This window comes from Winogradskyella sediminis (assembly GCF_003387355.1).
GTDB classification, from domain to species: Bacteria; Bacteroidota; Bacteroidia; order Flavobacteriales; family Flavobacteriaceae; genus Winogradskyella; species Winogradskyella sediminis.
The window spans coordinates 502977-560647 of the sequence record NZ_QUNH01000002.1 but is presented as its reverse complement, the minus strand read 5'-3'; the positions used below and the strand labels follow the sequence as shown (position 1 = coordinate 560647).

The window sequence follows — 57671 nt, the reverse complement described above, 5'->3', positions numbered from 1 at the left end:
GGTAGTACTCTATTTTTATTCAAAAGAAAAATGCGTTTACAACTTACTGCGTACCTACTTGATATTGATAACTTATTGGTAGCAGACCGTATAGGCGAGGATCAATACATTGGTAGAAATGCAGGCAAAACAGAGCATAAAGGCTTAGAATTATCGGCTTCTTTTATACAGACACTTTCAAATGGTTTTTCTTTTTCACCTTACATCAATGCCGAGATTACAGACCATCGTTTTATAGATTTCATTGATAGTGAAACCGATTATTCAGGACATCAATTAACCGGAGTACCAGAAGTAAAAATAAATGGTGGTTTACAATTCAGCTTTAAAAATGTTAATTTAAACACTAATGTGCTTCACATTGGAGAAATGCCTTTAAACGATGCCAACACTTTGTCGTCCAAAGCTTATACTGTTTTTAACACAAAATTATCTTTTAAAGGTGCAATAACATCAAAGTTTAACATTGAAATTAATTTAGGTATTAATAATTTTACAGATGAAAAATATGCATCTTCTGTATTAATTAATGCTGTTGGCTTTGGCGATTCAGAACCACGTTATTACTATCCTGGAATGCCTCGAAATTGGTTTAGTGGTATTAAGATGGCATACCAAATTTAAAGAAATTACATATTCATAAAACTCAATATCATCATGAAAAAGAATGTACTTATAGGATTGCTACTTTTATTTGTCTTTCATATTACTAAAGCACAAACCGACAGTTTACAATGGTTAGATATTGAATTAACGAATTATAAATATCCGTATGCCGTTTCTAAGTTAGAATTGACGATTCAAAATCAAGATTTAACGATGGCTTATATGGATGAAAAACCTGATAATTACAACGGAAAAAACATTGTACTATTTCATGGAAAAAATTTCAATGGTGCCTATTGGAAAACAACAATTGAAGCTTTAACCAAAAAAGGTTTTCGTGTTATTGTACCCGACCAAATTGGATTTGGAAAATCCTCAAAACCAGATCATTTTCACTATACCTTTCAACAATTGGCACAGAATACAAAAACCTTACTCGATAGTTTACATGTTGAAAAGACTGCCGTTTTAGGACATTCTATGGGAGGCATGTTAGCCACACGATTCACACTGATGTATCCTAATACCGTTGAAAAATTCATCTTGGAAAACCCTATTGGATTAGAAGACTGGAAACTAAAAGTACCTTATCAGCCTGTAGAATGGTGGTTTAAAAATGAACTCAAAAAAAACTACGAAGGCATAAAAAAATACCAGCTAGAGAGTTATTACGATAATCAATGGCAACCAGAATACGACCAATGGGTCAACTTATTAGCCGGCTGGACATTAAATTCTGATTACAAAACTATAGCTTGGAATGCAGCTTTAACTTACGACATGATTTTTACACAACCTGTGGTGTACGAATTTAAAAACATTACGGCACCAACTTTGTTAATTATTGGTACCAGAGACAGAACAGCACTCGGCAAAGGACTTGTTTCGGAAAATGTAAAAAAAACAATGGGTTTGTACAATCAATTAGGCAAACAAACTCAAAAGAAAATTCCTAATGCCAAATTGGTTGAAATAGAAAACGTGGGACATTTACCACATATAGAAAAGTTTGATAGTTTTATAAAACCACTAGTTACATTTTTAGAACATTAATAGCACATTGCTAAAAAATGATAAAACATGGGTTCGTACAACAGCTATAAAACACTGAATATTTAGTAATCCAAGTATTAATAACACTTAACTTTAATACCATATTAAATTATGAAAAATCTAAACCTAAACGATGGTCATACATTTCCGATTGTTGGTTTCGGAACATATAAAGCCACAGAAGAAGAAGGTATTGAATCCGTTAAACATGCACTTCTAAATGGCTATAGACTGCTAGATACAGCAGCTGCCTATAAAAACGAAGAAGCTGTTGGTAAAGGCATTAAAGCCAGCGGAATACCTAGAGAAGATATCGTAGTCACAACCAAATTATGGCGCGAAAAGTTAAGTTATGACATGGCTAAAGAAGAATTTGAAAAATCCCTTAAGCGATTAGATTTAGACTACCTAGATTTATATCTCATTCACTGGCCAGCAAATGCTAAAAATTATGATAATTGGGAAAAAGCCAATGCCGAAGCTTGGAGAGCGTTAGAAGAATTACAAGCTGAAGGTAAAATAAAATCTATAGGAGTTAGTAATTTCTTTGAAGAACATCTTGAAGCATTATCTAAAACAGCCAAAGTAAAACCAGCCGTTAACCAAATAGAATTTCATCCTGGTTATTGGCAACCCGAATTAGTTGCCTATTGCAAAAAAGAAAATATCACTGTTGAATCTTGGTCACCTTTAGCTAGAGGAAAAGTTTTTGAAAATGAACCATTAAAGGCTATCGCAAAATCTCACCATACCACAGTAGCTAAAGTTTGTCTTCGTTGGATTATTCAGCACAATGTAATTGTCATTCCGAAATCTACCACGAAAGAGCGTATTGAAGAAAACATAAACCTATTCAATTTTGAACTTTCAAAAGAAGAGATGAATATAATAAACAAATTACCTGAATTTGGTTTTAGTGGTGAGCATCCTCACTTTTGGCCAGACAGAATTTAATGCGGGCAACGTTATAGTACTTAATTATGCCCACAACTAATTGCTACTACAATCCGTTTGAAATCACTTCACCATAAAGATCAAAATCTTCAGCTTCAATAACCTTTATGGTTGCAAATTCTCCGGTTTTTAAATAGGTTGTAGTGGCATCAATTAAAACTTCATTATCAACATCTGGCGAATCAAATTCAGTTCGTCCCACAAAATAATTACCTTCCTTTCTATCGATGACAACCTTAAATGTTTGTCCGATTTTTGCTTGATTCAATTCCCAAGAAATCTGAGATTGAATTTCCATAATCTCATTAGCACGTTGTATTTTAACGTCTTCTGGCACATCATCTTCTAAATTATAAGCATGTGTATTTTCTTCATGCGAGTAGGTAAAGCATCCTAAACGTTCAAAACGCATCTCTGAAACCCAATTTTTAAGTTCTTCAAAATGAGCTTCTGTTTCTCCAGGGTAACCCACAATAAGCGTCGTTCTAATCGTCATTTCTGGAACAATAGCTCTAAACTCTTTAATCAGTTTTGTGGTTTTTTCTTTTGTCGTTCCACGACGCATCGATTTTAATAGGTCATCAGAAATATGTTGTAACGGAATATCCAAATAGTTGCAAATCTTAGGCTCACGATTCATTACATCTAAAACATCCATAGGGAAACCTGTAGGAAACGCATAATGCAAACGAATCCACTCGATACCTTCTACCTTTACCAAGTTTTCTAATAACTCAGCAAGGTTTCGTTTTTTATAGAGATCTAAACCATAATACGTTAAATCTTGGGCAATAAGAATAAGTTCTTTTACTCCATTAGCGGCCAACTTTTCTGCTTCAGTAACTAAATTTTCTATTGGAGTGCTTTTATGTTTTCCACGCATTATTGGAATGGCACAAAAACTACAAGGTCGGTCACAACCTTCCGCGATTTTTAAATATGCATAGTTTTTTGGCGTCGTTGTTAAACGCTCACCAATCAACTCATGTTTATAATCGGCACCTAAAGCTTTTAATAAACCTGGTAATTCAGTGGTACCAAAATACTGATCGACATTCGGAATCTCCTTCTCTAAATCTGGCTTATAACGTTCGCTTAAGCAACCTGTAACAAAGACTTTATCAACATCTCCATCTTCCTTTTTCTGCATATACTCAAGGATAGTATTTACACTTTCCTCCTTAGCATTATTAATAAAACCACATGTGTTTATAACTACGACATTACCTTCCTCTTCATGCACAACCTCTTTTCCACTTGCTTTTAGTTGCCCCATTAACACTTCACTGTCGTAAACGTTTTTACTACAGCCTAATGTTATAACGTTAATTTTATTCTTTTTTATAGTCTTGGTTCTCATGCTTTTTGTAAATCAGTTTGCAAAGATACGGAATGATTTACTATAATCGATTTATGAACAGAGAGATTAAACTTTTTCCTATTTTTATAGTCATATTTAAAACTTCAAACCATGAAACTGACGTACTTCTATTTATTAACCCTTAGTCTTTTACTGTCATTTTCATGTTCTTCTGAAGACGATACCACTACCAATCCTAATGAACCCGAATCTATATATTTTCCGCCTACAAACTCAGAAATCTGGGAAACCGTTTCGCTTACGGAATTAAATTGGAATGAAAGTGCACTACAACCATTATTAAACTTTCTCGAAGAGAAGCATACTAAAAGTTTCATCATTCTTTATGATGGTAAAATTGTTGAAGAGCATTATTTTAACGGACATACAAATTCAACCACTTGGTATTGGGCAAGTGCCGGAAAAACGCTAACTACTGCTGTTGCTGGCATCGCTCAAGAAAATGGTCTTATTAATATTAACCATAAAGTTTCTGATTATTTAGGAACCAACTGGACAAGTGCTCCTTTAGAAAAAGAAAACCTCATTACTTGTAAAAATCTTTTATCCATGACTTCTGGTTTAGATGATACTACCGGTGATGATGTTGACCCTAACAATTTACAATATATGGCAGATGCAGGTACAAGATGGGCTTATCACAATGTGTATGTAAAATTGCAAGATGTTGTAGCAACAGCAGCAAATAGTACTTGGGACAATTATTTTAACACCAACCTAAGTGATAAAATAGGAATGACAGGCAGTTGGGTCGATCTCAACAGTCTTAGCGTATATTTTAGCAATACCAGAAGCATGGCGAGATTTGGCCTATTGATGTACGCTAATGGACAATGGGAAAACGAACAAATCATAGATGAAGATTATTTATATCAAGCTACCAACACATCTCAAGCAATTAATGAAGCCTACGGTTACCTTTGGTGGTTAAATGGCAAATCGAGCTATCACCTACCTCAAAGTCAACTTGAATTTCCAGGCAACCTTATTCCTGATGCACCAAGTGACATGTATGCGGCTCTCGGAAAAAATGACCAAAAGATTTACGTGGTGCCGAGTAAAAAATTAGTAATTGTAAGAATGGGACAATCGGCTGATGATGACAATTTTGCACTTTCTAATTTTGACAATGACCTTTGGATAAAAATTAATGATTTAATTAACTCATAATCAACTAATAGTTTTTTATTTAATCTTAGTAACCATTTACACCGCAAGTTTTTTTTTAAGAAGTCATCTAAACTACATAGTTAAAATCTAACTATAAGATTGACTAAAAAAAAATGGCTTTGTATACAAAATACTTCCTCTTAATTATTGGTTTTATTGGCTTCTCTACGCAACTATACGCACAACTCTGCGAAGGTAGTTTAGGAGATCCTGTTGTTGAAATTAATTTTGGATCTGGTTCTGGGCGAGGGTCTGCTCTAGGAACTGACATTACAGCCTTTACCTATAATGCTGCTGGCGAATTAGATGAAGGCGAATACACCATTGCAAATACCACTAGCGGGCTTAAAGCTAATGCGTGGCATACTACATCTGATCATACCGGAGACACCAATGGTTATATGATGGTTATTAATAGCGCTGTAATAGCAAATGAAGGTGTTTTTTATACAAAAACCGTAGAAGGTTTATGTGCAGATACCACTTACGAATTTTCCGCATGGCTAATGAACATTATGAATCCTTCTGCTGGTACAGATCAATATCATCCGAACGTAACATTTAGAATTAGTGATACCTCAGGTAACATTTTAGGTTCTTATAACACAGGTGATATTGCCCAAACCACTTCTGGTAGCTGGCAACAATATGGCTTCTTTTTTACATTAGAAGCCGAAACGGAAGCGGTAATTACAATACTAAATTCTGCGCCAAGTGCACATCCCGGAAATGATATTGCTTTAGACGATATCGCTTTTAGACCATGCGGACCAACTATAGAAAGCAGCATTGTTGATGAAGTGAATACCACAGTTAGTGTCTGCCAAGACGAAGTTGTCAGTTATATCTTTAAGGCCACAGTCTCTGAGGGTTATACTGATCCACAATACCAATGGCAATATTCTGATGATTTAGGAGAAACTTGGAACGACCTTCTAGGCGAAACCAACTTAGAGTTTGAATTTACAGATACGACAAATGCAGGACTATTTAATTATCGACTAACAGCTGCCAACGGTAATAACATTACCTCAGAATCATGTAGAATTACATCAGAAGAATTTAGTGTTGAAATTTTTGAAACGCCAAATTCACTTACAGGAGAATCTGAACAAATATTTTGTAGCACTCAAAATGCTACCATTGCACTTTTAGAAGTTAATGCCAATGCCATTTGGTACGATGATTTAATAACAGGAAACTTGTTAACTACAACTACTCCACTGGTAAATGGTACAACATATTACGCAGCTCAGGAAACAATAAATGGTTGTGAAAGTGATGAACGTTTTGCTGTTACCGTATATATTGTTGAGCCTAGTTTAATAGTCCATGATATTAATAGTATAATTTGCGATACCAATAACGATAATATAGAAACCATTAATTTAACCGATTATGAATCTGATCTCACGGCATGTAACGATTGTATTTTCACATATTATACCAGTGAAGATTTAAATGAAGACAGCCTTATCACTACACCTGAATCTTTTATTTGGGATGATAGTTTAGAGACAGTCTATACCAAAATTGATTCTACCGATAAATGTTATCAAAAAGTACAAATAACGCTTACTTTAGGTGTTTCACCTTATATTAATATTGATGATATTATTGCTATATGCGAACAAGAAAACTACAAAATAATAGATGCAGGTTACGGTTTTAATAGTTACGAATGGTCTACTGGAGACACTTCACAGACGATTACAGTAACTGATGAGAATCTAGGAGAATACTGGGTAACTGTGTATGAAGATTATGGTTCGTATTCATGCACTTCCACAAAAACATTTCAAATTATTGCATCCAATAGTGCAACCATATCTCATATTAACATAGAAGATTGGACTGTTGAGGATAATAGCATTACTATACACTTAGACGACACTAGTAATGGTGATTATGAATATTCTATTGATGGTATTAATTTTCAAGAGAGTAATAGATTTACTAGCTTATTTTCGGGCGAATACGATATTTATGTAAGAGACAAAAATGAATGCGGAATTACTACAGCTCGCGTTTATTTACTTAACTATCCTAAGTATTTTACCCCAAATGGAGATGGAGAACATGATACTTGGTATATTAAAAATTCTAATGCAGAACCTAACATGCTCATTAAAATATTTAATAGATATGGTAAACTACTTAAAGTTTTAGATACTGTTTCAGCATGGGATGGCACTTATAATGGTAACGACTTACCTACAAGCGACTATTGGTTTCAAGTAATAAGAGAAAACGGAGAAACGTTTGTAGGTCATTTCACGCTAAAACGGTAATTTCTACTTAAAGAAAGAATCTACAAACTCATATTTATTAAAGACTTGTAAATCCTCTATACCTTCGCCGACACCAATATATTTTACAGGGATTTGAAACTGATCGCTAATTCCAATAACAACTCCACCTTTAGCTGTACCATCTAATTTAGTAACTGCTAGAGAGGTTACTTCAGTGGCTGCTGTAAATTGTTTGGCTTGCTCAAAAGCATTTTGCCCAGTAGAACCATCTAAGACTAACAACACATCATGAGGCGCATCACCAATTACTTTTTGCATCACACGTTTAACCTTAGTCAGCTCGTTCATTAAGTTCACTTTGTTATGTAATCGACCTGCTGTATCAATAATAATAACATCTGCATCTTGATTAACACCAGATTTAACAGCATCAAAAGCTACCGAAGCAGGATCGGACCCCATATTTTGTTTAATCATGGGTATTTCTACACGGTCTGCCCAAACTTGAAGTTGGTCTATAGCTGCTGCTCTAAAAGTATCAGCCGCACCAAGTACCACTTTTAAACCTTTCTTTTTAAACTGATAAGCCAATTTACCTATAGTAGTAGTTTTACCTACACCATTAACTCCTACAACCATTAGTACATATGGTGTTTTTGAGCCATCGGTTTGCTTTGGTAAATCTGGGATGGTGTATTCTGTTTCTTCACCAGATTTAGTTTCAGACAACAAGGCTGCAATTTCTTCACGCAAAATCTTATTAAGCTCCGACGTTCCTAAATATTTATCTTGCGCTACGCGCTCTTCAATGCGTTCAATCACTTTTAATGTGGTATTGACACCAACATCGCTAGTTACTAAAATTTCTTCGAGATTATCTAAAACGTCATCGTCTACTTTAGATTTTCCGGCTACGGCTTTATTTAATTTTGAAAAGAAAGAAGTTTTTGATTTTTCTAAACCTTTATCTAAGGTTTCTTTTTTGTCGGAAGAGAATATTTTTTTAAAAAAACTCATTTTGTTGTTTGGTTATTAATCAGCACTTCAACTACATATTTCAACAAGCTTAGTGTGACGGTTTTATTTACAATTATTACGTTACAACAATCTTGCCTTTAGTAATTTACTGTTAAGATGTCAGATGTTTTTCAAATATAAACATAAAAAAACTGCTTTCAAATGAAAGCAGTTTAGTTAATCTCTAAATAAATAAAGATTATTTCTTGTTTAAAAAGTCATTGACAAATTCTGGTGCCATTACTGATTCTACAAACATGTATGCTCCAGTTTTAGGTGATTTCACCATTTTTATAGCTTTTGTCAAACGTTTTGATCCTGTCTGTAAAGACGCTACTGATTTCTTTGCCATGGTTTCTTATTTTATCTCTTTATGAACAGTCATACGCTTAAGGATAGGATTAAATTTTTTAATCTCCATACGATCTGGCGTGTTCTTCTTATTTTTTGTCGTAATGTATCTTGATGTTCCTGGTTGACCAGAAGTCTTGTGCTCTGTGCACTCTAAGATTACTTGTATTCTATTTCCTTTTTTTGCCATAGTAAATTGACTTAAGCGTTAACGCTATTATTTGTAAAATCCTTTTGCTTTAGCTTCTTTTAACATCGCTTCGATACCAATTTTATTGATAGTCTTTAATGCTGATGTAGAAACTTTTAATGTTACCCACTTATCTTCTTCAGGAATGTAAAAACGTTTTTTAATCAAGTTTGCATCAAACTTGCGTTTTGTTTTATTCATAGCGTGTGAAACGTTGTTTCCAACCATCGCTTTTTTCCCAGTAAGTTCACAAACTCTTGACATTGTTTTCTTTCTTTAGGTCTATAATTATTTCTCTGTTATTCGTATTGCTAGAAGAAATTCCTCTAATTTAATGACAATAAGAATTTAAAATCCGAACATGGATATTTTAAACAGGGTGCAAATTTAATAAAACTTTACGTTTCAGCAAACATAAAAGCTTACTTTTTTTTATGTTTCTTCGTAATTTCTTTTTGAAGCATTTCAAACGCTTTGTTTGTGGCTCTTCCAATGACTTTCTCTCTAAGGTTTCCGAAGTTAAAAACTTCAGAATAAATCTTATCTTTCGTAGCTATAGCAATCCAAACAGTACCGACTTCTGCATCTGAGTCTCCTTTATCGGGTCCGGCATTACCTGTAGTACTAATACCATAATCCGTATCAAATAAGGTTCTTACATTTCTTGCCATAGTTTCTGCGACCACTTTACTCACCACAGAATGCGTATGAACATCGCGCTCAGAAACTTTTAAAATTTTTATTTTAGCTTCTGTAGCATAAGTCACTACACTTCCTTTAAAATAAGTTGATGCTCCTGCATTTGCTGTAATTAACTTTGCAATATTCCCTCCTGTACAGCTTTCAGCTGTTGCAAGGGTTAGTCCTTTTTCTGTTAATTGATGACCAATTACGGCTTCAATAGACTCATCCTCTTCATAACCCACAAAAACATCTTCAATCTGTGGCAGCAATAAATTGATTTGTTTTTCAATTTCTTTTTCAACAACAGTTCTTTCAGCAGCCTTTGCCGATAACCTTAGACGCACGCGTCCTAAACTCGGTAAATATGCTAATTTTATAAAAACTGGTAAATGGTTTTCCCAATTCTCAATACGTTCGGCTAAAGCACTTTCTCCTAAACCATAGGTTAAAAGGGTTTTGTGCATTATATAAGGAAACTTAAATTTTGCTCTTAGCTTCGGGATTACCTGTTCTGTGATTAAGGCCTTCATCTCGTAAGGCACGCCGGGTAAGGATACAAATACTTTTCCGTTGCGCTCTAACCACATACCTGGTGCGGTTCCATTATAATTCATAAGTACTTGAGCGGTAGACGGTACTAAGGCTTGCTGCTTATTAACTTCTAACAGTGGTGCTGCACTATATTTTGAGAAAATCTGTTCTACATTTTCTAAGACCGCTTTGTCTTCGACCAAAGAATCATTAAAGTATTCGCAAATGGTAAGTTTGGTGATATCATCTTTGGTAGGCCCTAACCCTCCAGTAATAATAATGATGTCGGCATTTTCCTCTGCTTCTTCTATGGCTTTAAGAATATGTGCTTTATCATCTTGAACTGAGGTAATCTGATAAATAGAGATACCATATTTATTAAATTCCTTTCCTAAGAAGGCAGAATTTGTATCTACAATCTGACCAATGAGGATCTCATCACCGATAGTAATAATCTCTGCTTGCATATATCTGGTTTAAAGTCCGAAATCGGCTTTAATTTCATTAACAGCATTATCTACTGCTGTTAATACAGTTGTAAGTTGTTGATCTATATTTTTGTCTGTCTGCTCAAACTTTCCCCAATCTTGTACTTCAATTAGCAAATCTAGAACACCTAACTCAAACAAATCGATGGTTGGCTTCATTTTGTGAGCTGCTTGGTAGACTTCTTTATAATTTTTAGCAGGCACTCCTACTCTTAGCCGTTCTGCGTCTTCTGGTACCTCCTCTATAAAAGCGGCTGCTATTGCTGCAACGAAATCCTCATCGTTATCTGCCATTTCGCGTACGCGATGTAATTGATAATGTTGTGACATTTATTTTATTTTTATTGAAAACATTTCTTCATCCTCAAGATAACCTGTAAGACGATCTTCTACAAAAACCTTTCCGACTCCTGCAGGTGTGCCCGTAAATATAATGTCTCCAATTTTTAAAGTAAAATATTTTGACACATATTCTATAAGTTCGTCAATTTTCCAGAGCATAAGTTCCGTATTTCCAGACTGAACAACCTCTTCATTTTGTTTTAAACTGAAATTAATTTGATTAATATTTTGAAAGGAAGTTTTAGGTAACCATTTACCGATTACAGCAGCACCATCAAAGGCTTTGGCTTTTTCCCATGGTAATCCTTTTGCTTTTAATTGCGCCTGAAGATCTCGTGCTGTAAAGTCTATTCCGAGTCCGATTTGATCATAATATTTATGAGCAAATTTTTTATCTATATATTTCCCTACTTTGTTAATTTTCACCAAAACTTCAACCTCATAATGTATATCCTCTGAAAAATCGGGAATAAAAAATGGCTGTTTCTTTAACAGAATCGCAGTATCTGGCTTTAAAAATACAACGGGATCCGTTGGTTTTTCGTTTTCTAACTCTTTAATGTGATCCGTGTAATTACGACCTATGCAAATTAGTTTCATGTTTCTGTTATTCCTGCCAAATCAGGAATCGTATTAATTTAACCTATATTTTATATTTTAGATTCCTGCCTTTGCAGGAAGGACAATTAACTCAACTTATTATTAAACTGACGCAATTTAATAGCCGTTAATACTTTTTTTGTATACAGTGGAAAATCAGCATTTAGCAACCATCCAAAATAACCTGGTTCTTTGTCTAAAACGTCCAAAACACGTTTACCTTTATGCTTTCCGAAAGAAAAACATTCTTCACCTTCTTTATTAAAGATTAAAAAACCTGCAAAATCTGCGAATTTTTTTCGTGAACTGAATTCTGCTAAAAACTTAGTATCATTTTCCAAATCCTCATAACGATCTAATTGTGCTTTTAAAACCTCGTAAGTTGCTTTAGTATCCGCAGCAGCACTATGTGCGTCATTTAAATCCTTATCGCAATAAAATTTATAGGCTGCAACCAATGTACGCTGTTCCATTTTATGAAATATCGTTTGTACATCTACGGATCTGGTATTTTTCATATCAAAATCCACGCCTGCTCTAAGTAATTCTTCTGCAAGCAAAGGAATATCGAAACGATTAGAATTAAAACCACCCAAATCTGAATCCTTAATCATATTATAAATATCCTTAGATAAAGCTTTAAACGTTGGCTTATCTGCAACATCTGAATCGGATATACCATGAATTGCTGTAACCTCTGCAGGAATTGGCATCTCCGGATTTACGATCCAAGTTTTAGACTCTTCCTTACCATCTGGATAGACTTTAAGAATAGAAATTTCTACGATTCTATCTTTTGAAATATTGATTCCTGTTGTTTCTAAATCGAAAAAACAGATTGGTTTTATAAGATTGAGTTGCATATACTTTAGATTTTTCACAAAGGTACATTAGATTCTTTAACAAAGTCCAACTCCACTAAAAAACCTTCATATAGAAACTTCTTAGTATTGAAAAAACCCTTTTGAAGAACACCAACAAAAAAGCACCGTTAAAATACAGTGCTTTTTTGTATAAATAATTTCTTTTTTAAGTAACTAATTTAATGATTAGTTGCATCACGTTATAGAGTAATGTAGAACCTATTATTATCAGTAAAATTCCTCCTATCCAGTAGAGAATAATCTCCCCTACTTCAAGGAATTTTGCTTTGGTCTTATTATCAATTAGCTTTTTTAAGCTCATTATATTTCTCTATCCATATCCCATGCTTCAAGATAATCTTTTACCGCTTTTACAAATTGGCCGCCAAGTGCACCATTTACAACTCTATGATCATAAGAATGAGATAAATACATTTTATATCGAATACCTATATAATCTTCTTCTGGTCCCTCAATAACTGCAGGTGTTTTTCTAATAGCTCCAAGCGCTAAAATACCAACTTGTGGCTGATTAATAATTGGTGTTCCCATGATACTACCAAAAGTCCCCACATTTGTTACAGTATACGTTCCGCCTTGTATATCATCTGGATCTAATTTTCCTAAACGTGCTCTATTGGCTAAATCATTAACACGTTTTACCATGCCTAATAAATTTAACTGATCTGCATTTTTTATCACAGGGACAATAAGGTTTCCATCAGGTAAAGCTGCTGCCATACCAAGGTTAATCGCTTTCTTCTTTATAATTTTATCTCCTTGAACAGAGATATTCATCATCGGGAAATCCTTTAAAGCTTTAGCGATGGCCTCCATAAAAATTGGAGTAAACGTAAGATTTTCACTTTCCCGTTTTATAAAATCATTCTTAACTTTCTTTCTCCAATTCCATATCTTAGTTACATCAGCTTCTATAAACGACTGCACGTGTGCTGACGTCTGTACAGAATCTACCATATATTTTGAAATGAGTTTTCCCATTCTGCTCATTTCAATAATCTCATCGCCTCCTGCTACAGTCATTGGCTTTTCTATAGCCTTTTCTGCTTTTGGCTTTTCTTTCGCTGGTGCAGAAGTCTTATTAGAAGACTCTATTGCGCTTTGACTGCGCGCTGCATCTAGTGATTTTGTATCTTCGGATGTCGTTGCAGAAACCGGTTCTGATTTTTGAGCAGAACTACGAGATTCTAAATATGCCTTAATATCATTTTTGGTGACACGTTGATCTTTACCTGTACCAACGATACTATCTAATTCAGATTGAGAGACACCTTCTTGTTTGGCAATATTTTTTACTAACGGAGAATAAAAACGACCTTCGGAAGATACTACTGGTGCTACAGATGCTTTAGCTGCCACAACCGTTTGTGCCACCTCTTCAACTACCTTAGTCGCTACAGGTTCCGCGTCTTTAACAGGCTCTGAAGCTGCTGCTTTTGACTCATCGGTCTCATCTCCTTCTGTTTCAATAATTGCGATAGTTTGTCCGACTTGTACCACATCATCAACTTCAAATAGTTTTTCAACTAATACTCCATCTACTTCACTAGGAACTTCACTATCCACTTTATCTGTTGCAATTTCTAATACTGCTTCATCAGCTTCTATAGTATCTCCAACATCTTTAAGCCATGAGGTTATGGTTGCTTCTGCAACACTTTCTCCCATCTTAGGTAACTTAAGTTCAAACTTTGCCATATCTTTAATTTGTAGGTCGTTATTTGCTAATCGCGTGCAAAATTACTAAAAAAATACGTGATTTACTGATTTTTCCTCAACAAATACATTCTAAAAGTGTTGCACCTCACCTCTATTGCTAGCACTATCACTTCCGATGATAAATTTACTGCTTTTTGGAATAAATCTAAAAACAATATTTTCTCGTTGCGATTTTTTCTTCATATCAGCAATTACATTCTTAGCTTTCAAGGTATTAAAATCGTACACGAGCATACTATTTTGTTCAACGTTGTCTTTAATTTTAGTTTCAATGTCAATGGGTTGCTGCAAATGTTTTAATAACGTCTCGTCCGCATCATGCGTATAAACATACGATTTATGTGAAGACACTTTTACCTCAACAGGACGTTTTCTTATAAGTTGAGCTATTTTAATCCCAAACCAAACCACAATATTAAATACCGGATTTTGCTTAAAGTGCTTTTTATAAAAAATCTGCATCGCACCATAAAAACGCTTTGCATACTGAGCATCTTTTAAGGTACTTTCGCCTTTAAAATGAATTACTGTAGTATTTCCAAAATAATAATTATCAAAACCTGCTTTTACTATTTTATAAGATAAATCAATGTCTTCTCCGTACATAAAATACTCTTCATCAAAACCACCGACAACATTATAAACGTCTTTTTTAAGCCACATAAAAGCGCCAACTAAGATATCAACTTTCCCCACATCTGTTATACCAACATTATTAGCATAATAGTCATTAGTTTTACCCAATATTTTTTTTAAGGACACTTTTGGCGTTGGAATATGGCGTTTACTCTCTGGAAGAAATTGCCCTTTACCATCTACCAATTGACAACCAACAATACCCACATTGGGTTTGGTATCAGCAAACTGAATCAGTTTAGTGAAGGTATCTTCGGCAACTACCGTATCTGGATTAAGAATACAGAGATATTCACCTTTAGCCTCTACAACACCTATGTTATTTCCTTTAGAGAATCCTGAGTTTTCTTTATTTTCAATAAGTTTCACAGAAGGAAACAAGTTCTTCACCATGGCACAACTATCATCTGGTGAATTATTATCAACGACAATAATTTCGGCATCGATATCGGTAATAGCTGCTTCTACACTTTTTAGACATAACTCTAAAAAATAGCGTACATTATAATTTAATATGATAACCGATAGTTTCAAGTAGTATTAAGATTTTAAAGACGCTTCAAAAGGCACTCGATCAATGATACTGCGTCCTAAAGTAATTTCATCGGTGTATTCTAATTCGTTACCAGCTGCAACACCTCTTGCAATAGTCGATGTAGAAATATTATATGCTTGTATCTGTCTAAAAATATAAAAGTTGGTTGTATCTCCTTCCATCGTCGGACTCATAGCAAAGATCAACTCTTTTACTTTTCCTGTTTTAACTTTTTCTACTAACGACGCAATATTTAAATCTTGAGGACCAATGCCATCCATAGGTGATATTTTTCCACCTAAAACATGATATAAACCTTTGAAGCTACTCGTATTCTCAACTGCCATAACGTCTCTAATATCTTCTACCACACAGATTAATTCACTATTTCGATTGGGATTAGAACATATTTCACACAATACTGTATCACTGATATTATGACACGATTTACAAAAATTAATTTCTGCACGTACTTTGGTTAAAGCATTTGCTAATTGAAAAGTTTGACTTTCGGGTTGGCGCAGCATATGCAGTACTAAACGCAATGCAGAACGCTTACCAATCCCTGGTAATTGCGACATTTCGTTAACGGCATCTTCTAATAATTTTGATGAAAATTCCATAGCTGCGAAGGTAAAGATTTTTAGACATAAATAAGCGGTTGTTTTCAAAGACTATTAGTAACTATATGCTGAATATTTAAATATTTTTTCATAATTATTTCTAGTTTAAGGCAGTCCTTTTTTTCAAATGCACTATTTTTCGTCAATATTATAAAAACATAACTATTATGTCTCCAACTGCAATACTCTTATTAATTGTATGTTACTTTGGTTTACTTATTTTAATTTCTTATTTCACTGGAAAAGAAGATTCTAATGCTGCTTTTTTTAAAGCTAATAAATCTGCACCATGGTATTTAGTAGCCTTTGGAATGATTGGCGCTTCCTTATCTGGTGTAACTTTTATTTCCGTTCCTGGCGCAATAGAAGCCAAACAGTTTGGGTATTTGCAAGTGGTTTTCGGATACTTTTTTGGGTATTTAATAATAGCCTACGTCTTGTTACCGCTGTATTACAAACTTAATCTCACCTCAATTTATACTTATTTAAAAGATCGATTTGGCATAGTGAGTTACAAAACGGGTTCTGTAGCTTTTCTTATTTCTAGGACTGTAGGTGCATCTTTCCGTTTATTTTTAGTCGCTAAAGTATTACAGCTTTTGGTTTTTGATTTGTTCGATATCCCCTTTGCGATTACTGTAATTATTACCATACTTTTAATATGGCTTTATACTTTTAAAGGTGGTATAAAAACCATTATTTTCACGGATACGCTACAGACATTATTTATGCTAATTTCTGTAGTAGTTACAATAGTCTTTTTAGCATCTGCTTTAGATTTAAACAGTATTGGAGAGATTATTTCCTACACTAAAGAAAGTAACCTTAGTAAAGTGTTCTTTTTTGAAGATGGAAATGATTCTCAATATTTCTGGAAGAGTTTTTTATCTGGAATCTTTATCACTATTACAATGACAGGTTTAGACCAAGACATGATGCAGAAAAACCTAACCTGTAGAAATTTAAAAGATGCGCAGAAAAACATGGTTTCGTTTAGTATTGTATTAATATTTGTCAATATCTTATTTTTAGTACTAGGGTTAATGCTAACACAATATGCGGCTGCCAATGGAATTACAGCTTCTAAGGATGATTTGTTTCCTACCATAGCCATGCTTCCAGAAATAGGCATTGTAACCTCTGCATTCTTTTTATTAGGTTTAATTGCAGCTGCTTATTCTAGTGCAGATTCTGCCTTAACATCATTAACAACTTCGTTTTGTTTTGACATTTTAGATATTGAAAACACACCCGAAGCGACACGAAAACGCCTAAGAAAACAAGTTCATATTGGCTTTAGTATATTGCTGGTTCTCGTAATTATCTTATTCGATTTAATTTTTACAGACGTATCTGTAATTTGGGAACTCTTTAAAGCCGCAGGTTATACTTATGGTCCGTTGCTCGGTTTATTTGCTTTCGGTTTAATTACTAAATATCAAATTAAAGATAAGCTAGTATGGGTAGTAGCTATTGCAGCTCCTTTAGTCTCTTATATTTTAAACCTGTATTCCAAAGAACTGTTTAATGGCCACGAGATCGGATTCGAAATATTAATCTATAATGGCCTTTTAATGTTTTTAGGTTTACTCTTTATAAAAAAGAAAGCTTAGTACTGTTGCGTGCTAAGCAATACTAAAGTACAAGCAACTTCGTAATTTATATTCTTTTGTTCTAAAATGTTATAAAATTCAGGATTCTCGGTACCTGGATTAAAAATAACACGTTTAGGGTTTAAACCAATGATATAGTCATAATAAGGTTTTTGATTTTGTGGATTTAGATATAACGTCACGGTATCTACGTTTTTATACGGCATCAATTCTGTATCAATGGTTACATCTGCAACCTCACCAGACCTTAAACCAAAGGCCTTAACCTCATGGTTATAGCTCCGTAATCGTTTTATTGCAATGTTAGAATAGCGCTCTGGTTTTAACGATGCTCCGATAACTAATGTTGTTTTATTCATAATGTTAAAATAATGTTAAGTAAAATTTATAGAGTAACACAATATAAAAATAGTCGTCTACTCTTTAACAAAGTATTAAAATCAATCAAAAAGTTAATCCAAAAAAAAAATGAAACATTTCTTATTAATGCTTATAATGGTCTCATCAGCCCTCATAAGTGCACAACCCAACGCCAATTCTGACATTAAAGACGGCTCTGTTTCAGGGCGCGTTTTAGACGCTGTTCTCAACGAACCACTACCTTACGTCAATATCGTTATTAAGGATATGACGCATAAAATTATTACCGGAGGAATTACTAATGACGACGGCACCTTTGACATTAGAAATATCCCTGAAGGAAAAATCATTGTATCCATTCAGTTCGTAGGTTTTAAAACCATAGAAAAAAACGTTACCATTGGCAAAGGCAACTACAAACCAAATCTTGGTGACATAAAACTTGAAGAAGAATCAACAGGTTTAGAAGAAGTTACCGTCGTTGCCGATGTCTCAACAATTCAGCAACGTGTCGATAGAAAAGTGATTACTATTGGTAAAGATTTACAAACCGCAGGCGCAACGGCAAGTGAGATTATGAACAACCTACCTTCTGTGAGTGTAGACCAACAATCTGGTGCAATAAGTTTGCGTGGAAACCAAAATGTTAGAGTCATGGTCGATGGCAAATTATCTAACATTCCGGCTGAACAATTATTAAAGCAAATTCCATCAACATCTATAAAAAGTATTGAATTAATTACCAATCCATCGGCAAAATATAATCCAGAAGGCATGAGTGGAATTATAAATATTGTACTTCACAAAAACACTCAAATTGGATTTAATGGTAATATAAATGTTGGGCTAGCTTATGATATTGAAGCTAAATTTAACAGTTCTATCGATGCCAATTACCGTAACGGAAAATTTAATCTTTACGGTTCTTACAGTAATAATATTGCTAAGAATGCCAATTACGGAGGCTTCACCAGATCTGAACAAGAGATTCGTCAAAATTTCGATATTCTAAACAACAATAAATCGCATTTATACAAGATTGGGATCGACTACTATTTAAACGATAAGAATACCATTTCAATTTTCACCAATCAAAATACGTTTAGTGGTAAACCTATGGTAAACTCAGAAATTCTATACCTCGCTAATCCGAGTCTAAATGAGTCTCAATACATGGATGGCGAGTCTACCAATGATTCTCAACAATATAATTTTAATTACAAACACGACTTTAATGAAGAAGGTCATAATATAGAACTTGAAGTAGATTATAATACTTATGAAGGTTTAGGGGACACCAATAACATTTTTTATAATTCGTCACGACCAAATTTTATAGAGGACACTGACACTGATAGAGACAATACCACTATTAATTTAGATTATGTAAATCCGTTATCTGAGACTTCAAAATTAGAATTAGGTCTCGAAGCCCGTTTATTTGACACTAGTATTTTTTATGAATCTAATGCGCGCGAAACCAATGAATTTGGCGACTACATACCGACCACTACACGTTTCGATTATTCAAGAGATATTTATTCGGCCTATGCCACTTATGGTAATAAAATTGACAAGTGGAGTTACCAAGTTGGGGTAAGAGCTGAAACTGTTGGTGTGGACTCTGAAGCCTTTAAAAAAGATTTAGCATCTTCTGAAACCTTATTTATTCCTTTTGAGAATGATTATTTCGAATTATACCCTTCAGCTTTTGTAACCTACGCTGCATCAGACAAAAACTCGTATCAGTTTAGTTATAGTAGAAGGATAGATCGTCCAGGAATCGGACAAGTTAATCCTTTACCAGAGTGGAGTACGCCTTTAATTTCACAATTTGGAAATCAAGAATTAAGGCCACAATTTACAAATTCTATCGAAACAAATTATACCAGACAATTTGAAAAAGGAAGCATTACTGCTGGTATCTTTTATAGAATTATTGAAGACGAAATTCAACAAGCCATCCTAATTGACCGTACAGACATTAACCGTCTAATAATGACCAATATGAATTTTGATAACAGTACTTCGTATGGTGTGGAAGTCTCGTCTAATTATCGCCCTACAAAATGGTGGAGTGTTAATGCTAGTTTTGATCTGTTCTCACAAACTCAGAAAAGTGTTGCTGAATCTTTTGACTCTAACCAAAATATTGTTTTAAACACTGTAGAAGTCGATAATGTAGCATGGAGTGCACGAGCATTTAATAACTTTAGAGTTAGCAAAAGCTTAAGTTTTTCTGCCTTTGGTATGTATAGAGCAAAAAATAAAAACATTCAATTTGAAATGCACGATATGCTCATGGTTAACTTAGGTATGCGTTATAGTTTTCTTGAGAATAACAGAGCGAGTTTTAGCTTAAGTTACAATGACATTTTTAACACCATGTATGCACAATTTGAGAGCGAAAGACCTTATGCGCAATACGGACAATTTAATTGGGAAAGTCAACAAATTTCAGCACGTTTATCTTACCGCTTTGGTGGAGGAAAATACCGCGCAAAATCGCGTAAGCAACGTGATAATGATGTTAAAGAAGGTGGAGGTATGTTTTAAAAAAATATAACTTTACCACTACAATGCATAATTATGAGGAATAATATAATTAGGAATTATTTTCACTAATTATACACTATTAATTAAGAAAATCCTGACGAATCTCTACTGAGTGGTCAGGATTTCTGTTAAAAAGGCGTTAAAAATGAAATGCTGTGAAATAAAATTGAAACTATTACGTCTAGTGTACTATAAGTTTTAAGTAACGTAATTATAAATTAATTTTTGTAATAGTGTTAGTTAAGTTGGTTAATAGCTGAAAAGCCCAGACGATCTATTGTTTGGGCTTTTTTTATCTTATAAAATACGAATTAATTGCCGTTGTTTCTATATCATTTTCCTGCTTTAATGTCCTATACAGCTTTAACTTATTTTTACCACTTCATAATCACACTTCCCCAAGTAAAGCCACTACCAAAAGCAGCCAATACCACTGTATCACCTTCATTTATTTTTCCTTCTTCCCAAGCTTCAGTTAATGCAATTGGAATAGAAGCAGCAGTTGTATTTCCATATTTCTGTATGTTATTAAATACCTGATCATCGTTCAACTTAAATTTCTTCTGAATAAACTGAGCGATACGTAAATTCGCTTGGTGCGGTATTAACATATCAATATCATCAACTTGCAGCTTATTTTTAATGAGGCCTTCCATTATTACCTCACTAAAACGAACTACAGCATTTTTAAATACAAACTGACCGTTCATATGCGGAAAATAACTCTCGTCATTAGGATCATTATCAGCTAAAATATCGTCTACCCAACGTTTTCCCATACCAGGTGCTACAAGTACCAATTCTTCGGCATGTTCACCTTGCGAATGTAAATGAGTAGATAAAACCCCTTTAGAATTGTCTTCTTCCCTAGTTAAAACCGCGGCTCCTGCTCCATCTCCAAAAATAACAGACACACCTCGTCCTCTTGTGGTCTTATCTAAACCAAAAGAATGCAATTCGCTTCCAATAACTAAGATGTTTTTATACATCCCTGTTTTAATAAAATTGTCGGCTACGGACATAGCGTATACAAAACCAGAACACTGATTACGCACGTCTAAAGCACCCACAGTTTTAATGTCTAAGGCATGTTGCACTTGCACTCCAGGACCAGGAAAATACATATCTGGACTTAAAGTCGCAAAAATTATAAAATCGATATCATCCTTATCTAAACCAGACCGTTCTATTGCAATTTTAGCAGCTTTCACACCCATGGTAGCTGTAGTATCACCACTACCCTTTTTTACCCAACGCCTTTCTTTTATACCAGTTCGTTCTTGTATCCATGCATCATTGGTGTCCATCATTTTAGACAAATCATTATTGGTTACAACATTGTCTGGCACGTATTTACCTAAGCCTATTATTTTTGAATTGTACATTGAGAATTTATTTTCATTTCCGAGTTATCGGAAACCTTATTATTTAGTTTAGCAATTTAAGATATAAGATACGATTTATTTTTATTAGAAATTATATTCGTTATGCACGCATAGTACTTGTGTCACTTTGTCACATTTTAAGACTTGGTATTTTATTTGACAAGTAGTAAAATGTAATTAAAACAATAATTAATTAAATTTCTGCCTACGCAGGAATGACAAAAACCACATAAAAAATGACAAAAGGAAGTATTAATGTATCGGTAGAGAATATCTTTCCGTTGATTAAAAAGTTCTTATACAGCGATCACGAAATCTTTTTACGTGAATTGATTAGTAATGGTACAGATGCCACACTAAAATTAAAACACCTTACAAGTATAGGGGAATCGAAATCTGAATATGGAAATCCACAGATTGAAGTTAAGATTGATAAAGAAGGTAAAAAACTTCACATCATTGACCAAGGTATTGGTATGACTGCTGAAGAAGTCGAAAAATACATCAACCAAGTAGCATTTTCTGGAGCTGAAGAATTTTTAGATAAATATAAAGATTCTGCTCAAGATTCAGGAATCATAGGTCACTTTGGACTTGGTTTCTACTCGGCTTTTATGGTAGCAGAAAAAGTTGAAATTATTACAAAATCGCATACTGGTGCTCCTGCAGCTCACTGGACCTGTGATGGTTCGCCTGAGTTTACTTTAGAGGAGGCAGACAAAGAAACAAGAGGTACTGAAATTATCCTTCATATTGCTGAAGATTCTACAGAATTTTTAGAAGAATCTAGAATCCGCGAGCTCTTAAATAAATACAATAAGTTTATGCCAATTCCAATTAAATTTGGAACTAAGGAAATAAACGATCCTGACTTTACTCCAAAAACTACTACAGATAAAGACGGTAAAGAAACAACAGAGCCACACAAACAAATTACTGTAGACGATATAATTAATAATCCTAATCCGGCTTGGACAAAACAACCAACAGAATTAGAAGATCAAGACTATAAAGACTTTTACAGAGAATTGTATCCTATGCAATTTGAAGAGCCTTTATTCAACATTCACCTTAATGTAGATTATCCATTCAACTTAACAGGAATATTATACTTCCCTAAGATGACGAATGATATGAACATGCAAAAGGATAAAATTCAACTCTACCAAAACCAAGTATTTGTAACAGATAATGTTGAAGGTATTGTTCCAGAATTTTTAACCATGTTAAGAGGTGTTATTGATTCGCCAGACATTCCGTTAAACGTGTCGCGTTCGTACTTACAAGCTGATGGAGCGGTGAAGAAAATTTCATCTTACATTACACGTAAGGTTGCTGATAAGTTGAAATCATTATTTAACGCTAACAGAGAAGATTTCGAAAAGAAATGGGACGACATTAAAATCGTTATTGAATACGGAATGCTATCTGAAGAAAAGTTCTTTGAAAAAGCAGATGCCTTTGCCTTATACCCAACAGTAGATGGTAAATTCTATACGTTTGAAGAATTAACCAATGCCATTAAAGCTAAGCAAACCGATAAGGATGATAAAATGGTAATCCTTTACGCGTCTAATAAAGATGAGCAACATTCTTATATTGAAGCTGCTAAAGCTAAAGGTTATGAGGTTTTATTATTAGATTCTCCTATTGTGTCGCATTTAATTCAGAAATTAGAAACAACGAAAGAAAATATTTCTTTTGCTAGAGTTGATGGTGACCATATTGATAATTTAATTAAAAAAGAAGAGAACGCCATTTCTAAACTTTCTGAAGAACAGCAAACGGAATTAGACACCTTATTAAAAGAGGTTATTCCTTCTGAAAAATTCACAGTGCAGTTAGAAGCGATGGATAGTGATGCCTCTCCATTTATTATTACACAGCCAGAATTTATGCGTAGAATGAAAGAGATGCAGCAAACTGGTGGAGGCGGAATGAACATGTTTGGTCATATGCCAGAGATGTACAACCTCATCGTTAACACCAATTCTGCTTTGGTTGGCGAAATTTTAGAAACCAAAACCAAAAAGAAACAAGAACGTTTAATTTCGCAAAGTTTAGATTTAGCACGCTTATCTCAAGGTCTTTTAAAAGGCGAAGAGTTGACAAACTTTATTAAGCGAAGTTATGAGATGATTAAATAAATTAAGACTGCTTCGCTTTTAGAGCCAAGAGTAAAGATTAAAACCACTTTGTGAATTCAAAGTGGTTTCTTTATTTTTAGACCAAATACATCTACCGCTTATGAAACCGAAGCATAAAAACCTCCTATTAATAATACTCATTATTGGCTTTTTATTTTATATCGATCCTGTTTATGCCGGACCAGGCGGCACCATAGCCAAAGGGTTATTTAAAACATGGTGGGAAAAATTAATATTGGCGGCATTGTGTATTGTTTTATTCCCGTTAATCGCCTATACCTATACTGTAGAATATTTTGCAATTAGAAAATCTAAAAAACAACTTAATGCTTTAGGCACTCAGAACAAGGAATTTATGTGGTTGAATCTTGAAAAAAATGTAAAAAACATTTTCACAAGAGTTTACCTCGCTTGGGAAAGAGAGGATATGGCAGAAGTTTCAGAATATATGAATCACTGGTATAGACAAAATCAACAAACAGTCTACTTAGATAAATGGAAACGAGAAAACCTTAAAAACGTATGTCAACTAGACAAGATTAATAGTGTAAAACCACTATATCTAGAAATTACTAACGACAAAAACTTAGAAGGGTCTAAAATTGCATTTTTAATTTCAGCTAATATTAAAGATTATTTAAAAGACAGAACAACACATCAAATTATACAAGGTAAAAATGTCTATGGAGATGAAGAAAAAATTTGGGTTTTAGAATATACTGAAGGAAAATGGTTATTAGATGATATTCAAGAAGGCACATATAGTCTCACCTTTGCGAAATTAAAAAATGTGGTGCCTGAAATTAGACTTCATCAAGGCATAACCGTAAAATGATTTTATGCTGTTAAACAGATATTTATTAATCGTATCTGCATTATCCTTCTGGCTCAATTATTTTACGTATCTTATTAAGCATAAACTAATTCCGTCTAAATGCAATCCGATAATCTTTTAATAACAGTAGCATTTAATGACCTCATCTTTACACAAGCTGAAATAAAGATTATCGAACCCCTTTTTCAAAAAATCAATGTAACAAAGGGAACTATTCTCCTCCATGCAGACGATTTAGTAGAGTTTCAGTATTATATTTTAGACGGTTGTTTAAGAACATATCATACCGATACACATGGAAAAGAACACACCATTCAATTTGGTATTAACGATTGGTGGGTCAGTGACTATACGGCATTCGTTAATTCGGGTAAGGCAATTTTAACTATAGAAGCACTTCAAGATTCTACGCTTTATAAAATCTCTTATGAAGACATGAATTATCTTTACTCAGAAATCCCAAAAATAGATCGTTATTTTAGAATAAAGCTAGAACGTTCATTTGCTGCATTCCAAAAGAGAATTGTAGTAAATTTATCACAATCAGCTAAAGAGCGCTACCTTACTTTCATTAGCACACATCCAGAAATTGTAAAAAATTTAAAGAATTATCATATTGCCTCTTACTTAGGTATCACAACCGAAAGTTTAAGCCGTATAAAAAAAGAATTACATAATTTTTAGTCCTTTCTTCCTTTTCTTATCATACATCAATTTTTTTTTATGTCGAAATATTTATTTTTGTATCCGTACAATGCCCTAACCTATTGTACTAAAATCCCCTAAGGATTAATAGCTAAAAAGCGCAGGTAGCACAACCTGCGCTTTTTTATTTATAGATGACCGACTTTCCAAAGTCACATATACAGACCAAAGACGGAGAACTAGTAAATGGATATTGGCATTTTAATAGCTCCAACCCTTTTACGTTTTCTTAAGCCCCTTTAACAGATTTGCCCAAAAGTTTTAAAAAACATAAAAAAGCGTTCTCCCGTTTTTTATAATACTTCAGAAATAGTTTTTATACACCCTTTAATATTACTTTAGAGTTCATTGAATTGAAACAGGCTCATAACATTTCTACTCAACGACTCAACTATCTCACTTTTTATTAGCTCCCTCTTATTACAATTTCGGTTCCAAAAGATATATTCAATATACTGTAATAAATACAATTATCTTAATCTTTAGAAGGAACAAGATGCCACTTTACAACTAAGAACCATCTTAATCATTTACAGACTTTTAACTTAAAATCACCAATAATTTTAAGGTTAAAAAAAAGCAACATCATAATAAATTTGTACTTTCACGAAAACGTTATAGTTCACGTAATTTTCAATCAAAAAACATATTTAAACACAACAAAACGTACCATCAATTATGAAAATCAAAAAGATATTAGTTGCCAATCGAAGTGAAATTGCCATACGCGTATTAAGAGCCTGTACAGAATTAAATATAGCTACTGTGGCAATTTATACTTATGAAGATCGTTACTCGCAACACAGGAATAAAGCAGACGAATCTTATCAAATTGGTGAGGACAACGATCCTTTAAAGCCCTATTTAAATATTGAAGAAATTGTGGCTTTAGCTAAATCAAAACATGTGGATGCCATTCATCCTGGTTATGGTTTTTTATCTGAAAATTCAGAATTTGCAAGACGCTGTGCGGAAAACGATATTATTTTTATTGGTCCAGACCCAGAGGTGATGGACGCCTTAGGAGATAAAATTACGGCAAAAAAAATAGCTTTAAAATGTAATGTTCCCATTATAGAGAGTAATAAAAAAGATCTTACAGCTTTAAAAATTGCACTTTCAGAAGCGAATACAATTGGCTATCCGTTAATGCTAAAAGCGGCTTCTGGTGGTGGCGGACGTGGTATGCGTGTGGTTAGAAATGATAAAGATTTAGAACAACACTTTGATTCTGCCAAAAATGAAGCCTTAAATGCTTTCGGTGACGATACCATGTTTTTAGAAAAATATGTAGAAAACCCAAAACATATTGAAGTACAAATTGTAGCTGACAGACATGGCAATATCAGACACTTATTTGAGCGCGATTGTTCTGTACAACGTCGCCATCAAAAAGTTGTTGAGGTAGCTCCATCTTACAATGTGTCTCAAAAAGTGAAGGATGCTTTGTATAAATATGCTGTTGACATAGCGACTGAAGTTAATTATAACAATATTGGTACCGTAGAATTTTTAGTAGACCCGCAAGACAATATCTACTTTATAGAAGTTAACCCAAGAATTCAAGTAGAACATACTGTTACCGAAATGGTTACTGGAGTCGATTTGGTAAAAACACAAATTTTTGTTGCTGGTGGCTATAAATTATCAGATAAACAAATAAAAATCTATGAACAAGACGCATTGGCTACTTACGGTTTTGCTTTACAATGCCGATTAACAACAGAGGATCCTGAAAATAACTTTACACCAGACTATGGAAACATCACCACGTACAGAAGTGCCTCAGGTATGGGTATTCGTTTAGATGCTGGTAGTATTTATCAAGGTTATAACGTAAGTCCGTTTTTCGATTCCATGCTCGTAAAAGTTTCTGCACAAGGTAGAACACTCGATGGTGCCGTTAGAAAAATGGTTCGTGCTTTAAAAGAGTTTAGAATTAGAGGTGTAAAAACCAATATTCATTTTCTACAAAACGTTATTCAGCATAACACTTTTAAAGAAGGTAAAGTCACCGTCAACTTTATTCAGAATACCCCTTCTTTATTCGAAATAAAATTACCTCAAGATAGAACGACTAAAGCAGTTAATTTCTTAGCAGAAGTTATTGTAAATGGCAATTCTGATGTTAAACACATAGATAAAACCAAAGTATTTAGAACCGCTAAGGTTCCAAAGTATAACCGCAACGAAGCATTTCCGGATGGCACAAAAAACCGATTAACAGAATTAGGGCCTGAAGCTTTCTGCCAATGGCTAAAGGACGATTACAAAATACATTATACCGACACAACCATGCGCGATGCTCACCAATCGCTGTTAGCCACACGTATGCGAAGTTACGATATGCTCAAAGTAGCAGAAAGTTTTGCAAAAAACCATCCCAATACCTTTAGCATGGAAGTCTGGGGAGGAGCGACCTTTGATGTCTGTTACCGCTTTTTACACGAAAGTCCTTGGACGCGTCTAAGAGAATTGCGTAAGGCGGTTCCAAACATTTTGTTTCAAATGTTGTTGCGTGGCTCTAATGCTGTGGGTTACAAAGCCTATCCTGATAATTTAATTGAAAAATTTGTGGAGAAATCTTGGGAAAATGGAGTTGATATTTTTAGAATTTTCGACTCGCTCAATTGGGTAAAAGCTATGGAACCTAGCATAAATTATGTTCGCACTAAAACAGGTGGTATTGCGCAAGCAGCCATTAGTTATACAGGTGATATTTTAGACCCTAAACAAACCAAATATAATCTTAAATACTACACACAGTTAGCTAAAGATTTAGAAAATGCCGGAGCACATATGATAGCCATTAAAGATATGGCTGGTTTGCTTAAACCGTATGCTGCTACCGAATTAGTTGGTGCTCTCAAAGACACATTACAGATTCCAGTACATCTACATACTCACGATACCTCATCTTTACAAACAGCCACTTATTTAAAAGCCATTGAAGCTGGAGTTGATGTGGTTGATGTAGCACTTGGGGGACTTTCTGGATTAACATCACAACCTAATTTTAATGCTGTAGTTGAAATGATGAAAGGTCAAGACCGTGCGCACGATTTTGATATGACAAATCTCAATCAGTTTTCAAACTATTGGGAAGATACACGTGAAATGTACTATCCTTTTGAATCTGGATTAAAAGCAGGAACTGCTGAAGTGTATCAACATGAGATTCCTGGTGGACAATATTCTAATTTACGTCCACAAGCCATTGCCTTAGGCCTCGGAGATCGTTTTGATGAGGTTAAAAAAATGTATGCACAAGTCAATACTATGTTTGGCAACTTGGTTAAAGTAACACCAAGTTCCAAGGTCGTTGGGGATATGGCTATTTTTATGGTTACTAACAATTTAACACCAGAAGATGTGATGCAACGTGGCGAAACAATTTCTTTTCCAGAATCGGTAATTAATTTCTTTAAAGGAGATTTAGGGCAGCCTGTTGGTGGTTTTCCTAAAGACCTTCAGAAAATAATTCTTAAAAATAGAGAAGCTTATACAGATCGACCAAATGCACATTTAAAACCTGTAGATTTTACCAAAGAATTTGCTGCTTTTAAAAAGAAATTTCAACAAGGATTTACCAGACCAATCGAAATAGAAGACTTTTTATCCTTTATGCTTTACCCAAAAGTATTTGAAACTGCTCATGAAAATTATAAGAAATACGGCAACATTGCGCTCATTCCAACTAAAGATTTCTTTTTTGGTATGCAATTGCAGGAGGAAACCAAAATTACTTTAGAACCAGGAAAAACTATTATAGTAAAACTACTCTCTGTGAGTATTCCTAATGATAATGGCATTAGAACCGTATTCTTTAAAGTGAATGGTGAAAATCGATTTGTTGAAATTTTTGACACCTCATTAAACATTAAAAAGGTTGAAAACATAAAAATAGATCCTGACAATAACAACCACGTTGGTGCACCTTTACAAGGCTCATTATATAAAGTTTTAGTTAAAAAAGGGGCGACTGTAAAGGAAAATGATCCTCTCTTTGTAATTGAAGCGATGAAAATGGAGACTACCGTTACAGCTCATAAATCGGGAAAAATAAAATCCGTTTCTCTGTCTGAAGGAAGTATGGTTGGCCAAGATGATTTGGTGATTACTATGGAATAAATATTTATTGCATAAGATGCTCAAAAGTAATAGAAAACTATACGCTTTTCTATAACATATATTTAACATTATGTCCTTCTAATTGGCAAGGCTTTTGAAATTATTACAACCTATAAACCAATTAACAACATTATGAAATTATTTAACAAGCTTCCTATCATTCTATTTGCATCTTTTTTATCCTCTTGTAGCGCAACTAAAGAAACGACTGCAACATATTGGGTTAATAGCTCCAAAGTAAATTGCGATGCTGGTGCCGGAAAAACGACATGCTTGCAAGTTTCAACAACTGAACATTATGACAATGCCGAATGGACAAATTTTTATGCTCCCATTGAAGGTTTTAATTTTGAACCAGGCTATCTTCAGAAGATTAAAGTTTCAGAAACCACTTTAAATACTCAGACCACTCCGGCAGATGCTTCGTCAATCTCTTATAAATTAATAAAAGTGTTAGAAAAAAAACAAGATCCAAAATTGGCCCTTCATGATATTTGGGCAACCACACATATTAACGAAACACCAATTGAAAGCACCTCTAACGTGCCAACATTAGAAATTAACACCACAGAGATGCGCGCTTATGGCACTAATGGTTGTAATAATTATAGTGGACAAATAAAAAATATAACTGCTAATACTATTAAATTTGGTGCAATGGCATCAACTCGAAAAATGTGTATGGATATGACAATTCCAGACCGTTTTGATAAAGCTTTCAATACAGTTTCTACTTATAAAAAAGACGGTTTACACCTAATCTTATACAATTCCACTGGTGATGAAGTGTTACGTTTTAAAAAAGTAGATTAAATACAAATTAAAATTAGATCATTGGGTTATTTAGGCTGTAAGTCCAAGTAACCCAATTTCTTTTCCACTACCTTTGCAGCAATAAAAAAATAAGTATTGGAAAAGAAAAAACAACACCCTAAAGTAAAGTCAGAACTTCACCCAAGAAATCAACATCGTTCACGTTACGATTTTAAGGCACTGATAAAGAGTTCGCCTGAATTGGGTAAATATGTAGCACCTAATACATACGGTGATGATTCTGTAGACTTTTTCAATCCTGCTGCAGTGAAAGCTTTGAATAAAGCCTTATTAATTCACCATTATGGCTTAGATTATTGGGATATTCCAGAGCATTATCTGTGTCCTCCAATTCCAGGGCGTGCAGATTACATTCATAATATTGCTGATTTACTAAAAGGAACAGGTTTAGAAATTCCTAAAGGTAAACATATTAAAGGTTTAGATATAGGTGTCGGTGCCAATTGCATTTACCCTATTATTGGCCAACATGAATACGGTTGGTCATTTATTGGTAGTGACACGGATGAAATCGCGATTATTTCAGCTAAAACTATAGAGCAAAAAAATTATAAATTAAGATCCACTTTAGAAATAAGACGCCAAGAAAAAGCCAACAACTTTTTTTATGATATTCTAAAACCTGAAGAAAAAGTAGATTTCACCATTTGTAATCCACCATTTCATGCCTCGGCAGCAGATGCGCAAAAAGCGAGTTTAAAAAAGCAGAAGAATCTTAAAGGAAAGCGCCCTAATAAATCCTTATTAAATTTTGGCGGTCAACATAATGAATTATGGACTAAAGGTGGTGAAGCGCGTTTTGTTAAAGACATGATTTATGAAAGCAAACACTTTGGCAAACAATGTTTGTGGTTTACAAGTTTAATCTCAAAAGAAGCGACGTTAAAACCCACCTATAAAATATTAGAAAAGGTAAATGCAACTGACGTTAAAACCATTGAAATGGGGCAAGGTCATAAAATCAGCCGATTTATTGCCTGGACATTTTTAACCGAACAAGAGCAAAAGGATTGGAAAGCCGAACGTTGGTAAATCAATTCGTCACTTCGAGTGTTCCTATTTTTTATCGGAATGTATCGAGAAGCAATTGAAACAAAATGGTTTTCAATGGTTCTCGATACTATTTGCTCATACTTCACAAATCACTCGAACTGACGTGATTTGTAACTTTAATATTTTTATATCAAAGTTTGAATAAACAATTATTCTACCTTTGTTAACTAATTTATCATTCCTGCGTAGTCAGGAATCTATAAGCTACGAATAACAAAGTGGATTCCCGCTTTCGCAGGAATGACAAACTTAATAAATACAGAACCATATGTCATTTAAAGACTTAAACTTAATAAAACCGATACTAAAAGCCGTTGAAGCTTCTGGTTATGTAGAACCTACTTTAGTGCAGCAACGTGCTATTCCGTTTATTTTAGATCGTAAAGACGTAATAGTTTCTGCACAAACCGGAACCGGAAAAACGGCTGCTTTTGCGCTTCCGATATTGCAAAATCTATTTGATAAACAAGATGCACCTAAAAAAGGTAAAAAAATTAAGGCTTTAGTATTAAGTCCGACACGAGAATTAGCCATTCAAATTCAAAAAAACTTTAAGACTTATGCTGAATTTAGCAATTTAACCTCTTTAGTCGTTTTTGGTGGTGCTTCAATAGAACCTCAAATTGATGTTTTAAAAGAAGGCATCGATATTTTAGTGGCTACACCAGGTCGCTTACTCGATTTGCATAAACAAGATTATATCAACCTCGATTATATTGAAACATTTGTTTTAGATGAGGCGGATTTAATGTTAGATATGGGCTTTATAGATGATATTAAAAAGATTGAACGACTCTGCCCAGAAAACAAACAGACATTATTATTTTCGGCAACGATACCGAATAAGATTGAAGAATTAGCTCAAACCATTCTTAAAAACCCAGAACGCATCGATGTTACTCCAACGAAATCGGTCGCTAAAGATGTGAGCCAAGTATTGTACTATGTGCCAAAACGCAACAAAATTGAATTATGCCTTCATTTATTACGCAATACCATAAAAGGCAATGTACTTATTTTTAGACGCACCAAATTTGGCGTAAATAAACTCGAGCAAACCTTACTAAAAAATGGTTATGCCGTAAACAGTATTCATGGTGATAAAAACCAAAGCGATAGACAAACCGCTCTGAATAAGTTTAAAAATGGTTATGTAAAAGTCTTAATTGCTACCGATGTTGCTGCGCGTGGAATTGACATCAACGAACTTGACAATGTTTTTAATTTTGATATGCCCAATGTACCTGAAACTTATGTACATAGAATTGGTAGAACTGGAAGAGCTGGACATACTGGAAAAGCTTACTCCATGTGTTCTGCTGACGAGAAAAGTTATGTAAAAACGATTCAGAATGCTATAAATGTTCAGATTCCTGTGGAAACTGAGCATCCTTACCCTTTAGATCCTAAAGCTAAACCTGTTGTTCATAAAAGACAAGGTAGTAAGTATAAAAAAGGTCGTAAAAGTGAAGCTTCTAAGAAAAAGAAGAAACGTTGGTATTAGATTAGCTGTTAGCAAAAAAAAACACTTAGGTTACCTAAGTGCTTTTTTATTTGTTTTGAGAATGAAATATTTAAACTTTATTTTTTGATTGAATCATTGTATGAGTAAATAATACCATTAATAATATCAAAGAAAATAAGACCCGAAGATTTCTCTTTTGGGTTTAATGGCTTTGACATTAATTGATTTCTCTCTTTACTTTTTGGTTGCATTGTTACTTCAAAACTGTCGTTTCCCATGACATTCCTAGTATTGTAACCAATGACTTCCAATCCATGATTTAAATTTGGATAGAAAAAATGAATTTTTGAGTAGTCTGAAAACAGATCAAAACGTTGAAAATCTTTAGTCCAATTATAAAAGAAATATTCACTATTAAAATCTGTAATTTTATTATTGCTTCCTAATTCACCAATTTCTATTTTTGAGAATTCAGATTCAATATCCACATTATTTAATTCTGTTATTAAAGCCTTAAAAACTCTATCAGTTTCTAATTTACCTCCAGAAATATTATGAGCGATTACCAATGAGTTATGAATTTTTAATTCATTTTTTGGGTTTTCTATTCTATTGATGTAGAGCCTTCCATAATCTAATCGAATGGATATTTGGTTATCAAATTCGTCATGGAAATTTAGCAAACTACCTTTAGCTACAATTTTAAGACTGATATCTTTTGGGATTTTTATTATAAAATTTCTTTTAAAATTTCTATTATTTTGCCATTTAACTGCTTTTTTTAAAAGTCTCTCTTTTCGCTTTAAATCGTTAGCATATATGATTTTTGCCCTTGCTTCATGATATGATTTGTAAGATTTAATCTCGGTAATTTCATTTGAAATATCTTCCTTTAGTTTTCTAGATATTGCAGTTGTATCTTTTGTTTCATATATAAGTCTATCTAATGAAAAAATAGAAACATAACTAGATGCGTTTAAACTTTGCTTAACATTTGGATGTTTCTTAATACTTATAAGATTGTTTTCTTGAGTCGCTTCAATTCTTACACTATCTAGTATTCTTTGATGTTCTTTTTTAGGTAATTTCATAAAATTAATATCATAATTAATATGAATACTATCGTCTGGTGAGGACACGAATTTCACTGAACCGTCAGGTATTTCAATATATGCGGTTGTATTTTTATCTGTTTTAAAACTTTTAGAGAAAACTTTTACATTTTGCCCTAATACTGTTTGCATTGTGATGAGTAATACAAATAATAATCTAAATGGTGTTTTCATCGTGTTCGTTTTTTTGATTTAATATGTTGATGTGCTTTTGAATGTCTTTTAAAATTTGAAGTCGTGTTTGAAGATTTTCAACTAGAGCTTCAATAACTAAAATATTATTATAATCCTCTTTAAACTGAACAGAAATAGCTTTGTAATCGGTATCTAAATCTTTCAGCTTTTTTCTGAAGCGTTCTACCAATACAGCGTCATCTGCGATAGCTATAAAACTCTGCCATTCGGTTTCAATATCTTTAAGATATGCTGCCTCAACAGCTTCTACTTGCGCTATAATTGGTGCCACTTGATTTAATTCTGGGTTTGCTTCCTTTTGCATCACATTAAAGCCAATCGTTACTGCAATAATTAAAATGGCAGCTGTACTTAACCATGCATAAGGACGTCGTTTTGGTTGGGATTGCTTTTTAAGTTTTTCTGCAAACTCTGCCCTATGGTTTTCTGGAAGCGTTTTTAAATCAGCTTCCTCATTAAATAGGTTTCTAATATCTTGCTTCATTATACTTTTGTTTTAAAAGTTCTTGTAATTGTAATTTTCCGCGCCTTAAATGTGTGCGAGATGTTTTTATGGGAATTCCTAAAATGTCCGAAATCTCCTCATGATCATAGCCTTCTAGCAAATAAAGCTTCACTACGATTCTATGCTTTTCGCTAATCTGTTCAACGGCAAATAAAATCTCTTGCTTCGTAATTGAAGTATCAAATTGCCAATCGTTCTCAATGGTAATCTGCAGGTCTGAAACCTCAACAGCTTCAAACTCTAACTTATTTTTCTTTAAAACATCTAAACATTGATTAATGATAATGCGTTTTAACCAAGCACCAAAGGTGGCTTCAGGCTTATACGATTCAATGTGTCCAAAGGCTTTTAAAAAACCTTCTTGCATGGCATCTTTTGCATCTTCATCGCTGAGGTAATGACAAGCAATGGTATACATCGCCTGACTATACTTATCATAAACTTGCATTTGTGCAACTTCATTTCCTTTTTTGCAAAGCGTAATAAGTTTAGTCTCTAGTTTTTGCATTAGGTTAGTTAGCGGTTTATTATAAAAACGATGAGTTTTAGAAAAGGTTTCAAAATAGAATAAAAAAGATTGATTTTAATTGAATATGTCTAATTTTAACCTGAACTTCAATTCATCATAAAAAAATGAGCGTCGATTATAATAAACCAACCTTTAAAAAATTACTTAATAAACTACAGGAAGAAAGCTGGCAATTAGAATTACTAATTTCTGGTTTTGCCATTTTTGGTTTATTCTCCGCTTATCCTAATTTAGAAATTGCATACCAACACACCCAAAACGAAAACAATACGTTTTTCTCAATGGTTTTGGTTGTAGCGCTTTCGGCTTGTTCTATACTAATCTTCAACTTGTTGTTCCATGTTCTTTTACGTGGGTTATGGATTGGCGCATTAGGGTTACGCTATATTTCTGGAGATATCGATTACGACACTTTAAATTATAGTAAACGCTTTAATACGTATTTAAAAAACAAAGTAGGCTCGTTTGATAGATATATTGCACGTTTAGAAAATTATTGTAGTGTTATTTTCGCAATTTCATTTTTACTTATTTTCTATATGTTGGCCATTGCGCTAACGATAGGTTCTATTGTTTTCGTAATTACTATTTTTATCGATGATCATTCGTTTAGTGACATATCGACCTATTTCGGTATGATACTCTTAGTTTTTCTTATTACTGGAATGTTACTGACCTTTATTGATTTTATAACGCTCGGTTTTTTAAAAAAGAAAAGATGGATAAGTAAAATATATTTTCCCATTTACTGGTGCTTTAGTTTTATTACACTATCCTTTTTATACCGTCCATTAGTCTATAATTTTCTAGATCATAAATTTGGAAAACGCCTGAGCTTCTTTTTAGTGCCTATCTACATGATATTGATATGGATCACCTCATTATATTACAACCAGTCTAATTATTTTAATTTTATAGAACCCTCCGGAAATTACATCGCTAATACCTTTAGTTATGAGGATATGCTCACGGAAAATTCAGACTTTATTCAAAATATTGCTATCAACAGTAAAGTTATCACCGATCCATACATCAAAGTCTTCATTCTGTTTGATGAAGGTATTGAAGATGATATCTACCTATTTAACCCCAAATTAAATCCTGAAGAAGATACCAGAGGAATCACTTCAGAAATGAGTTCCATAAATTCTGGTGTCGTTAGTGAAGCTTTAAAACAAGATTATATAACAACATTTAATTCACTTTACACGGTTGAAATCGATTCTACATTATATCGCACTGATTTTATACTTGGGGCCTCATTAAAAAAACAAAAAGGATTTGAAACTTATATAGGTATAAAAAACCTAAGTGAAGGGAAACATGTCTTACAGGTAAAACGAAAAAGCAAAAAAGCATCTGATACCATAAAAAAAACGGCGGCTACTATACCATTTTGGTATTATCCAAATTAGCATAAGACATTAATATTGTATCTTTAGAATCTATAAACTTAACCATGTATAAAATTTTATTTATATTAGTATTTATTGGGCACATTTCCTTAGCTCAAACCACCATAAAAGACAGTATTACTTCTTATCCGGTAAGTTATGCCACCATTTCTTTTGGAAACGGTAATGGCCTTTTTGCAGATGACGAAGGGCAATTTATTTTTACAGAAAAATTGTATCCAGATATTGATTCCCTTTTTATATCTGCACTTGGTTTTGAAGACTTACATATCGCAACCAATAATTTGCCTAAACAATTGCTCATGCATCCAGAAGCGCATCAATTAGATGCCGTTATAATCGCTAATAAAATAGATAGGAAATTTAAAGTTGAAAAACTAAAACCCTATTTAGATGATGATTATTATAAATGTTGGCTGCCAACTATAGAATCTGAGATTGCTGTGTATTTTCCTAAATCCACAACTAAAGATCAGAAACTCACTCATGTGTTATTCCCTATTGCTTTAGAATCTAAAGATTGGACAAAACGAAAACGTTCTAATAGTGAAAAGAAAAAATTTTCAACCTTGTTTAAGGTAAAATTTTATAGTAATAACAACGGAAAACCAGGTAACGTATTAACAAACGAAACCATTGTTTTTAGAGCGACCGAAAAAGATGGAGATGCATACAATTTACCAGTTGATGAATATGATATTTATATTCCAGATGACGGTTTTTTTGTTTCACTTCAAGTTTTAGGTTACACCAATAAAGAAGGCAAATTACTTCCTAACAAAAAATATAAAGAAATCGTTTCAAATTCGGGTGGTGTGGTAAAAATTCCAACTAATTTTAGACCGCTATTACCATTTACAGATGAAATTGAATCTAAAAATACCTTTATAAAACGTGTATTTATCAACGGCAATAATTGGGTGAAATTTGATAAAGGCAACCATTTTAAATCGAGTTTACTAGACAAAAACCTATTTAATTACGGTATTGGATTGACCTATAAAACGTATAAAGATGAATGAGCCCATTGGTCTTTTCATCATGGCTGCAATGTACGTTTTTGCAGGAATCGTGCATTTTATAAAACCTAAAATGTACATGCGCATTATGCCAAGGTACATTCCTAATCATAAGCTCATGGTTTATTTAAGTGGAGCTGCAGAAATTTTATTGGGTATTGCTCTTTGCATTCCTGTTTTAAAAGCAATAGCTATATATGGTATTATTGCCATGTTAATCCTGTTTCTATCAGTACATTTTTATATGGTTTCGGGTAAAAAAGCATCTGCTGGCCTTCCGAAATGGCTATTAATAATACGTATTCCACTTCAATTTGGCTTAATGTATTGGGCTTGGATTTACCTAAACTAAGCGCTTTTTGAAAACTCAGGCCGTCACGTCAAAACGGGTGCTTCCCCTCATTATTTTTTCGCAATTTTGTTGCACTTCATTGTGGTTTGCAGGAAACGCTGTGGTTGATAATTTAATTGTGTATTTCAATCTTAGTGTAGAATCACTGGGTTATATGAGTTCTTCCGTACAATTTGGTTTTATCATTGGCACATTTATATTCGCCATGTTATCACTAAGTGATCGCTTTTCTCCTTCCCGTGTATTTTTTATTTGTGCAGTTTTGGGGTCCGTTTGTAATTTCGGTATTTTGTATACCAATAATACGATAGTTACCTTAGTGGCTTTTCGATTTTTTACGGGGTTTAGTTTAGCAGGCATTTATCCTGTTGGAATGAAGATTGCAGCAGATTATTTTGAAAAAGGTCTAGGTAAATCGTTAAGCTTTTTAATTGCTGCCTTGGTTTTGGGCACCGCTTTTCCGTACCTAATACAGTCTTTTGATTTTAATCTCAAATGGCAATCTGTAGTTTGGGCAACTTCCGTCTTAGCGCTCTTAGGAGGTGTTTTAATTCTCATATGGGTACCCAATGGACCTTACCGAAAACGTGCCGCTAAATTTGATATGTCAAAAATTTTAAACGTTTTTAAAAATTCGAGCTTCCGCTCTGCATCTATGGGTTATTTTGGTCATATGTGGGAGCTCTACGCCTTTTGGACTTTTGTACCTGCTATATTAATGATGTATCAAAAACTACAACATGTTACTTTAAACATCCCCTTATGGTCTTTTCTAATAATAGCTTCGGGAACCCTGTCTTGCATTATAGGAGGCTTTATTTCAGAAAAATTCGGTGTTAAAAAAACGGCTGGTTGGGCCTTATCAATATCAGGATTCTGTTGTCTATTATCGCCCTTATTTTTTATGATGACCTCTACTCCACTCTTTATAATCGTTTTGGTAATTTGGGGAATGGCAGTAATTGCAGATTCACCGTTATTCTCTACCATGGTGGCACAAAATTGCGAAGTACAATCCATTGGAACTGCCCTAACCATTGTAAATTGTATTGGTTATAGCCTTACTATTATTAGCATCCAAATGCTCAACCATTTCACTACCAATATCACGTTTGCACCTTACGCCTTTACAGTGCTCGCATTAGGTCCTATCATTGGATTAATATATTTAAAGAAAGTCTAATTTATTCTACTTCAAAATCGAAATATGTGTTTGGAAAAGGCTCCCATCGCAAGGTGAAATGCCACCACTCCTTTGAGTAATTTCTAAAATTATGCTTTAACATAACCGACTGCAATATTTGTCTATTTTTCTTTTGCTTATTAGTTAATGCCTCATGAGCCACCCAAGAAATTTCTCCAAAAAAATCATACGGACTTCCCATATCTAAAGGTTTACCAGTAGTTCCATCAATGATAGTAAGATCAACAGTACTCCCTCTACTGTGTCCGGAGCGCGAAGCAATATAACCAGCATTAAATAAATTTCGCTTTTCAACTTCAGGATAAAATTGTTGCTTATTAATGGTATCGTGTAGGTCTTTTGCCCATCGGATAAAATGATTAACCGAACGCTGTGGTCGGTAACCATCATAAACTTTTAAACACAAGTTTTGTTGTTGCAATTCATCTTGAACCAATTTTAATTTCTCTGCCGTCTGTTTGGTTAAGATTAAACGGTTAGCGTTGTAACCATCAATAGTATCACCCACAAAATTATGGGTTGAAAAATAACGCAATTCTACATCCAAATCCGGAATCACAGATTTTACATATACAAAACCATCTGGCAAGGTGATACTTTGTTGAAAACCTAAAGTCAGTAATATCAGACTTCCTAAATAAATAAAAGTTTTTATAGTCATATCGAAGTACTAATTTAGTCAAAAATAAAACTATGAATTTGTTTTCTGAAGAGAAACAACATTTTAAACTCCCAAATGCGGAATTAATTTACTTTCCCAATCTCTTTTCTATGCATGAGTGCAAAACATATTTTAAGACCATTAAATCAGAAACCAAATGGCAACATGATGACATTACCGTCTTTGGCAAAACATATAAACAACCAAGGCTAACAGCACTTTTTGGGCATACAGATCAACCTTATCGTTATTCTAATATTACCATGCATCCTCACCCATTTACACCAACACTGCTAACCATTAAAAAAAAGGCAGAACACTGCTCAAACCATATATTTAACACCCTCTTAATTAATTTATACCGAGACGGCAATGATAGTAATGGATGGCATGCCGATAATGAGAAAGAATTAGGTAAAAATCCACTCATTGCTTCTGTGACATTTGGTGAGTCGCGTACTTTTCATTTTAAACATAAATTTATAAAGGAAGAACGCCATAAACTAAATCTGGAAAACGGCAGTTTACTCATTATGAAAGGAGAAATGCAACATTATTGGCTCCATCAAATTCCAAAGACGAAAAAACAGGTGAACGAAAGACTAAATCTCACTTTTAGAACCATTACTTAAACAACAAAAAGGTTATAAAAACAAAAAACCGAGATCCCTCAATCTCGGTTTTCGTTTATTTGCTTTTTTTTTATGCTGGTAGATTCAGGGTCTCTAAGCCAACTCAACATAAGGCAAATATTAATTAATTAATCCATTGAACTAAAAACTAAATTTTAGTACGAGTCAAATATATAATTCATTTTGAATACATACGCTTAAAAACACATTTAATCGATGAAATACATGTAATTTTAACATTTAAAGACGAAAAACGCATTTCACCGATGAAATACAATTGTAAGAATTGTAATTCTTCACTAGAAATACTGTAAATTTGGTATAAATTTTGAAACAATCATAGATTTCATTTCTATATGAATTAACTTTATGCGTCTTAAAACTTATTAAAATGAAACAGTGTGTAATTCTAGCGATGTGTTTATTGAGCCTCACAGGTTTTAGTCAAGAGAAGTCATTTAATGAAGTAGAATTATCTATTTCAAAATGGATTGATGGTACCTTACTGACTCCAAATGCTTTAGAGCAACCCAATTTAGCCATTATTATTGCTGGCTCTGGACCAACGAATAGGAATGGCAATCAAAATTTTCTCAAAAATAATTCATTAAAGAAATTAGCCGAAGGACTAACCAAAAATGGAATTGCTACTTTTAGATATGATAAACGCATTGTAAAACAAATTCGCAATAACAATGTGGATAAAGATATGATGTTTGATGATTTTGTTGAAGACGCTTCAGATGTTTTAAATTATTTTAAAGCATTAGATAAGTATAACAAGATTTACATTATTGGTCATAGCCAAGGTAGTTTGGTCGGTATGCTTGCAGCTAAAGACAAAGCTGATGGTTTTATTTCACTTGCGGGTGCTGGCAATAATATTGGAGACGTTATTATAGATCAGGTAGCCCAAACAGCACCGATGTTTAATGACGATACAAAACGGGTTGTAAACAGTTTGAAAGAAGGAAAAACAACAACCGATTACCCACCCGCTTTAGCTTCAATATTTAATGTAGAATTACAACCGTTTATGATGAATTGGATGACGTATTCCCCTTCTGATATCATAAAGGAACTAAAAATACCTGTATTGATTATTAACGGAACTAAAGATCTTCAAGTTTCAGTTAGTGAAGCAGAAGTACTCAAAGAAGCCAATGAAAACGCTGAACTACTTCTTATTGAAAACATGAATCACGTCCTTTTTGAAATAGAAGGCGGTGACTTAGAGAATTCAAAATCGTATAACGAATCCTTTAGAACTATTTCCCCTGAACTTATCACTGGTATAACATCCTTTATAGAAAAATAACTTTTTTTAGTACACATTAAACAAAAAGCATCTCAATTGATTTTATCAAAAATGAGATGCTTTTTTTAACTTAACTAAATGAAAAGCATCCCAACCACGAGATGCTTTTTCTAACTAACCAACCAAATGTAATGTTGCGGTTTTGTAGTATGTTACACTTTGGTAACTATCGCAATTAGCATTACGTTTAGTTTATTACAAACGGCGTGCCAAACTTTAATTTATTTATTTTTTTCATTTATATGTAACAAAATGTTTGAGTTGTATACTTATAATTTAAATTATATCTTTATGATATCATAATAATATCATTTTGATAACTGATTATTATTAACCAATTAAATATTTTAAATCATGAAAGAAGAAAAAATTATTGTTCCCGCTAACGGTTACCTCATGCTCTTTTTATTTACCCTGCTTTTCTTTGGTAGTATAGCAGCCATTATTATTACCCATTTAGCATGGCCTGTTTTTGGTATTATTATGGCATTAATACTCGCTTTTGGTTTTCTTATGGTACAACCCAATGGCTCTAGAGTGCTACTTTTATTTGGAAAATATGTAGGCACAGTAAAAAAGAATGGTTTTTATTGGGTAAATCCATTTTTCACTAAAAAGAAAATCTCACTAAGAGCTAGCAACTTTGATAGCGAACGGTTAAAGGTGAATGATAAACTAGGAAACCCTATAATGATCAGCACCATTTTAGTTTGGCGGGTTCAAAACACTTATAAAGCAGCTTTTGATGTTGATAATTATGAAAATTTTGTACGTGTACAAACCGATGCAGCTGTCCGCAAATTAGCGAGTATGTATCCGTATGATAATTTTGCAGATGAAGGTGTTGACGAAGATATCACCTTGCGTTCTAGCGTAAACGAAGTCAGCAATGCTTTAGAAAAAGAAATAGACGAGCGATTATCCATTGCAGGTATAGAAGTATTAGAAGCACGGATTGGCTATTTAGCCTATGCACAAGAAATCGCAAACGCTATGTTAAAGCGGCAGCAAGCTACAGCTATTGTTGCAGCCAGACATAAAATAGTTGAAGGTGCCGTAAGTATGGTAGAAATGGCTATTGATGAACTTAATAAAAAACAAGTCGTAGATTTAGATGAAGAACGAAAAGCGGCTATGGTTAGCAATCTAATGGTGGTTCTTTGCGGAGACAAAGATGCTTCACCAGTATTAAATACCGGGACTTTAAATCATTAAAAACATGAAAGAATATAAAGTTATAACGCCAAGAATCGGTTTTAGAAACCGTATTAAGAATTTTGAAGATCTTCTCAATCAATATGCTAGAGAAGGCTGGGTTGTTAACCAAATTGCTGTCAATTGGTCTACTGTAGTGTTTGAACGTGATAAAAACAGGTAATGAGAATCTTTAAGGAAGAACAACGTTTTAATCAAGTATGGCTAATTGTAGTTTTACTCGTGTCAGCAATAGTTCCTATTTCCATTTATGTAAAGGACTATTTAGAAGACCCATCCGAAAATTCAACTTTAGAATTATTTACATTAATACCCATCGTATTATTAGCTACCGGATTCATTTTTTTCTTTAAACTTACAACGCGTATTGATAACATAGGGATTCATTATAAGTTTTTTCCGTTTCACTGGAATTTTAAAAGTATTCATTGGAACGAAATTGATACAGCCTATGTTAGAACCTATGATCCTTTAACAGACTACGGTGGCTGGGGAATAAAAGGTGGCATCCTGTGGAATAAATCTAAAGGAAGAGCAATTAATGTATCTGGTGATATCGGTATTCAAATCGTATTTAAAAATGGTAAAAAATTATTAATTGGTACACAGAAACAACATGAAGCTAAAAATGTATTAGCCACATATAAATCAAAGTTTAATTAATGAAATTATAATGTCTAAAAAGAAAGCATTTGCATTACGAATAAATGAAGAGATGCTGAAAGCCATTGAAAAATGGGCTTCAGATGAATTTCGCAGTACCAACGGCCAAATCGAATGGATGCTGATGCAAGTTCTAAAAGAGCATCATAGGCAACCGAAACCAAAAGATAAACCCTCTGATAAAAAGTGACCCGAAATGGTCGCTTTTTTTCGTTTTAAATTTTTGTATTTTGCGAGTTCTAAATAAACTAAACTATGGATAATACTCCGATTTTTACTGATGATACTATTGTATTTGGCCTCTTAATGCTTGCCTTAGGATTTGTATTTGTTACAGAATCCATTAAAACAGGATTTTGGCCAAAATTTTATAAAATAGTACCAGGATTGTTTATGGCTTACATGGTACCAGCAGTATTAACAACGACAGGTTTAATTTCTCCAGAATGGACAACAGTTTCAGACAATGGTGAAATTACGGAGCATAGTTCTAATCTTTATTATGTATCTAGCCGTTATTTATTACCAGCAGCTCTAGTACTAATGACTTTAAGTATTGACTTAAAGGGAGTATTTAATCTCGGATGGAAAGCCTTAGTCATGTTTTTTACAGGGACTTTAGGGATTGTTATCGGTGGACCTATTGCCATATTATTAATTTCAAGTGTATCGCCAGAAACAGTTGGAGGTGTTGGACCAGATGCCGTATGGAGAGGTCTTTCTACACTCGCCGGAAGTTGGATTGGAGGTGGCGCCAACCAAACCGCAATGTTAGAAATTTATGGTTACAACCAAGCCAAATATGGAGGAATGGTATTTGTAGATATCGTTGTGGCGAATATTTGGATGGCCATTATATTAATTGGTATAGGAAAACGAAATCGCATTAATAAATGGTTAAAGGCAGATACGGCTTCTATTGAAGCACTCAAAGAAAAAATGTCTACATTTTCTGAAAAAGTTAAACGAAATCCATCACTTACCGACATTATGATTATCTGTGCTATTGCTTTTGGTACTGTAAGTATTGCACATTTAAGCGCAAATTATTTAGCACCGTTATTTGAAGGTATCGTAGCCAGTATAGAATCACCTACCACTAGAAACATTTTTACATTTTTAGGCTCAAAATTTTTCTGGATGATTAGTATTGCTACCATTATAGCCATTTTGCTATCTTTTACTAAAGCCAAAAACTATGAAGGCGCTGGAGCTAGTAAATTTGGAAGTGTTTTTATTTACATTCTTGTGGCGAGTATTGGTATGAAAATGGATCTTACCATGATTTTTGATAACCTAGGTCTTATTGCCATTGGGATTGTATGGATGACCATTCATGCACTACTACTAATATTAGTAGCCAAATTAATTAAAGCTCCTTATTTCTTTCTGGCTGTGGGAAGTCAGGCAAACGTCGGTGGTGCAGCCTCTGCTCCTATTGTAGCGTCGGCATTTCATCCTTCACTTGCTACTGTTGGTGTCTTACTCGCTGTATTTGGTTATGCCGTTGGGACAATTGCTGCGATAGGTTGTACAATTTTAATGGAATTAGCAGCCATTAGTTAGTAAAAATTAAAACAATTATTAAGATATTTGCGCACCTAATTATTCAGCAAAACATGACAACATTAAACAAAGTATTTAGTCTCATCATTTTACTAACATTAACGGTATCATGTGGTAAAGGCAATGATGCCAATTTCACCTTAAAAGGACATATTAAAGGTTTAAAGAAGGGTATTGTTTACCTTCAAAAAGATGGTGACTCTAGTATAGTTGATTTAGATTCCATGTCGATAACAGGCCAACCAGAATTTACTTTACATACCAATATAGAAGAACCTATACTGCTTTATTTAAAACTTTTTAAAAATGATGGAGAAGAACATTACATTCCATTTTTCGCAGATAAAGGTGTTACTAAAATTAATACAACCTTAAAAAGTTTTAGTTATGATTCTGAAATCACAGGTTCTAAACATCAGGAGCTTTTAGAAGAATACCTCGGAGTGATGTCTAAATTTAATAGTCAAAATTTAGATATTATTGAAGCTAGTTTTATAGCGCAACAAAAGAATGACAGTATCGCGTTAGATTCTTTAGATAACTTATCTAATAATATTATAAAACGTAAATACGCGTACACTATTCAATTTGCCATGAATAATAAGGATAACGCGATAGCACCTTACTTAGCACTATACGAAGCACAGCATGCAAACCCAGTTTACATCGATTCTATATATAACAACCTTAGTTTAGAAGTTAAAAATTCACTTTACGGTAAAAAGCTAGGTGAAGTTATAGCCCGTAGAAAGTCTTCTGATTAATAAACACACTATTCGGTAGCTTATCGTTGTGCCTAAGAAAGTTTAAAATAAAAAATCCAATCATATAAGTGATTGGATTTTTACTTTTAAGAGCCGATGGAGGGACTCGAACCCACGACCTGCTGATTACAAATCAGCTGCTCTAGCCAGCTGAGCTACATCGGCAATAAATCGCTTACTTGTTTCTGTAAGCGAGCGCAAATTTAAAATAGATTTTCAAATTTGCAAACAAAATTATTTTAAATTATTAATTTTTTCAATTAAAGCTCTTCCTTTAGATTCTAAATCTGCATTAATAGCTTTAAAGTGAGCTTTCTTATTTTCAACACTTCTATCGTTAACACGTGCTATTAACTCATCGAATGTAGAAATTGCTTCATCTATAACCGCTTCACTTTCTTTTGTTGGCTTTTCTGCATTTGCTAGTTCCCAAACGTAAACTGCTTCAATGATATCTCCTAAAACGTAATTGATATCTTTTTTTAATTCTCTTTTATTTGCCATAATAATTATTTTTTTAATAACCGCAAAAGTACTAAATCCTTTTAGTTATTCGATTCTCCTTGTTAATTTTTATCTGAAGTTTTAAACGTAAACCTCTAAAAGTTTTCCGTAGTTAGATTTTAGTTTAAAATTTTTAAGACTTGCAGGTATTAATATCGTTTCTCCTTTAAAGATTTTATCACTTGTAGCGTTAGTAGAGACTTCAACCTCACCGTCTACACACATATATATCATAAAAGAATCGCGTGTATTATTAACTTCAATATCAGCATCTATTTCTATAAAATTGGTAGTAAAGAAAGGACAACTGACCATTTCATTAGAGGTATTTTTCTGCGTATTATAATCGACTCTAAAATCATTTTTCATTTCAAAATCAAAAGCATCAATAGCAATATCATTATGTAACTCACGTGCATTACCTTCATCATCAACACGATCCCAATCATAAACACGATACGTTACATCACTAGTTTGCTGAATTTCCGCTAATAAAACGCCAGCTCCAATGGCATGTACTCTACCTGCTTCAATAAAATAGGTGTCACCTTCTTTTACTTTATCAAAATTTAAAATTTCTGTAAGTGTATTGTTTTCAAGATGCTTTAAATAAGTGGCTTTATCAACCTCTCCTTTAAATCCAACGATTAAGTTCGCATCCTTATCTGCTTGCATTACATACCACATTTCTGTTTTACCAAAAGAATTGTGCCGTTTTTTTGCTAATTCATCATTAGGATGTAATTGAATACTGAGGTCTTGTTTGGCATCAATAAATTTAATCAGCAAAGGAAAAGCGTTACCAAAACGTTTCCAGTTTTTTTCACCTAAAAAATCAGCTTTATATTTATCTACTAAATCTTGAAGTGAATGTCCGGATAATTCTCCATTACTCACCACAGATATATCATTTGAAACGGTACTTACCTCCCAACTCTCACCTAAACTTTTAGAGTTAGAATTTTTATTAAAGTATTGATTTAACTTTTCTCCTCCCCAAATTTTATCTTTAAGAATGGGTTGAAATTTTAATGGATGTAGCATAGTAATATGTTTTTTTAATTCCCGGAATAACTAACAAAGTTACGAGGTGTTTCGTAAAGTGTTATTTCGAGGTGAAATTTAGGGTTAAGTTTTGGCTTAATTTTATTATAAATCACCACAGCAATATTTTCAGCTGTAGGATTAAGTTCTTTAAATTCTGGAACATCGAGATTTAAATTCTTATGATCAAAAGCATCCTCTACTTCAACTTTAATAATATCTTTTAAAGTCTTAATATCAACAACATAACCTGTTTCTGGGTCAATATCTCCCGTAACACTAGCTATTAATTCATAATTGTGTCCATGATAATTGGGATTATTACACAAACCAAAAACGGTTTCATTTTTTTCAAAACTCCAATCTTTTCTATAAAGCCTATGTGCGGCATTAAAATGTGCTTTCCTATGAACTGTAACTTGCATTATTGATTGACGTTTATAAATTCATAAAACTTTTCAAAAATGATCTTAAACCAAGCTGTGTAAAGCTGAGGATTTTTTTCAATATCAGACTCTACATCCTCTAAAGACATCCATTTCCAGCTTGCTACTTCTTCTGGGTTTATATTAGGATCCTCATTGTAATACCCAATCATAATATGATCGAATTCGTGCTCTGTTAATCCATTATCAAAAGGTGCTTTGTATATAAATGAAGTTTTTTCCTGGAGTTCAGTGACAAATCCCATTTCTTCTTGTAACCGACGTTTACCAGCTTCTAGATTACTCTCTCCATCACGCTGATGACTACAACATGTATTAGTCCACAACCCTGGAGTATGGTACTTATGCAATGCACGTTGCTGAAGCATTAATTCATTCTTATCATTAAATACAAATACCGAAAATGCGCGATGCAAAAGTGCTTTTTCATGCGCCTCCATTTTGGGCATTAATCCAATTTTAGTATCATTTTCATCTACTAAGATGACTTGTTCTTCTATCATAATGCTAAATTAACATCTTAAAATGATATAAAAGTGAAGTAATTCATAAAAAAATAAAAGGGCAATTTGTAAAAAGCGAATCTCAGATGTATTTTAATTGTATTTAATAATAGTATCTTCGCAGTCATTTTTAAGTGTATTATGAGTTTTATAAAAGAAATTAACAGACGACGAACTTTTGGAATTATTTCACACCCAGATGCTGGTAAAACGACCTTAACAGAAAAACTACTTTTATTTGGTGGTGCTATCCAAGAAGCTGGTGCTGTAAAAAGTAATAAGATAAAAAAAGGAGCAACCAGTGATTTTATGGAAATAGAGCGTCAGCGTGGAATCTCTGTAGCCACTTCTGTATTAGCTTTTGAATATAATGGTATTAAAATTAACATTTTAGATACGCCTGGTCACAAAGACTTTGCAGAAGACACTTTTAGAACTTTAACTGCAGTAGACAGTGTTATTGTTGTTATTGATGTTGCCAAAGGTGTTGAGGAGCAAACTGAAAAATTAGTAGAAGTCTGTAGAATGCGTAACATACCTATGATTGTATTCATTAACAAAATGGATAGAGAAGGGAAAGATGCATTTGATTTGTTAGATGAAATTGAACAGAAATTAGGACTCACGGTTGTGCCTTTAAGTTTTCCTATAGGCATGGGCTATGATTTTAAAGGTATTTATAATATCTGGGAAAAAAATATCAATTTATTTTCTGGCGATAATAGAAAAGATATTGAAGAAACCATTGAAATCTCCGATTTAGCCTCACCGGAGTTAGACAAATTAGTTGGAGAAAAAGCCGCAAACACATTACGCGAAGAAATTGAATTAGTAGATGGTATATATCCACACTTTAATAAAGAAGCGTATTTAGACGGACAGCAACAGTCCGTATTCTTTGGTTCGGCATTAAATAATTTTGGTGTACGAGAGTTGTTAGATTGTTTTGTAGAGATTGCTCCAAAACCGAGACCAAAACATAGTGAAGAGCGCTTAGTAAAACCAGAAGAGGAACAATTTAGTGGTTTTGTATTTAAAATACATGCCAATATGGATCCTAATCATCGAAACCGTTTAGCCTTTGTGAAAATTGTTTCAGGAGAATTTAAACGAAATACACCATACCTGCATGTTAGACATAATAAAAAGCTTAAATTCTCTAGTCCTAATGCCTTTTTTGCGGAAAAGAAAGAAATTGTAGACATATCATACCCAGGAGATATTGTGGGATTACAAGATACCGGAAGTTTTAAAATAGGTGATAGTTTAACTGAAGGTGAAATACTAAATTACAAAGGAGTACCAAGCTTCTCTCCTGAGCATTTTAGATATATTAATAACGCTGATCCTATGAAAGCCAAACAACTTTATAAAGGTATCGATCAATTAATGGATGAAGGAGTCGCGCAATTATTTACATTAGATTTAAATGGCAGAAAAGTCATTGGTACCGTTGGTGCTTTACAATATGAAGTAATTCAGTACAGATTAGAACATGAATATGGAGCAAAATGTACCTATGAAAACTTAAATGTACACAAAGCCTGTTGGGTTGAAGCTAAGGATAAAAAAAGTGAAGAATATAAAGAGTTTATACGCGTTAAACAGCGTTTCCTCGCAAGAGACAAACAAAACCAATTGGTATTTCTAGCGGATTCTATGTTTTCTTTGCAGATGACACAACAGAAATATCCGAGTATTACTTTTCACATGACTTCCGAATTTGAATAACACATTAACATAGTGCTGTAAACGTTAAAATAAAACGTATTTCGTCGAAGATTTTTGCTTTTTAACCTTGTATTAATTACGTTTACTTCACTAGAAATAGTATAAACTGAAGATTAACCCAAACTAATCTACTAATTATGGATAATAACGAAAACGTTTTCAGTAACGGCAAGATTACAGTAAGCTATACACCGCGATGTTGCACCAATGCAGGTTTCTGCGCCAAACAATTATCAAATGTATTTAGAAGTTCTGTAATCCCATGGATCGATCTAGACGGAGCACAAACGGACGTCATTATTAACCAGATTAACAAATGCCCTTCTGGTGCTTTAAAATATCGTCTAAATAAAAAAGAAGTCGCATAGTTTTTGAAAATTAGACCGAATAAAAAAACCTTTGAATGCATTATTCAAAGGTTTTTTTTGTGTTTCTAGCGTTGATAATAATTCAACTTATCATTTTATCATTTCTACAAACCACGTATTAAGCTTGACCTGTTGGTCCAAAATTCAGAGGAATTGGTGGTTGCTCATAATCTTTAATTTCACCATGAGCCTTTTCAAAACGCGATACGTTATCAGCTAAAGCTTTTAATAGACGCTTAGCATGCTGTGGAGTTAAAATGATTCGAGATTTTACCTTACTTTTTGGTGTTCCAGGCATAATGCTTACAAAATCTACGACAAATTCTGATACAGAATGGTTGATGATTGCCAAGTTAGAATAGATCCCTTCGGCTATTTTTTCGTCCAACTCGATATTAATTTGTCCTTTTTTATTATTCGGATTATTTTTTTCGTCTGCCATCGCAAATTTATTTACACTCCCTTGGTGAAGAGAGTCTGATTAATTATTATTTAAAATTTAAAAGCCTTCATGTAAAAATACAAGAAGGCTTTTAATTCATTAATTATTTTGAAAGAAAACTATAGAATTAATTAAAATTCATTTCTTCTTTAGCCTTCATCATTTCATTGAACTCTTCTCTAGAACCTACAATGATGTTTTCGTATTCTCTAACACCTGTACCTGCTGGAATTCTATGACCAACAATTACATTTTCTTTCAGTCCTTCAAGTGAATCTACTTTACCATTTACAGCCGCTTCGTTAAGTACTTTAGTCGTTTCTTGGAACGATGCCGCAGAAATAAATGACTTGGTCTGTAATGATGCTCTAGTAATACCTTGTAATATTGGAGTTGCAGTCGCAGGACTAGCATCTCTCGCAGTTACAAGATTTTTATCTTCTCTACGTAAGCTAGAGTTTTCATCTCTTAATTCTCTAACAGTTACTATTTGACCTGATTTTAAATTCTCAGAATCACCAGCATCTTCAATCACTTTCATACCGAAAATTTTATCGTTTTCTTCAATGAAATCTGATTTATGAACCAATTGGTTTTCTAAGAAGATAGTATCACCAGAATCAATAATTCTAACTTTACGCATCATTTGTCTTACGACAACTTCGAAGTGCTTATCATTAATTTTCACCCCTTGTAAACGATATACTTCTTGTACTTCATTTACTAAGTATTGCTGAACCGCAGAAGGGCCTTTAATATTAAGAATATCGTTTGGTGTAATAGAACCATCAGATAATGGCATACCAGCTTTTACATAATCGTTTTCTTGAACAAGAATTTGATTAGATAATTTTACTAAGTATTTCTTAACCTCACCTAGTTTAGACTCAATTATGATTTCTCGGTTACCACGCTTAATTTTACCGAAAGATACCACACCATCAATCTCACTAACTACAGCAGGATTAGAAGGATTACGTGCTTCAAATAACTCTGTTACACGAGGTAGACCACCTGTAATATCACCCGCTTTTGCAGATTTACGAGGTATCTTAACTAAAATCTTACCGATATCAATTTTATCACCATCGTCAATCATTATGTGTGCACCAACTGGTAAGTTGTAAGAACGTATAGTTTCACCTTCCTTATCAACAATTAATAAGGTTGGAATTAACTTTTTGTTTCTAGATTCTGAAATTACCTTCTCTTGGAAACCTGTCTGTTCATCAATTTCAACTTGGTAAGTTATACCTTGCTCAATGTTTTCATACTTCACTTGACCAGCAAATTCAGATATAATTACACCGTTATAAGGATCCCAAGAACAAACCACATCACCTTTTTTAAGTTTATCACCTGGTTTTACATAGATGAATGAACCATAAGGAATATTATTAGTACTTAATACAATACCTGTTTTAGCATCTAATAATTTTAATTCTGAAGTTCTAGAGATTACAACATCTACTTCGTTGCCTTCATTATCTTTAGATTTAACTGTTTTTAAATCTTCAATTTCTGCAATACCATCAAACTTAACAGTTAACTTGTTGTCCTCAGAAATGTTACCTGCAATACCACCTACGTGGAACGTACGTAAGGTTAACTGTGTACCAGGTTCTCCAATGGACTGGGCAGCCACTACACCTACAGCTTCACCTCTTTGCACCATTTTACCAGTAGCAAGGTTACGACCATAACATTTAACACAAATTCCTTTTTTAGCTTCACATGTTAATGGTGAACGAACTTCAATAGACTCTAGTGGAGAATCACCAATTTTCTTAGCAATGACATCATCGATATGACCACCTGCTTCAACTAATAATTCTTCTGTTAAAGGATCATATACGTCATTGAGAGATGTTCTACCTACAATTCTGTTCTCTAAGCTTTCAACAATCTCTTCGTTTTTCTTAAGTGCAGAAACTTCAATACCTCTTAATGTACCACAATCTTCTTCATATACAATTACATCTTGTGACACATCTACCAGACGACGTGTTAAATAACCTGCATCGGCAGTTTTAAGAGCCGTATCCGCAAGTCCTTTACGTGCACCGTGCGTAGAGATAAAGTATTCTAAAATTGAAAGTCCTTCTTTAAAGTTAGAAAGAATTGGATTTTCAATAATCTCACCTCCACCTGCATTAGATTTTTTAGGCTTAGCCATTAATCCACGCATACCAGTTAACTGACGAATCTGTTCTTTAGATCCACGAGCACCAGAATCAAGCATCATAAATACCGAGTTAAATCCTTGTTGATCTTCACGAATACGCTTCATAGACAATTCTGTCAATTCAGCATTTGTAGACGTCCAGATATCAATAACTTGGTTATAACGTTCGTTGTTAGTAATAAGTCCCATATTATAGTTACCCATAATACCATCGACTTGTTTATTTGCTGAATCAATCATCCCTTGCTTTTCTGCTGGAATAATGATATCACCTAAACTAAATGACAATCCACCTTGGAATGCGAACTTATATCCTAAAGTTTTAATTTCATCAAGGAAATCAGCCGTTTCTGGTACACTAGTTTTCTTAAGAATACCATGAATAATTTCTCTTAAAGACTTTTTAGTTAAAACTTCATTTATATAACCTGCAGCCTTTGGTACTTTTTCGTTGAAAAGTACACGTCCTACAGTTGTTTCTATAATCTGTGTAGTTAACTCTCCTTCTTCATTAAAGTCTGTTGTTCTAACTTTAATTCCGGCATTTAAATCTACTTTCTTTTCGTTGTAAGCAATGTTTACTTCCTCTGGAGAGTAGAAGGTTAAACCTTCTCCTTTAACTGTATAATTTTCATCCGTTTTACGCAACTTGGTCATATAATATAAACCAAGTACCATATCTTGAGAAGGTACAGTTACTGGCGAACCATTAGCTGGATTCAATATATTATGTGAAGCCAACATTAGAAGTTGACATTCTAGAATTGCTTCTGGTCCTAATGGTAAATGCACCGCCATTTGGTCACCATCGAAATCGGCATTAAAAGCCGTACACACTAAAGGGTGTAACTGAATTGCTTTACCTTCAATAAGCTTAGGTTGGAATGCTTGAATACCAAGTCTGTGTAAGGTAGGAGCACGGTTTAAAAGTACTGGATGTCCTTTTAAAACATTCTCTAAGATATCCCAAACTACAGGCTCTTTTCTGTCTATAATTTTCTTTGCAGATTTTACAGTTTTTACAATTCCTCTTTCAATTAGTTTTCTAATTACAAAAGGTTTGTAAAGCTCTGCAGCCATATCTTTTGGTAGACCACATTCAAATAATTTCAATTCTGGTCCTACAACAATTACAGAACGTGCAGAATAATCAACACGCTTACCAAGTAAGTTTTGACGGAAACGACCTTGCTTACCTTTAAGTGAATCTGATAACGATTTTAACGGTCTGTTAGAATCTGTTTTTACAGCAGATGATTTACGCGTGTTATCAAACAATGAATCTACAGATTCTTGTAACATACGTTTTTCATTACGCAAAATTACTTCTGGTGCTTTTATTTCAACAAGTCGCTTAAGACGATTGTTACGGATAATTACACGACGGTATAAATCATTTAAATCTGAAGTTGCAAAACGACCACCATCTAAAGGTACTAGAGGTCTTAATTCTGGTGGAATTACAGGCACAGCCTTCATAATCATCCACTCAGGTCTGTTTTCTCTATTTAAATTTGAGTCTCTAAATGCTTCAACAACTTGTAAACGTTTTAACGCTTCAGTTTTACGTTGTTTAGAAGTTTCGTTATTGGCTTTGTGTCTTAAATCGTAAGATAATTGATCTAAGTCAATACGAGCTAATAAATCGATAAGACATTCAGCTCCCATCTTAGCGATGAATTTATTAGGATCTGAATCGTCTAAATATTGGTTTTCTTTTTCAAGAGATTCTAAAATTGTAAGATATTCTTCTTCTGTTAAGAAATCCATTTTTTGAACTGGTTCACCTTCTGCATTAATGGCAGCACCTGGTTGAATAACCACATAACGCTCATAATAGATAATCATATCTAATTTCTTAGATGGTAATCCAAGAAGGTATCCAATTTTATTTGGTAACGAACGGAAATACCAGATATGAGCTACTGGCACAACTAAGTTGATATGCCCAACACGATCTCTACGTACTTTCTTTTCTGTTACTTCTACACCACAACGGTCACAAACAATACCTTTGTAACGAATTCTTTTATATTTCCCACAAGCACATTCAAAATCCTTTACAGGACCAAAAATACGCTCACAGAACAAACCATCTCTTTCTGGTTTGTGTGTTCGATAATTAATAGTTTCTGGCTTTAATACCTCACCTCGAGATGCTCCTAAAACAGACTCAGGTGATGCTAAACCAATAGAAATTTTATTAAATTTCTGTACTGTATTCTTATCTTGTCTTCTTGCCATGTTATTTTTAGTATTCAGTCTCAGTCTCAGTATTCAGTTCACTTAGATGGTAAACTGAGTACTGCGACTGCATACTATTTTTATTCTTCTAATCTAATATCTAATCCTAAACCTTTCAATTCGTGCATAAGTACGTTGAACGATTCTGGAAGTCCTGGTTCTGGCATTGGCTCACCCTTAACGATAGCTTCGTAAGTTTTAGCTCTACCAATAACGTCATCTGATTTTACAGTAAGGATCTCGCGTAAAGTACTTGATGCTCCATAAGCTTCAAGTGCCCAAACTTCCATCTCACCAAAACGTTGACCACCAAATTGTGCTTTACCACCTAATGGCTGTTGTGTAATTAATGAGTATGGTCCTATAGAACGTGCGTGCATTTTATCATCAATCATGTGACCCAGTTTAATCATATAAATCACACCAACTGTTGCTGGTTGATCAAAACGATCACCTGTTCCACCATCGTAAAGATATGTATGTCCAAATCTTGGAATACCAGCTTCATCTGTGTAGGCATTAATTTGATCTAGCGTAGCACCATCAAAAATTGGAGTGGCATACTTTTTACCTAAATCTTTACCTGCCCAACCTAAAACGGTTTCATAAATTTGACCAATGTTCATACGAGATGGTACACCAAGTGGATTTAATACAATATCAACTGGAGTTCCGTCTTCTAAGAACGGCATATCTTCTTGACGAACGATACGTGCAACAATACCTTTGTTACCGTGACGTCCTGCCATTTTATCACCAACTTTAAGTTTACGTTTCTTAGCGATATAAACTTTAGCTAGTTTTATGATACCTGCAGGTAACTCGTCACCAACAGAGATTGTAAACTTCTCACGTCTTAATGATCCTTGTAAATCATTTTCCTTAATCTTATAATTGTGAATTAGATCTGCGACAAGTTCGTTTGTATGATCATCAGTAGTCCATTTTCCTGAAGTTAAATGTGTATAATCATCTACAGCATTTAACATCTTTAATGTATACTTTTTACCTTTAGGAATAATTTCTTCTCCTAAATCATTATAAATTCCTTGAGCTGTTTTTCCATTAACGATGTTGAATAACTTATCAACAAGCACATTTTTAAGGTCATCAAATCTGTTATCGTAAGCATCTTCTAACTTCTCGATATCTTCTTTATCCTGTGCTCTCTTACGTTTATCTTTTACGGCTCTAGCAAATAATTTTTTATCTATAACCACACCATTAAGTGAAGGAGATGCTTTTAAAGAGGCATCTTTTACATCACCTGCTTTATCACCGAAAATCGCTCTTAAAAGTTTTTCTTCTGGTGTAGGATCTGATTCTCCTTTTGGTGTAATTTTACCAATTAAGATATCACCTGGTTTGATTTCTGCACCAATGCGAATCATACCATTTTCATCTAAATCTTTAGTCGCTTCTTCAGATACGTTAGGAATATCGTTAGTTAATTCTTCGTTACCTAATTTGGTATCTCTAACTTCTAACGAATATTCATCGATATGAATCGAAGTAAATACATCTTCTCTAACTACTTTTTCAGAAATTACAATCGCATCCTCAAAGTTATACCCTTTCCAAGGCATAAAGGCTACTTTCATATTTCTACCAAGTGCTAATTCACCATTTTCAGTTGCATAACCTTCACAAAGTACTTGTCCTTTTGCAACTTTATCACCTTTCTCAACGATTGGTTTTAAATTGATTGATGTCCCTTGGTTAGTCTTTCTGAATTTTACTAAAGGATAAGTTTTGGTATCGCTTTCAAAGCTTACCATTGCTTCTTCTTCAGTACGTTCGTATCTTATGGTAATTTTTTGAGCATCTACATACTCTACAGTACCAGCTCCTTCTGCATTAATTAATACTCTAGAATCTGATGCTACCTGACGTTCTAAACCAGTACCAACAATTGGTGCTTCAGGACGTAATAAGGGAACGGCCTGACGCATCA

At 33.7% G+C, this 57671-nt stretch carries 53 protein-coding genes and 1 tRNA gene (2 of these 54 cut by a window edge); 28 read left to right on the top strand and 26 right to left on the bottom strand.

Going from position 1 to position 57671, the window contains the following annotated elements:
- The 3 genes from C8N41_RS09815 to C8N41_RS09805 form a co-directional block, all read left to right on the top strand.
- Positions 1–624: the final stretch of a TonB-dependent receptor family protein gene (locus C8N41_RS09815; RefSeq protein WP_115839125.1), read on the top strand. Its footprint begins 1668 nt before the window's first position; only the last 624 of its 2292 coding nucleotides appear in the window; its start codon lies off the left edge, out of view; the stop codon is at positions 622–624.
- Positions 625–657: 33 nt separating this feature from the next.
- Positions 658–1659: an alpha/beta fold hydrolase gene (locus C8N41_RS09810; protein ID WP_115839124.1), complete on the top strand. Its 1002-nt coding sequence runs from the start codon at positions 658–660 to the stop codon at positions 1657–1659.
- Between the two features lie 111 nt (positions 1660–1770).
- Positions 1771–2613 carry an aldo/keto reductase gene (locus C8N41_RS09805; RefSeq protein ID WP_115839123.1) on the top strand — a complete coding sequence of 281 codons (843 nt, stop codon included), beginning with the start codon at positions 1771–1773 and terminating at the stop codon, positions 2611–2613.
- A gap of 46 nt (positions 2614–2659) precedes the next feature.
- Here the strand turns inward: C8N41_RS09805 and rimO are convergent, their stop codons facing one another.
- Entirely contained in the window at positions 2660–3973 is a 1314-nt protein-coding gene (gene rimO, locus C8N41_RS09800) for a 30S ribosomal protein S12 methylthiotransferase RimO (protein ID WP_115839122.1), read from the bottom strand.
- A gap of 111 nt (positions 3974–4084) precedes the next feature.
- Between rimO and C8N41_RS09795 the strand changes: the two genes are divergently transcribed.
- Together C8N41_RS09795 and C8N41_RS09790 are read left to right on the top strand one after the other, a co-directional pair.
- Entirely contained in the window at positions 4085–5164 is a 1080-nt protein-coding gene (locus tag C8N41_RS09795; RefSeq protein ID WP_115839121.1) for a serine hydrolase domain-containing protein, read from the top strand.
- Positions 5165–5277: 113 nt separating this feature from the next.
- Positions 5278–7455, top strand: a complete 2178-nt coding sequence (locus tag C8N41_RS09790) for a T9SS type B sorting domain-containing protein (RefSeq protein WP_115839120.1) — start codon at positions 5278–5280, stop codon at positions 7453–7455.
- A gap of 3 nt (positions 7456–7458) precedes the next feature.
- On the opposite strand, the gene ftsY is transcribed toward C8N41_RS09790, so the two are convergent.
- The 11 genes from ftsY to recR all read right to left on the bottom strand — a co-directional run bounded on the left by ftsY (position 7459) and on the right by recR (position 16016).
- Positions 7459–8433 (bottom strand): signal recognition particle-docking protein FtsY, encoded by a 975-nt coding sequence (gene ftsY, locus C8N41_RS09785; protein WP_092446981.1) that lies wholly within the window; start codon positions 8431–8433, stop codon positions 7459–7461.
- A gap of 199 nt (positions 8434–8632) precedes the next feature.
- Positions 8633–8785: a DUF4295 domain-containing protein gene (locus C8N41_RS09780; RefSeq protein ID WP_008271041.1), complete on the bottom strand. Its 153-nt coding sequence runs from the start codon at positions 8783–8785 to the stop codon at positions 8633–8635.
- 6 nt (positions 8786–8791) lie between these two features.
- Positions 8792–8974 carry a 50S ribosomal protein L33 gene (rpmG, locus tag C8N41_RS09775; protein ID WP_092446980.1) on the bottom strand — a complete coding sequence of 61 codons (183 nt, stop codon included), beginning with the start codon at positions 8972–8974 and terminating at the stop codon, positions 8792–8794.
- 27 nt (positions 8975–9001) lie between these two features.
- A complete protein-coding gene (rpmB, locus tag C8N41_RS09770; protein WP_040757375.1) occupies positions 9002–9238 on the bottom strand; it encodes a 50S ribosomal protein L28 in 237 nt (78 codons plus the stop codon).
- Positions 9239–9396: 158 nt separating this feature from the next.
- Positions 9397–10656 carry a competence/damage-inducible protein A gene (locus tag C8N41_RS09765; protein ID WP_115839119.1) on the bottom strand — a complete coding sequence of 420 codons (1260 nt, stop codon included), beginning with the start codon at positions 10654–10656 and terminating at the stop codon, positions 9397–9399.
- A 9-nt stretch (positions 10657–10665) separates the two neighbouring features.
- The gene (locus tag C8N41_RS09760; protein ID WP_092446978.1) at positions 10666–11007 is read right to left on the bottom strand and encodes an Hpt domain-containing protein; all 342 of its coding nucleotides are present in this window, start codon (positions 11005–11007) and stop codon (positions 10666–10668) included.
- A complete protein-coding gene (locus C8N41_RS09755) occupies positions 11008–11619 on the bottom strand; it encodes a fumarylacetoacetate hydrolase family protein (RefSeq protein WP_092446977.1) in 612 nt (203 codons plus the stop codon). It abuts the gene before it with no gap.
- Positions 11620–11705: 86 nt separating this feature from the next.
- Positions 11706–12482, bottom strand: coding sequence for a 3'-5' exonuclease (locus C8N41_RS09750; RefSeq protein WP_092446976.1), 777 nt, complete (start codon positions 12480–12482; stop codon positions 11706–11708).
- Between the two features lie 321 nt (positions 12483–12803).
- Positions 12804–14201: a dihydrolipoamide acetyltransferase family protein gene (locus C8N41_RS09745; RefSeq protein WP_115839118.1), complete on the bottom strand. Its 1398-nt coding sequence runs from the start codon at positions 14199–14201 to the stop codon at positions 12804–12806.
- 90 nt (positions 14202–14291) lie between these two features.
- A complete protein-coding gene (locus C8N41_RS09740) occupies positions 14292–15392 on the bottom strand; it encodes a glycosyltransferase (RefSeq protein ID WP_115839117.1) in 1101 nt (366 codons plus the stop codon).
- A 6-nt stretch (positions 15393–15398) separates the two neighbouring features.
- Positions 15399–16016: a recombination mediator RecR gene (recR, locus tag C8N41_RS09735; RefSeq protein ID WP_092446974.1), complete on the bottom strand. Its 618-nt coding sequence runs from the start codon at positions 16014–16016 to the stop codon at positions 15399–15401.
- Positions 16017–16183: 167 nt separating this feature from the next.
- Between recR and C8N41_RS09730 the strand changes: the two genes are divergently transcribed.
- Positions 16184–17629, top strand: a complete 1446-nt coding sequence (locus C8N41_RS09730; RefSeq protein WP_092446973.1) for a sodium:solute symporter — start codon at positions 16184–16186, stop codon at positions 17627–17629.
- On the opposite strand, the gene C8N41_RS09725 is transcribed toward C8N41_RS09730, so the two are convergent.
- Positions 17626–17988 carry a CoA-binding protein gene (locus C8N41_RS09725; protein ID WP_115839116.1) on the bottom strand — a complete coding sequence of 121 codons (363 nt, stop codon included), beginning with the start codon at positions 17986–17988 and terminating at the stop codon, positions 17626–17628. The genes C8N41_RS09730 and C8N41_RS09725 overlap by 4 nt on opposite strands.
- A 109-nt stretch (positions 17989–18097) precedes the next feature.
- Between C8N41_RS09725 and C8N41_RS09720 the strand changes: the two genes are divergently transcribed.
- Complete coding sequence (locus C8N41_RS09720; RefSeq protein ID WP_115839115.1) at positions 18098–20545, top strand: outer membrane beta-barrel family protein; 2448 nt, start codon at positions 18098–18100, stop codon at positions 20543–20545.
- Positions 20546–20919: 374 nt separating this feature from the next.
- Here the strand turns inward: C8N41_RS09720 and C8N41_RS09715 are convergent, their stop codons facing one another.
- Positions 20920–21930 carry a 3-oxoacyl-ACP synthase III family protein gene (locus C8N41_RS09715; protein ID WP_092446970.1) on the bottom strand — a complete coding sequence of 337 codons (1011 nt, stop codon included), beginning with the start codon at positions 21928–21930 and terminating at the stop codon, positions 20920–20922.
- A 236-nt stretch (positions 21931–22166) separates the two neighbouring features.
- Between C8N41_RS09715 and htpG the strand changes: the two genes are divergently transcribed.
- The 7 genes from htpG to C8N41_RS09680 all read left to right on the top strand — a co-directional run bounded on the left by htpG (position 22167) and on the right by C8N41_RS09680 (position 33139).
- Positions 22167–24077: a molecular chaperone HtpG gene (gene htpG, locus C8N41_RS09710; RefSeq protein ID WP_092446969.1), complete on the top strand. Its 1911-nt coding sequence runs from the start codon at positions 22167–22169 to the stop codon at positions 24075–24077.
- A gap of 100 nt (positions 24078–24177) precedes the next feature.
- Positions 24178–24912 carry a Tim44 domain-containing protein gene (locus C8N41_RS09705; protein WP_115839114.1) on the top strand — a complete coding sequence of 245 codons (735 nt, stop codon included), beginning with the start codon at positions 24178–24180 and terminating at the stop codon, positions 24910–24912.
- Between the two features lie 99 nt (positions 24913–25011).
- Positions 25012–25596 (top strand): Crp/Fnr family transcriptional regulator, encoded by a 585-nt coding sequence (locus C8N41_RS09700; RefSeq protein WP_092446967.1) that lies wholly within the window; start codon positions 25012–25014, stop codon positions 25594–25596.
- Between the two features lie 699 nt (positions 25597–26295).
- Positions 26296–29748 (top strand): pyruvate carboxylase, encoded by a 3453-nt coding sequence (locus C8N41_RS09695; RefSeq protein WP_115839113.1) that lies wholly within the window; start codon positions 26296–26298, stop codon positions 29746–29748.
- A 132-nt stretch (positions 29749–29880) separates the two neighbouring features.
- Positions 29881–30561, top strand: a complete 681-nt coding sequence (locus C8N41_RS09690; RefSeq protein WP_092446965.1) for a DUF4377 domain-containing protein — start codon at positions 29881–29883, stop codon at positions 30559–30561.
- A gap of 96 nt (positions 30562–30657) precedes the next feature.
- Positions 30658–31614: a 23S rRNA (adenine(1618)-N(6))-methyltransferase RlmF gene (gene rlmF, locus C8N41_RS09685; RefSeq protein ID WP_092446964.1), complete on the top strand. Its 957-nt coding sequence runs from the start codon at positions 30658–30660 to the stop codon at positions 31612–31614.
- A gap of 289 nt (positions 31615–31903) precedes the next feature.
- Entirely contained in the window at positions 31904–33139 is a 1236-nt protein-coding gene (locus tag C8N41_RS09680; protein WP_115839112.1) for a DEAD/DEAH box helicase, read from the top strand.
- 77 nt (positions 33140–33216) lie between these two features.
- Here C8N41_RS09680 and C8N41_RS09675 read toward each other — a convergent pair whose 3' ends face one another.
- Genes C8N41_RS09675 through C8N41_RS09665 form a run of 3 tightly spaced genes read right to left on the bottom strand, consistent with a single transcriptional unit; the run spans position 33217 to position 35420 of the window.
- Positions 33217–34386: a hypothetical protein gene (locus tag C8N41_RS09675; RefSeq protein WP_147298949.1), complete on the bottom strand. Its 1170-nt coding sequence runs from the start codon at positions 34384–34386 to the stop codon at positions 33217–33219.
- Positions 34370–34891, bottom strand: coding sequence for a hypothetical protein (locus tag C8N41_RS09670; RefSeq protein ID WP_115839110.1), 522 nt, complete (start codon positions 34889–34891; stop codon positions 34370–34372). Before C8N41_RS09670 ends, C8N41_RS09675 begins: the two co-directional genes overlap by 17 nt.
- Complete coding sequence (locus tag C8N41_RS09665; RefSeq protein ID WP_092446960.1) at positions 34875–35420, bottom strand: RNA polymerase sigma factor; 546 nt, start codon at positions 35418–35420, stop codon at positions 34875–34877. The genes C8N41_RS09670 and C8N41_RS09665 overlap by 17 nt, the downstream gene beginning before the upstream one ends.
- Before the next feature lie 125 nt (positions 35421–35545).
- Between C8N41_RS09665 and C8N41_RS09660 the strand changes: the two genes are divergently transcribed.
- From C8N41_RS09660 to C8N41_RS09645, 4 genes are read left to right on the top strand one after another with little or no spacing between them, the layout of a single operon-like run.
- Complete coding sequence (locus tag C8N41_RS09660; RefSeq protein WP_092446959.1) at positions 35546–36856, top strand: cytochrome C assembly family protein; 1311 nt, start codon at positions 35546–35548, stop codon at positions 36854–36856.
- A 44-nt stretch (positions 36857–36900) separates the two neighbouring features.
- Complete coding sequence (locus C8N41_RS09655) at positions 36901–37878, top strand: hypothetical protein (RefSeq protein WP_092446958.1); 978 nt, start codon at positions 36901–36903, stop codon at positions 37876–37878.
- Positions 37871–38227, top strand: coding sequence for a DoxX family protein (locus C8N41_RS09650; RefSeq protein ID WP_092446957.1), 357 nt, complete (start codon positions 37871–37873; stop codon positions 38225–38227). The genes C8N41_RS09655 and C8N41_RS09650 overlap by 8 nt, the downstream gene beginning before the upstream one ends.
- 37 nt (positions 38228–38264) lie before the next feature.
- Complete coding sequence (locus tag C8N41_RS09645) at positions 38265–39410, top strand: MFS transporter (RefSeq protein WP_115839109.1); 1146 nt, start codon at positions 38265–38267, stop codon at positions 39408–39410.
- Between the two features lies 1 nt (position 39411).
- On the opposite strand, the gene C8N41_RS09640 is transcribed toward C8N41_RS09645, so the two are convergent.
- Entirely contained in the window at positions 39412–40092 is a 681-nt protein-coding gene (locus tag C8N41_RS09640) for a M15 family metallopeptidase (RefSeq protein ID WP_115839108.1), read from the bottom strand.
- A 32-nt stretch (positions 40093–40124) separates the two neighbouring features.
- Here C8N41_RS09640 and C8N41_RS09635 point away from each other — a divergent pair, with 32 nt between their 5' ends.
- The 8 genes from C8N41_RS09635 to C8N41_RS09600 all read left to right on the top strand — a co-directional run bounded on the left by C8N41_RS09635 (position 40125) and on the right by C8N41_RS09600 (position 46250).
- Positions 40125–40724, top strand: coding sequence for an alpha-ketoglutarate-dependent dioxygenase AlkB family protein (locus C8N41_RS09635; protein ID WP_115839107.1), 600 nt, complete (start codon positions 40125–40127; stop codon positions 40722–40724).
- Positions 40725–41115: 391 nt separating this feature from the next.
- A complete protein-coding gene (locus C8N41_RS09630; protein ID WP_115839106.1) occupies positions 41116–42042 on the top strand; it encodes an alpha/beta hydrolase family protein in 927 nt (308 codons plus the stop codon).
- A 354-nt stretch (positions 42043–42396) separates the two neighbouring features.
- Positions 42397–43257: an SPFH domain-containing protein gene (locus C8N41_RS09625; protein ID WP_115839105.1), complete on the top strand. Its 861-nt coding sequence runs from the start codon at positions 42397–42399 to the stop codon at positions 43255–43257.
- 4 nt (positions 43258–43261) lie between these two features.
- On the top strand, positions 43262–43420 hold the full coding sequence (locus tag C8N41_RS09620) for a DUF4177 domain-containing protein (protein WP_115839104.1): 159 nt from the start codon (positions 43262–43264) through the stop codon (positions 43418–43420).
- Positions 43420–43920, top strand: coding sequence for a hypothetical protein (locus C8N41_RS17060; protein ID WP_211318191.1), 501 nt, complete (start codon positions 43420–43422; stop codon positions 43918–43920). Before C8N41_RS09620 ends, C8N41_RS17060 begins: the two co-directional genes overlap by 1 nt.
- A gap of 10 nt (positions 43921–43930) precedes the next feature.
- The gene (locus C8N41_RS09610; RefSeq protein ID WP_115839103.1) at positions 43931–44110 is read left to right on the top strand and encodes an Arc family DNA-binding protein; all 180 of its coding nucleotides are present in this window, start codon (positions 43931–43933) and stop codon (positions 44108–44110) included.
- A 65-nt stretch (positions 44111–44175) separates the two neighbouring features.
- Complete coding sequence (locus C8N41_RS09605) at positions 44176–45486, top strand: DUF819 family protein (RefSeq protein ID WP_115839102.1); 1311 nt, start codon at positions 44176–44178, stop codon at positions 45484–45486.
- Positions 45487–45539: 53 nt separating this feature from the next.
- Positions 45540–46250 (top strand): DUF4369 domain-containing protein, encoded by a 711-nt coding sequence (locus C8N41_RS09600; RefSeq protein ID WP_115839101.1) that lies wholly within the window; start codon positions 45540–45542, stop codon positions 46248–46250.
- Between the two features lie 91 nt (positions 46251–46341).
- Here C8N41_RS09600 and C8N41_RS09595 read toward each other — a convergent pair.
- The 5 genes from C8N41_RS09595 to idi all read right to left on the bottom strand — a co-directional run bounded on the left by C8N41_RS09595 (position 46342) and on the right by idi (position 48747).
- A tRNA-Thr gene (locus C8N41_RS09595) sits at positions 46342–46415 on the bottom strand.
- A 69-nt stretch (positions 46416–46484) separates the two neighbouring features.
- A complete protein-coding gene (locus tag C8N41_RS09590) occupies positions 46485–46754 on the bottom strand; it encodes a hypothetical protein (RefSeq protein ID WP_092446948.1) in 270 nt (89 codons plus the stop codon).
- Between the two features lie 81 nt (positions 46755–46835).
- Positions 46836–47798 (bottom strand): type I phosphomannose isomerase catalytic subunit, encoded by a 963-nt coding sequence (locus C8N41_RS09585; RefSeq protein WP_115839100.1) that lies wholly within the window; start codon positions 47796–47798, stop codon positions 46836–46838.
- A gap of 14 nt (positions 47799–47812) precedes the next feature.
- The gene (locus tag C8N41_RS09580) at positions 47813–48223 is read right to left on the bottom strand and encodes a 6-pyruvoyl trahydropterin synthase family protein (RefSeq protein ID WP_115839099.1); all 411 of its coding nucleotides are present in this window, start codon (positions 48221–48223) and stop codon (positions 47813–47815) included.
- On the bottom strand, positions 48223–48747 hold the full coding sequence (gene idi, locus C8N41_RS09575) for an isopentenyl-diphosphate Delta-isomerase (protein ID WP_092446945.1): 525 nt from the start codon (positions 48745–48747) through the stop codon (positions 48223–48225). Before idi ends, C8N41_RS09580 begins: the two co-directional genes overlap by 1 nt.
- Positions 48748–48888: 141 nt before the next feature.
- Here idi and C8N41_RS09570 point away from each other — a divergent pair, with 141 nt between their 5' ends.
- On the top strand, positions 48889–50478 hold the full coding sequence (locus tag C8N41_RS09570; protein WP_115839098.1) for a peptide chain release factor 3: 1590 nt from the start codon (positions 48889–48891) through the stop codon (positions 50476–50478).
- A 137-nt stretch (positions 50479–50615) separates the two neighbouring features.
- Positions 50616–50846, top strand: a complete 231-nt coding sequence (locus tag C8N41_RS09565; protein WP_092446943.1) for a (4Fe-4S)-binding protein — start codon at positions 50616–50618, stop codon at positions 50844–50846.
- A gap of 118 nt (positions 50847–50964) precedes the next feature.
- Here C8N41_RS09565 and C8N41_RS09560 read toward each other — a convergent pair whose 3' ends face one another.
- From C8N41_RS09560 to rpoB, 3 genes are all read right to left on the bottom strand, one after another.
- Positions 50965–51288 (bottom strand): DUF3467 domain-containing protein, encoded by a 324-nt coding sequence (locus C8N41_RS09560; protein WP_092446942.1) that lies wholly within the window; start codon positions 51286–51288, stop codon positions 50965–50967.
- Positions 51289–51415: 127 nt separating this feature from the next.
- The gene (gene rpoC, locus C8N41_RS09555) at positions 51416–55717 is read right to left on the bottom strand and encodes a DNA-directed RNA polymerase subunit beta' (RefSeq protein WP_115839097.1); all 4302 of its coding nucleotides are present in this window, start codon (positions 55715–55717) and stop codon (positions 51416–51418) included.
- A gap of 80 nt (positions 55718–55797) precedes the next feature.
- A protein-coding gene (gene rpoB / locus C8N41_RS09550; RefSeq protein WP_115839096.1) for a DNA-directed RNA polymerase subunit beta crosses the window boundary here: on the bottom strand, positions 55798–57671 show its final stretch. 1939 nt of this gene lie beyond the right edge of the window; the window shows 1874 of its 3813 coding nt (coding positions 1940–3813); the start codon falls outside the window, past its right edge; the stop codon is at positions 55798–55800.

What these genes read in the sequence shown, in the direction of transcription:
- C8N41_RS09780 (WP_008271041.1), bottom strand. Translation starts at nt 8,785, where the DNA reads ATGGCAAAGAAATCAGTAGCGTCTTTACAGACAGGATCAAAACGTTTG.
- C8N41_RS09605 (WP_115839102.1), top strand. Translation starts at nt 44,176, where the DNA reads ATGGATAATACTCCGATTTTTACTGATGATACTATTGTATTTGGCCTC.
- C8N41_RS09695 (WP_115839113.1), top strand. Translation starts at nt 26,296, where the DNA reads ATGAAAATCAAAAAGATATTAGTTGCCAATCGAAGTGAAATTGCCATA.
- C8N41_RS09670 (WP_115839110.1), bottom strand. Translation starts at nt 34,891, where the DNA reads ATGAAGCAAGATATTAGAAACCTATTTAATGAGGAAGCTGATTTAAAA.
- C8N41_RS09625 (WP_115839105.1), top strand. Translation starts at nt 42,397, where the DNA reads ATGAAAGAAGAAAAAATTATTGTTCCCGCTAACGGTTACCTCATGCTC.
- rpmG (WP_092446980.1), bottom strand. Translation starts at nt 8,974, where the DNA reads ATGGCAAAAAAAGGAAATAGAATACAAGTAATCTTAGAGTGCACAGAG.
- C8N41_RS09745 (WP_115839118.1), bottom strand. Translation starts at nt 14,201, where the DNA reads ATGGCAAAGTTTGAACTTAAGTTACCTAAGATGGGAGAAAGTGTTGCA.
- C8N41_RS09730 (WP_092446973.1), top strand. Translation starts at nt 16,184, where the DNA reads ATGTCTCCAACTGCAATACTCTTATTAATTGTATGTTACTTTGGTTTA.
- C8N41_RS09805 (WP_115839123.1), top strand. Translation starts at nt 1,771, where the DNA reads ATGAAAAATCTAAACCTAAACGATGGTCATACATTTCCGATTGTTGGT.
- C8N41_RS09570 (WP_115839098.1), top strand. Translation starts at nt 48,889, where the DNA reads ATGAGTTTTATAAAAGAAATTAACAGACGACGAACTTTTGGAATTATT.
- C8N41_RS09760 (WP_092446978.1), bottom strand. Translation starts at nt 11,007, where the DNA reads ATGTCACAACATTATCAATTACATCGCGTACGCGAAATGGCAGATAAC.
- idi (WP_092446945.1), bottom strand. Translation starts at nt 48,747, where the DNA reads ATGATAGAAGAACAAGTCATCTTAGTAGATGAAAATGATACTAAAATT.
- C8N41_RS09690 (WP_092446965.1), top strand. Translation starts at nt 29,881, where the DNA reads ATGAAATTATTTAACAAGCTTCCTATCATTCTATTTGCATCTTTTTTA.
- C8N41_RS09580 (WP_115839099.1), bottom strand. Translation starts at nt 48,223, where the DNA reads ATGCAAGTTACAGTTCATAGGAAAGCACATTTTAATGCCGCACATAGG.
- C8N41_RS09665 (WP_092446960.1), bottom strand. Translation starts at nt 35,420, where the DNA reads ATGCAAAAACTAGAGACTAAACTTATTACGCTTTGCAAAAAAGGAAAT.
- C8N41_RS09585 (WP_115839100.1), bottom strand. Translation starts at nt 47,798, where the DNA reads ATGCTACATCCATTAAAATTTCAACCCATTCTTAAAGATAAAATTTGG.
- rimO (WP_115839122.1), bottom strand. Translation starts at nt 3,973, where the DNA reads ATGAGAACCAAGACTATAAAAAAGAATAAAATTAACGTTATAACATTA.
- rpoC (WP_115839097.1), bottom strand. Translation starts at nt 55,717, where the DNA reads ATGGCAAGAAGACAAGATAAGAATACAGTACAGAAATTTAATAAAATT.
- C8N41_RS09700 (WP_092446967.1), top strand. Translation starts at nt 25,012, where the DNA reads ATGCAATCCGATAATCTTTTAATAACAGTAGCATTTAATGACCTCATC.
- C8N41_RS09565 (WP_092446943.1), top strand. Translation starts at nt 50,616, where the DNA reads ATGGATAATAACGAAAACGTTTTCAGTAACGGCAAGATTACAGTAAGC.
- C8N41_RS09810 (WP_115839124.1), top strand. Translation starts at nt 658, where the DNA reads ATGAAAAAGAATGTACTTATAGGATTGCTACTTTTATTTGTCTTTCAT.
- C8N41_RS09630 (WP_115839106.1), top strand. Translation starts at nt 41,116, where the DNA reads ATGAAACAGTGTGTAATTCTAGCGATGTGTTTATTGAGCCTCACAGGT.
- C8N41_RS09650 (WP_092446957.1), top strand. Translation starts at nt 37,871, where the DNA reads ATGAATGAGCCCATTGGTCTTTTCATCATGGCTGCAATGTACGTTTTT.
- ftsY (WP_092446981.1), bottom strand. Translation starts at nt 8,433, where the DNA reads ATGAGTTTTTTTAAAAAAATATTCTCTTCCGACAAAAAAGAAACCTTA.
- recR (WP_092446974.1), bottom strand. Translation starts at nt 16,016, where the DNA reads ATGGAATTTTCATCAAAATTATTAGAAGATGCCGTTAACGAAATGTCG.
- C8N41_RS09720 (WP_115839115.1), top strand. Translation starts at nt 18,098, where the DNA reads ATGAAACATTTCTTATTAATGCTTATAATGGTCTCATCAGCCCTCATA.
- C8N41_RS09675 (WP_147298949.1), bottom strand. Translation starts at nt 34,386, where the DNA reads ATGAAAACACCATTTAGATTATTATTTGTATTACTCATCACAATGCAA.
- C8N41_RS09660 (WP_092446959.1), top strand. Translation starts at nt 35,546, where the DNA reads ATGAGCGTCGATTATAATAAACCAACCTTTAAAAAATTACTTAATAAA.
- C8N41_RS09590 (WP_092446948.1), bottom strand. Translation starts at nt 46,754, where the DNA reads ATGGCAAATAAAAGAGAATTAAAAAAAGATATCAATTACGTTTTAGGA.
- C8N41_RS09725 (WP_115839116.1), bottom strand. Translation starts at nt 17,988, where the DNA reads ATGAATAAAACAACATTAGTTATCGGAGCATCGTTAAAACCAGAGCGC.
- C8N41_RS09750 (WP_092446976.1), bottom strand. Translation starts at nt 12,482, where the DNA reads ATGCAACTCAATCTTATAAAACCAATCTGTTTTTTCGATTTAGAAACA.
- C8N41_RS09705 (WP_115839114.1), top strand. Translation starts at nt 24,178, where the DNA reads ATGAAACCGAAGCATAAAAACCTCCTATTAATAATACTCATTATTGGC.
- C8N41_RS09560 (WP_092446942.1), bottom strand. Translation starts at nt 51,288, where the DNA reads ATGGCAGACGAAAAAAATAATCCGAATAATAAAAAAGGACAAATTAAT.
- C8N41_RS09620 (WP_115839104.1), top strand. Translation starts at nt 43,262, where the DNA reads ATGAAAGAATATAAAGTTATAACGCCAAGAATCGGTTTTAGAAACCGT.
- C8N41_RS17060 (WP_211318191.1), top strand. Translation starts at nt 43,420, where the DNA reads ATGAGAATCTTTAAGGAAGAACAACGTTTTAATCAAGTATGGCTAATT.
- C8N41_RS09680 (WP_115839112.1), top strand. Translation starts at nt 31,904, where the DNA reads ATGTCATTTAAAGACTTAAACTTAATAAAACCGATACTAAAAGCCGTT.
- C8N41_RS09635 (WP_115839107.1), top strand. Translation starts at nt 40,125, where the DNA reads ATGAATTTGTTTTCTGAAGAGAAACAACATTTTAAACTCCCAAATGCG.
- C8N41_RS09715 (WP_092446970.1), bottom strand. Translation starts at nt 21,930, where the DNA reads ATGTACAATTCAAAAATAATAGGCTTAGGTAAATACGTGCCAGACAAT.
- C8N41_RS09790 (WP_115839120.1), top strand. Translation starts at nt 5,278, where the DNA reads ATGGCTTTGTATACAAAATACTTCCTCTTAATTATTGGTTTTATTGGC.
- C8N41_RS09655 (WP_092446958.1), top strand. Translation starts at nt 36,901, where the DNA reads ATGTATAAAATTTTATTTATATTAGTATTTATTGGGCACATTTCCTTA.
- C8N41_RS09795 (WP_115839121.1), top strand. Translation starts at nt 4,085, where the DNA reads ATGAAACTGACGTACTTCTATTTATTAACCCTTAGTCTTTTACTGTCA.
- C8N41_RS09765 (WP_115839119.1), bottom strand. Translation starts at nt 10,656, where the DNA reads ATGCAAGCAGAGATTATTACTATCGGTGATGAGATCCTCATTGGTCAG.
- C8N41_RS09755 (WP_092446977.1), bottom strand. Translation starts at nt 11,619, where the DNA reads ATGAAACTAATTTGCATAGGTCGTAATTACACGGATCACATTAAAGAG.
- C8N41_RS09640 (WP_115839108.1), bottom strand. Translation starts at nt 40,092, where the DNA reads ATGACTATAAAAACTTTTATTTATTTAGGAAGTCTGATATTACTGACT.
- C8N41_RS09610 (WP_115839103.1), top strand. Translation starts at nt 43,931, where the DNA reads ATGTCTAAAAAGAAAGCATTTGCATTACGAATAAATGAAGAGATGCTG.
- htpG (WP_092446969.1), top strand. Translation starts at nt 22,167, where the DNA reads ATGACAAAAGGAAGTATTAATGTATCGGTAGAGAATATCTTTCCGTTG.
- rpmB (WP_040757375.1), bottom strand. Translation starts at nt 9,238, where the DNA reads ATGTCAAGAGTTTGTGAACTTACTGGGAAAAAAGCGATGGTTGGAAAC.
- C8N41_RS09600 (WP_115839101.1), top strand. Translation starts at nt 45,540, where the DNA reads ATGACAACATTAAACAAAGTATTTAGTCTCATCATTTTACTAACATTA.